Source organism: Nitratireductor aestuarii, assembly GCF_014641695.1.
Taxonomy (GTDB): Bacteria; Pseudomonadota; Alphaproteobacteria; order Rhizobiales; family Rhizobiaceae; genus Chelativorans; species Chelativorans aestuarii.
On the sequence record NZ_BMIF01000009.1, the window covers coordinates 171538 to 218960 of the forward strand.

Here is a 47423-nt window from a genome sequence, read left to right on the forward strand (position 1 = left end):
TGGCACTCTTTGGCGCGGCGCTCGCAGGAACCTATTATTTCGCCTCCTACAAGGATACGAAGGACCACACGCCGGTCATCGTGGTGGCAAGGGCTCAGCCCTATCCTCCTGAACTGGCTGCGGAGACGGTCGCGGATCTGTTCAATCAGTCGCTGTGGGGCGCCTTGGGCGAAAATCACGGCTTCCGCGTGGTCGGCGTCAAGTCTGACGAGAACTTCAATGAGGTGCTCGCGCGAACGCAGGCAATGTTCGGCAGCTCAATGCCGCTCTATCAGCTGCTATCGACGGTGCGTCGTAACGGAGACGAGCTGCGTGTCTATTGGCATGTCCTGGATGGCCGATCGAACGAAAACTACCTGTCGGCCTCTACGATGAGGGAAGTTGACGAGCCTATCGCTGCGTCGCTTCCGAGCGAACTGGCCCAGGAAGTTGCAGCTTCCATCAAGAAGTTCTCGGAGGAGGGCGGCAAGTGAGGCAAGGCCTCGGATGCCCGACGTCGTAAGGGGGATTGGGCCTCCGAGTGAGGTTTTGCTGATCGGCTGCGATGTAGCGGAACCACGCGGGTTTTTTTTGCGTGCATGCTCGCCGACAGTGTGGGCGCAAGGCTGGTTGGTCACGCAATTCGTCCGAAGGCTTGGAGTAGCTCAGACTTTCACTGAAATTCTGAGCTGCTCTAACAGCTTTTTCCAGCTATTCCGGGCAGAAAACCGGTTCCCAAGTCTCCTGGAACCGCTCCAGTTCTGCCGCGCGTAAAGAGCACCGAAGCAGCGCCTTGCACTTTGCTTAGTGAGAAGGGGAAGGTGCTTCAGGTCTAGCGGGGGCGGAGAGGTCTGTCGCCCATTGGTGGAGTTGCGGCCTGGCGCCCGTAGAAGGGATGTTCGCGCTTGCATTCGGCCAACAGGTCGAGATCGACCGGGCCATCCCGCACCAAGGTAAGGTCAACTTCCTCGTCGCTAAGTCTGTATTCAGCCAGTTCGTCGAGCAGACGCATAATGAGCGCCTTGTCTACCAGCGGATGTGCAGGCATCGAGGATCTTGTCTCCGCGTGAACGGTGAACTGGGGTCTTACGCGCACGCGGGAAACTGGAGACCCAAGGCCCCACCGCCGAAGCGATGAGACCTTGGGGAGCCGGTCCGGGGGGCGGGAGGACCGGCTTTTCAGAAGCGGTCAGGTTGCGACCGCAATTCCGGGCTGTGATTGGTGCCCTGAAAGATAGTTCTTGCAAACCATCCTGTCTAAATGTTTACCATAAATGGCGAAGTTTGCAATAGGTATATCATAAACAATGTAGAGTTTTGATATGCCTCGTCCAATCACTTAATGGCAGCATCTACTGAAGGATAAATAACTGTTATTTTGGTAGATTGGTAATGTGTCAGATTTGTCTTGCTGCCAACCTTGCGTCGTTTGTTGAGGCTAATTTCGCATGAGGTTGGCTTATATCCAAATAGATATATCGAGGTGTTTGCAGGTAAACAGGGTCGGGATCTACAATCTTATCCTACGCGGAACGGCGGTTTTGCTGGATATTGAGACGCAGCAACATGGACAAGCTCGTCCAACTCGTTTGATCACAAATATGTCAACTGAAGAAATTTTCGGCAGGGGGCTGGTAGCGCAAGGCGGCTGGAAGCCCTTCGTGTGTGAGTAGGGAACCGATTCTCGTATTCCGCACCGGCCGAAGGCTTCCCCGAAATGCAGTCGCGCTTCAGACCAGTGCAAGTATGAGCGTGATTGTGATGAAGCTCAGCGATGTGGCGATGAAGAGTGCGGTTGCGGAAAGTGCTTCCAGTTTGAAGCGGGCCCCGATGATCGGATAGATTGACAGCATGGGCGAGGACGCAAGGACGATGCCCGTTGCCCGAAGTTCATCAGGAACGCCGCTCATGAGCATGAAGCACAATGCTACAGCGATTGGATGCAGTACGAGCTTGCCGATGCTGATCCAGATGGGCTCAAGGTCCAGAGTGCGTGCTTTCGTATTGGCGAGAATTCCACCAATGATGAGGAGCGCGCAGGGAATAGCGGCGGCACCAAGAAGCGAGATCGTCTTGGCTACCGGTCCAACGAACTGGATGCCAAGTGCGGAGAGAAGTGAGCCGGCGATGATCGAGAGCAGCAGAGGCGAACGGATCAGGTTTCTGGCCGTGTCCCGCAAGACGGCGTGGAGAGCGTGATCCTTCTTGCCGCCCATTTCAGCGAGGATCAGGGCGAGCGGCATGATCAGCAGCACCTCCACAACGAACGTCATGGAGACGGCTGCCAGCGCCGTGCTGCCGAAAACGAGCGTGACCACCGGGAGCCCCACAAAGCCCGTGTTTGACGCCGCGCTACCAAAGGCGGCGATGACCGCATGGCTGAAAGGCTTGCGCAGGACCTGCAGGAAGAAAAGCAGGATGGCGCCGAAAACGGCGAGGGAGCCGATTGCATAGGCAAGCACGTAGCCCAGATTGAACGCCTCGGTCAGGTTCTGGCCCATCAGCGCATTCAGCATCATGGCCGGCAGGGCGATGTTCATGACGAATGCGCCAAGTGTCGGGATTGCCTCGGGGGCGAGGAGCTTCGTGCGCATGGCAAAGAAGCCGATCGCAATGAGGAGGTAGAGCGGCAATATCAGCAGAAACAGATTGATCATGTAGTCAACTACGATGTGCCGCGGCCAAGCGAAGCCGGCTGCGCGCAAGGAAACCCGAGACTGAAGGAGCCTTACACCCTGCCTCTGCAGCTGTGAAGTGCTGTATACAGAGCAAACGCGCGGCTTTGCGGCCCAAGCGCGAGATTTCCGTTGTTGAGATCAGTTTCCTGTGCGCGGTTAATTAAGGATGCGCCGCCACTGGGTGCATTGGAAAACGAATTGACCCCTTGGCTATCTGTGCGAGCTATGTATACATATTGGGAAGTTGGCAGAGGTGTGGAGGCCTCTGTTCAATCCATTGGGAGGGAAGCATGGCTTTAAGAATCGCAGCAATCGTTGCGCTGGGGCTGAGTGCGGCATGGACCACGGGAGCCATGGCGCAGGAGACCGTCAAAGTTGGACTTATCTTGCCGTATTCAGGGCCCTTCGCGGATGCCGCCAAGCAGCTCGAGGCAGGTGTTACCCTGTACATCCAGAAGCACGGCGACGAAGTTGCCGGCAAGAAGATCGAGCTCATCCGCAAGGATACAGGGGGCCCGAACGCCGACGTGGCACGCCGGCTGGCGCAGGAACTGGTGGTACGCGACCAGGTCGACATTCTCGCGGGTTTCGCGCTGACGCCTGAGGCTGTCGGTGTCGCAGAAATTGCTACGGAGGCCAAGAAGCTCACCGTTCTGATGAACGCGGCAACTTCGAGCATCATCGACCTGTCGCCCTACATGGTGCGCACGTCCGTCACGATCCCGCAGGTCAACTATGCGTTGGGCAAGTGGGCCGTTGAAGAGGCCGGCGTGAAACAGGCCTATACGCTTGTGTCCGACTACGGTCCGGGTCATGACGCGGAAAGCTCGTTTGCCAAGGGTTTTACCGAAGCAGGTGGCACAATCCTCGGTGCAGACCGTACTCCGGTCGCCAACCCGGATTTTTCCGCTTACGTTCAGCGCGTGAAGGACAGCAATCCTGAAGCCGTCTACATCTTCGTGCCAGGTGGCGCGCAGCCGGCGGCAATCGGCAAGGCGCTGGCCGACCGTGGTCTTTCTCCGCCCGACACCAAGATCTTCGCACAGGGCGAGTTGACGCATCCGGAAGCGCTCGAAAGCATGGGTGAGACAGCGCGTGGCGTCATCACCACGTTCCACTACACGCTTGAGCGCGACGATCCGCTGAACAAGGAGTTCGTGGACGGCTATCACGCCGCCAACAACGGTCGCTCCCCGGACCTGTTCTCGATCGGTGGCTATGACGGCATGCATCTCATCTATGAGGCGCTGAAGAAGACCAACGGCGATGCCAGCGGCGACGCGCTCATCGAGGCCGCGAAGGGCATGTCCTGGGACAGCCCGCGTGGTCCGATGTCGATCGATCCTGAGACGCGCGATGTCGTGCAGACCGTCTACATCCGCGAAGTTCAGGAAGTGGACGGCAAGCTGCAGAACGTGGTCATCCACGAGATCCCGGAAGTGAAGGATCCGCTGCACGGCGCAGCAAAGTAAGCAGCAAGGCGTCTCCGGCTGTTTCAGCGGAGCCGCCAGCCAAGAAAGCCTCTCCGGCGCCAGTCTCATCGGGGACCGGTGCCGGACCGGCAGCTTGGGGCCCTGCAGGTTCACTGAAAATCAGAACGGCTCTGAGTTTTTACTTTTCGCAGTTCAGTCGGAAACCGGTCCCACTTTCCGCGAACTGCTCCAAGAATGCCTCTGCGGATGGGTTGAGGGCTCGTGATCAATAATATCGTCATCGTCCTGTTTGACGGCTTTGCGTTCGGGATGTTGCTGTTCGTTCTTTCAGTGGGTCTCACCGTGACCCTCGGACTGATGAACTTCATCAACCTCGCCCATGGGGCGTTCGGCATGGTCGGCGGGTATGTCACCGTCATGCTCATGCGCCAGTACGGCGTTCCGTTTCTCCTGACGCTGCCGCTCGCGTTTCTCGGTGCGGCCTTGGTCAGCGTGGTGCTGGAGCGCATTTTCTTCCGCCGGCTTTATCGGTCAGGCGAGCTCAACCAGGTGCTGTTTACCATCGGGCTTGTCTTCGTTGCGGCCGCTGGCGCTACCTATTTCTTCGGCACGGGGCAACAGCCCATTGTTCTGCCGAGCTGGCTTCGCGGTTCGGTCGAACTGTTCGGCATCCGCTTCGGCGTCTATCGCATGTTCCTGATCGCTGTTTCGCTCGCGATTACGGCCGTGCTGTTCTTCACGCTGGAACGGACCCGCTTCGGCGCGAAGATCCGGGCATCGGTGGACAACCAGAAGGTGGCGCAGGCGCTAGGCCTCAACGTTGAGCGCATCTTCGCCATCACCTTTGCGCTGGGCAGCGGACTGGCGGGACTCGGCGGTGCTCTCGCAGTGGAAATCGTCGGCCTTGATCCGTCCTTCGGCTTCCACTTCCTGGTCTATGTGCTGATCGTGGTGAGCGTCGGCGGATTGGGCTCCATTGCGGGCTCTTTCCTGGGCGCAGCGCTTCTCGGCATCGGGGACGTTGCCGGAAAATATCTCGTGCCCGAGCTTGGATCGTTCCTGATCTACCTGCTGCTCGTCGCCATCCTCCTGGTCAAGCCGACCGGCTTGCTTGGCAAACGATAGGAGGGCGCGATGACCCACAATCAGACCTCCGCGATCGTTGAAAGCCCGGCCCGCTGGATCCGCAGCCGCAACCGCTGGACCATCTTCGAGATCCTGTTCTGGATCGCGACGCTCGCGCCCCTCTATTTCTTTCCAGCCTATCTGAACCTGGCGAGCCAGGTGGCGATCACCGCGCTTTTTGCACTCTCGGTCGACCTGGTGCTGGGCTACGCCGGCATCATCACGCTCGGCCATGCCATGTTCTTCGGGCTTGGCGCTTTCACGGCCGGCATCCTCAGTTCCCGCTATGGCTGGGGCGAGCCGATCAGCGGGCTGCTGCTGGGTGGAATGGTTGCCGCGCTGGCGGGCTATGTCACCAGCTTCCTGATCGTGCGCGTACAGCATCTCGCGCTGATCATGGTGACGCTCGGCCTCGGGCTTTTGACCTTCGAACTTGCCAACAGCCTCAGGTGGCTGACGGGCGGCACCGATGGTCTCACCGGCATCAGCACCTGGAAGATCTTTGGTTATTTCCGCTTCGATCTCTGGGGCTACACGAGCTACGCCTATTCGCTGGCGGTACTTTTCCTCGGCTTCCTCATCTGCCGATTGGTGGTGAGTTCTTCCTTCGGTCTTGCGCTTCGCGGTATCCGCGAGAATGTTCAGCGCATGCCGGCCATCGGTTCGGACTACAAGTGGCACCTGCGCAAGGTCTACACGATCTCGGCCGCCATCGCCGGCATTGCAGGCGCCCTGCTGACGCAAACGACCAATACGGTGACGCTCGAAGTTCTGAGCTTCCAGAGGTCGGCCGACGTCGTCGTCATGCTCATCCTTGGTGGGACGGGACGGCTCTATGGTGCCATCATCGGCGCGGTGATCTTCCTCGTCGCGAAGGACCAGCTGGCAGGCATCAATCCGCAGTACTGGTTCCTGTGGATCGGCATCCTGTTGATGGCCGTCGTGCTGTTCATGCCCAAGGGCATCCTGGGTGGCCTGTCGCGGCTGATCCGGCGCGAAGACTAGGGGGAAGAGCATGGTTCTTAGCACCCAATCCCTCTGCAAGAAGTTCGGCTCCCTTGAGGTAGCAAGGGACATTTCCATCAATCTGCCGGCCGGCGCGCGCTATGCGCTGATCGGGCCCAACGGCGCAGGCAAGACAACCTTCATCAATCTTGTCACCGGGCAGCTGAAGCCCGATTCCGGCCGCATCCTGCTGGACGGCCAGGACATCACGCGGACCGGGACCGCCGATCGCGTCCGCAAGGGGCTGACACGCACGTTCCAGATCAACCGGCTTTTCCCGGAGCTGACACCGCTTGAGTCGGTAACTCTCGCAGTCTGCGAGCGGGAAGGGGTCTCGGCCAATTTCTGGCGCGGGCTATCAGCGCATCGCGATGCGATCGAGGAGGGTTTCGCGATCCTGAGCCGCCTGGGACTGGCCGACGTTGCAACCCGTCCGACGCGGCAGCTTGCCTATGGCCAGCAGCGTCTGGTGGAGATCGCGCTCGCGCTGGCCACCAAGCCGAAGGTGCTTCTGCTGGATGAGCCGGCGGCGGGCGTACCGAAGGATGAGAGTGCGATGCTCTTCAAGGTAGTGGCGAACCTGCCGGAAGACATTGCCGTGCTCTTCATCGAGCACGACATGGAGATCGTCTTCAGCTTTGCAACGCAGGTGATCGTGCTCGTCGGCGGAGCGGTGCTGCTGCAGGCGGGACCCGATGAGGTGAAGGAAGATCCGCGCGTGCGCGAAGTCTATCTGGGAAGCGCCCATGTCTGAAACGCTGCTTGAACTCAAAGACGTGCGCTCCGGCTATCATGAGGCCGTCGTTCTCGACCGGATTTCCGTCAGCATTGCTGCGGGCGGCAGCCTCGCCGTGCTTGGGCGCAATGGCGTCGGCAAGACGACCTTCCTGCTGACGATCATGGGCATTGTGCGGCCCATGCGCGGGACGATAACCTTCAAGGGGACCGAAGTTTCGAGGCTGACGCCGGACAGGCGGGCACTGCTGGGCATCGGCTGGGTTCCGCAGGAGCGCGAAGTCTTCAAGTCGCTGTCGGTGGAAGAAAACCTGACGGTGGCGGCGCGGCCGGGAAGGTGGGATCTCGATGCGATCTATGCGCTCTTCCCGCGCCTGAAGGAACGGCGGCGGAACATGGGCGACCAGCTCTCGGGCGGTGAGCAGCAGATGCTCGCGATTGCCCGCACGCTGATGACGAACCCGTCGCTGCTGCTCCTGGACGAGCCGCTTGAGGGGCTCGCTCCCATCATCGTCGAGGAGCTGACGGCAGCCATCCGGCGCATGGCGCAGGACGAGGGGCTCACCCTCGTTCTTGTCGAGCAGCATGCGGACGTGGCGCTGAAGTTGACCGACCGCGCGATCATCCTTGAGCGCGGGCTCGTGGCCCATGAAGCACCGTCAGCCGATCTGCTCGCCGACCGGAAAACGCTTGATCGATATGTGGGGCTGAAACTTGACGCGCCTGCGGCAAACGCCGGTTGAAATAATATTCCACAACCGCTTTTCGCATCGTCATATTTAATCGATCCAATTTCCCGGCGACGCTTCTGCGGGTTTGCAAAACCCGCTCTCTTGGCGCATATGGCAGAACCAAATCCCGTGCAGTGAGAGCGCCATATGAACACCCGCACTGAATCCGATACCTTTGGTCCCATCGAAGTTCCGTCCAATCAATATTGGGGCGCGCAGACGCAGCGTTCGCTCACCAATTTCAAGATTGGTACCGAGCGGATGCCGATCCCGCTGGTGAGGGCGCTCGGCATCATCAAGCAGGCTGCTGCCGAGGTGAACATGCGCCTTGGCAAGCTGGACGCGAAGGTCGGCGAGACGATCGTTGCAGCTGCCCGCGAAGTGGTAGATGGCAAGCACGATGGCGAATTCCCGCTGGTCGTCTGGCAGACTGGTTCGGGCACCCAGACCAACATGAACGCGAACGAGGTGATCTCCAACCGCGCGATCGAGATGCTGGGTGGGGAGATGGGCTCGAAGAAGCCGGTTCACCCGAACGACCACGTCAACATGGGTCAGTCGTCCAACGACACCTATCCGACAGCGATGCACATCGCCGTTGCGCGCGAGGCGGTTGCCGAGCTGCTGCCGGCGCTCGACCATCTGACCGCTGCGCTTGAGGAAAAGGAGCGTGCGTTCGGTGACATCGTCAAGATCGGCCGCACGCACACGCAGGACGCAACCCCGCTGACGCTCGGCCAGGAGTTCTCCGGCTACGTCGCGGCTCTGAAGCTCGGTCGTGTTCGCATCGAGGCAGCCCTCAACGACGTCTACGCGCTGGCACAGGGCGGCACCGCCGTCGGCACCGGCCTCAACGCGCCGATCGGCTTCGACAGGGATTTCGCGGATCGCGTTGCCGCCATCACCGGCCTGCCTTTCCGCACCGCCGAGAACAAGTTCGAGGCGCTGGCAAGCCATGGCGCGCTCAACACGTTCCACGGCACGCTGAACTCGCTCGCTTCCGACCTGTTCAAGATCGCCAACGACATCCGCTTCCTGGGCTCCGGTCCGCGCTCCGGCCTTGGCGAGCTCAAGCTGCCGGAAAACGAGCCTGGCTCGTCGATCATGCCGGGTAAGGTCAACCCGACCCAGTGCGAAGCGCTGACGATGGTTGCGACGCAGGTCATGGGCAACCAGACCATCGTTACCGTTGCTTCCAGCCAGGGCCACTTCGAGCTCAACGTCTTCAAGCCGGTCATCGCCAATGCAGTTCTGCAGTCGGTGCGCCTGCTCTCCGACTCGATGCGCTCATTCGCCGACAACTGCGTGAAGGGCATCGAGGCTGACGAAGTTCGCATCGCCGATCTGATGCAGCGCTCGCTGATGCTGGTCACCGCGCTTGCTCCTGCGATTGGCTATGACGGTGCGGCAAAGATCGCGAAGACGGCGCACAAGAACGGCACCACGCTGCGTGAAGAAGCGCTGAAGAGCGGCCTCGTGACCGCCGAGGACTATGACCGTCTGGTCCGTCCGGAGCAGATGATCGCACCGCAGTAATCGTCTCTGGCGGCTAGGCCAGACACATTGCCGACAAGCCCAACGCTCCCCCGCCTTGTGCGGGGGAATTTTTTTGTCCGCCAGGGTCAGGCGGTCACATATGCTATTGGCTGGTAAATGGTCCCATTTTCAGGGTATTTCAGATAACTATGCAGTTAAGGAACCAGATCCGGTTCCCGACAGAGTGACCGGAGGCTCTGAGGACCGTATGGGTGGCATGTTCGCGGACCGGAGTGATCGTCTCCATTCAGGGCATGCATTGGTGGGTACCGGCGTTGGAACGACGTGATGCTGAAATCAGCGCAAGTCTCAGACGGACATGATCGGGAGGTGCCCCTGACCCGGGGCCTTTCCACGAAGCTGCTGTTTCTCACCATCCTGTTCGTGCTTGCCGCAGAGCTGCTGATTGCCATTCCTTCGATCGCCAATTTCAGCCGCGGCTGGATGGAAGGGCGGTTGCGCACAGCCGCTGCCGTGGCAGTTGCCGTCATCGAGAGCGGACCGGGAAACCTGAGCATGCAAGGCAGCAATCGTGTGCTGATGGCTGCAGGTACGCGGGCGATCGCGGTACGCGATGAAGGTGTGTCGCGCATGCTGGTGGTTTCGCAGGTGCCCCCAGCTGTGGACCAGCACATCGATCTCGACACGATCGGGCTTACCGGCTCGATCAGGCAGGCGTTCGACACGCTGCTTTTTGGCGGCAAGCGGGTGCTGCGCATCTTCGGGCGCATCGATGATTCGAACACGCAGTATGAAATCGTGCTGGCCGACTGGGGACTGCGGGCGGCACTTCTCGACTATTCGCGGAACATCGCCCTCCTGTCTCTCGGCCTTTCGCTCTTCACGGCGATGCTGGTCTTCTATGCGATCAACCGCATCATGATCCGCCCCGTCCGTCGCATGACGCGATCCATGCTGGCCTTCGGAGAGGCGCCGGATGACGCCACGCGGATCATCCAGGCGGACACCAAGCGCGATGACGAGCTAGGCATTGCCGAGCGCGAACTTGCCGAAATGCAGAAGGCGTTGCACCGGACGCTGGGCGAGCGGCGCAGGCTTGCCGATCTTGGCCTTGCGGTCTCCAAGATCAACCATGACATGCGCAACATGCTGGCCGCCGCACAGCTCATCTCCGACCGCCTGGCCGAGGTGAACGACCCGTCGGTGCAGTCGCTGGTGCCGAGGCTGCTGCGCACGCTCGACCGCGCCGTCGCCTATTCCGAGGGCGTGCTCGCATACGGGCGCACGCAGGAGCCGCCGCCGCGCCTCAGACGGCTCAAGCTCCAGGAGCTGGTGGACGATGTGATGAGCACCATGGCGCTTGCCGAGCGCAGTGGCATCGAACTCATCAACGCCGTGCCGGCGGGGTTCGAGATCGATGCTGATTCGGATCAGCTTTTCCGCGTTCTCTTCAATCTTGCGCGCAATGCGGTGCAGGCCATGTCGGGCGAGAACGAATCGGTGCTGGTGAAGCGACTCACCATCAGCGCCGAACACGACGGTGCTTCGGTGCGGGTTCGCGTTACCGATACCGGTCCGGGCTTGCCCGAGAGGGCTCGCCAGAACCTGTTCACGGCCTTCCATGGGGCCGCCAAGAGCGGCGGCACCGGCCTCGGGCTTGCGATCTCGCAGGAACTCGTTCGCGCGCATGGCGGCGAGATCAGGCTGGTGGAAAGCGGCAACGGCCGCACGGTGTTTGACATCCGCCTGCCTGCGAATCTGTCGGACACGGAATCCTCGTCGGGCAGGGGGCGCCAGCACGTCAGCAGCTAGGATTGGCGCTGCGACAGGTTGTCAGGGGAGCAGAAACCAGGTTTGGGAGAGCTACAGGCTCCTCCGCGGAAATCCGCCGTTTCCGGGCTCTCCCGTGATTGAGCCATCAATTTCGGGATGGGGTATCCACTATAATGGATGTGATTTTTTGCATTTTGTTGGCGATGCCCGCTTGCATTTGGGGAACTCACCCGTTAGGTAAGCGTCATTCCAGCGCTGGCCACAAACCAGCGACGAAAAACTGCCTCAAGGCAGACAGCGCACCCGTAGCTCAGCTGGATAGAGCACCAGACTACGAATCTGGGGGTCAGAGGTTCGAATCCTTTCGGGTGCGCCATTTCTTCTTCAAACTCAATGATTTGGCGCTTAGCGGGACGACATCGTTCCAGTAGCCTTTAGCCTCCTGTCTTTTCGTACCGACCGCGCATTGGAAGATTCCAGAGCATAGGCCGCAGCATGATCCTTGTCAGACCTGCAACCCAAAACGACGTCGGCCTGCTGCCTGAAATCGAGCGTAGCTCCGGTGAAGTCTTTCGGCTGTGGCCTGGGCTGGAGTGGATTGCCGAAGATACTGTTCAGTCGGAAGAGCAGCACCGCCCTGATAGGGAACGGCATCTCATTCGTTGCAGAAGTGGACGGATGGGGCGTTGCAGCCTTCCTCAATGGCGAGATGACTTCCGACGCCCTGCACATCTGGCAGATGGCCGTCCATGAGCAACAGCAGCGGCGCGGCATTGGGCGTAGATTGATCGCTGCAGCGGAACAGTCTGCCATTACTGAAGGGGCCCGTGCGCTGACGCTAACCACCTTCCGTAATGTCCCCTGGAACGTAGCCATTCTACCGCAGCCTCGGCTTCATTCCTCTCCAGCGCCATGAACTCAATTCAAGGCTGAGGTCTGTTCTCGATGCAGAGGAGAAAGCGGGACTCCTCATAGGTCTGCGTTGCGCAATGAGGAAGCTGGTGTAGCGTATCTCCGTGTACAGCCCGCTGCCTATCATCAGCATCCGGTTCAGTGACGTACATCTTCTGCCGAAATCGGGACTACCCTGCTGCTCGCCTTCACGCAAATCCGGCTGCATCGCTTGAGCGTGTTTTTGCCCATAAACTTAACGTATTCTGTATCGATATCCACAGCAAAAATTGTTCAATTATAATATAATCAAAGAGTAATCGGTCATAACGCTTTGCTAATCGGCCTGAGTCCCGTAAATTCCCGAGGTTGGGAATACGGGGCTTCGGGGCAAATGATTGTAGTCAATACTTTGGTTGGCGCGGGATATGAACGAGAGGTTTATCTCCATCCAGCGCGCGATGACATTGTCATCAAGATCAGCAAGAAGGGCGCAGTGGATCGGAATCATCTCGATCATGCTTACCTTACCAGGATAAAATCGCACCCTATCCTGCCCAAGATGCACGGTTGGGTGGATACACAGATGGGGCCGGGGTTGATGTTCGAACGGGTTCGCGATGCGAACGGGGAAACGAGCATGAACCTGAAGATGGCACTGCGCACCGGGCGTGTGTCACCGGAGGAGGGGCGGTCTCTGTTGAAGGGGGCACTGTCGGCCCTCGGCAAGGACGCGATAATTGTCCACGACGACAAGACCCTGGACAATTTCGTGGTCGAGGAAGGTCCTTCATCTCGGCGTCTGGTCATGGTGGACGGATTTGGGCCATCCTTCATGACATACAAGACGCGGCTTCGGCTACGCTATCCACTGTTTGCGCGCGAGAAGTTGCTGCGTTGCTCATTCAAGCTGAATGCGTTGCTGAAGAAGGAGGTCAAGGCTCTGAATCGCAACCGCAAGCTCATCGAAGGCGCCACTCTGCAAGCTGGCTGATCGCAGCTGGTCTTCTCCATTGTGCGTTGGGGTGCGCAGTGGGGAAGGTAGTGCGCCGAGGTCCTGCGCGTCAGATCGCTCTGCCAGGCACGGCGAAGCGTGGAGCGAGGATGCGGCCGGCGATTGCGCCGCCCATGGATTTGGACAAGGGGAGTGGCGTCGCTCTATCGAGCGCGCCGAAAACGGATTCGACAAACGCCTCTCTGAGCGCGCTGTCCTTGCCAAGCCGCGAATGACGGACGATCGGTACGCCGATCAGCGTACCATTGCTGCGGACTGAGAAGGTCAGGGTCAGACTCATCCCTTCGCTGCCCGCCGGCGGTTCCCAACAGGCATAGATGGCGTCGAACATTTCATTGATCGTTTCGATCGGGTCCCCACTACCGCATTCCCGATCTTCCGCTAAGGCCAAGCTGACTGAGCCAAGGATCAGCGCGGCGGCGATGGCGGCCTTTGTGGTCGGTGTCTTCAAGGTCTTGCTCCTGTCTGGCTCCGGTCGTGATTAGCGTTCGTGCATGGCGCCGGCGGCAATCTCGGCGAGCGGCGAGAACAGGTATTCCAGAATGCGCCGTCTACCTGTCTTGATCTCGACAGTGACGGCCATGCCCGGTCTGAGAGGAACGCTACGGCCATCCGCCACGATTTCATAGGTCGCGGGCGCAATGGTTATAGGGAACACCAGGTTCTGCACCCGCTGGGCGTTGCTGACCGGCACTATGGCGCGCAGCTCTGCTGCCGCCTGCTGCTCGCTTTGTTGGGCGTCGGGCTCGGGAATGGCGTCGCGCGCAACGTGGGTGACCCTTCCCGGTAGAATGCCGTAGCGCGTAAATGGAAAGACCTCGATCTTGATGGCCGCTTCCTGGCCGACGCTTACGAAGCCAATATCCACGTTGGGGAGATAAGCTTCGATTTCGAGCACAGAGTCGTCTTGCACAATCCGCATCAATTCCGATCCGGCGGATATCACCTGGCCTGGGGTGGTGACGGCAGAGGCCTGGATCGTCCCCGACACGGGGGCCAGGATCGTCAGAAGCTCCAACTGCCGTCGAACCTTGATCGCTGACTGGGTTTCAGTATCTACCCGTCGTTCTGTTTCTGAAAGCTTACCCACGTTGTCGGCGATGGCCGCGTCGATCAGCTTTACGGCCTCACGCTCGATCGCACCAATGGCTGCCCGCGTTTCCTGAAGTCTACCCTGTTTTTCCGAAAGGTCTGCCATTTCCTTCTGCTTGATCTCAAGCGCATCGAGGACGCGTGCTCGAGAGCCTGCAGGGCCGTCGATCAGAGTCGAACGCATGGTTACGCGCTCTGAAAGTGTTGCGAGCAGTTCTTCACGGGCGCTGATGTTCCCGGTCAGGCTATCAACCTCCGCCAGGTGGCGTGCACGTTGAGCGTCCAGCGCGCGCAGGGAGGAAACCAGAGCAGCGAGATCGGCATGGAAGGCGAGCATCTCGCGCCTTCTGATCTCAATGGGTAACTCTTCGCCGAGCCGATCCAGAAGGCAGGTTGGGTCAGGATCCATATCCTTAACCGCATCGAGGCTCAATTTTCGGAACTCTTCATCGACTGCCCGCCTCCGAATGGATTCAGCCTGCCATGCGGCAAGGCTGGACTCGATGGCGGAAAGTTCCGCGCGCACTTGCGTTTCATCGAGCTGCAGGAGCTGTTGCCCGGCTTCGACATGCGTGCCGTTCGGCAGCGGGTTTGATACGATCTTTCCGGCTTCGACAGACTGGATGATCTTGACGCGGCCGGCTGGCTGGACCTTGCCCTGTGCTGTGGCTACGACATCGATCCTGCCAAACCAGGCCCAGGCCAGGACCGAAACCGCGAGCATGCAGATGAACCAGATGAAGGCGACGCGCACAGGTGAGGCAGGCGTATCGAGGATCTCAAGGGCAGAAGGCAGGAAGGCTGTGTCATCCCGGCACGGTGAGGATGAACGCCAGCGTTTCAATGAAACCAACTTCATGCGAGCTCACCATGCTGCAGCTGCCAGAGCCTGGAATAGAGGCCGTTGGTTTGAACGGTCAGGCTCTCGTGTGTGCCTTCCTCGACGATACAGCCGTCTGTCATGCCGATGATGCGGTTGCAGCCGCGCACCGTTGCTAGCCTGTGGGCAATGATGATCACCGTTCTGCCGCGTACGATCTCACGCATGTTGGCGAGAATTATCCGTTCGCTCTCATAGTCGAGCGCGCTGGTGGCCTCGTCCATGATGAGGATCGACGGGTTGGTGGCGAGCGCTCGTGCTATCGCAAGCCTTTGACGCTGTCCGCCGGAAAGATTGGCCCCGCGCTCCTCGATCATCGTGTCGTAGCCGCAGGGCAGTTTGACGATGAATTCATCTGCGCCCGAGAGCTTTGCCAGCTGGATGACCTGCTCGCGAGACATGGCCGGGTTGGTGAGCGCTATATTGTCGTGGATGGTGCGGTTGAACAGCAGGTTCTCCTGCAGCACGACGCCGATATTGCTGCGCAACCATGCGGGATCAACCTGCGCGATGTCTTGTCCATCAACCAGGATCTGGCCTGCGCTCGGCACGTAGAAACGCTGCAGAAGTTTGGTCAGCGTCGACTTGCCAGAACCGGAGGGGCCGACGATGCCTATTACTTCTCCCGGCCGGATCGTCAGTGAGACATCCTGCAGGACATCGCGTCCGCCAGCGCCATAGCGAAAGGTCACATTCCGAAAGGCGATGTGACCTTTCGGCGCCGGCAGGGCCTGAGGCGAGGTTGGCCGAAATTCGGCTTGCGCATTCAGAATGTCGGAAGGGCGGGAGACCGAGATCTGCACCTGCTGGAAATCCTGCCAGAGCTGCGACAGGCGCAGGACAGGCTGCGCAACGTGGCCGGCGATCATATTGAAGGCGATCAGCGCGCCGACGGTGAGTTCTCCGTTTATGACCGCCTGTGCGCCGAATAGAAGCAGGAGGACGCCGGTCACCTTGCTGACAAACTGGATCGCGTTCTGACCCTTCGCAGCCATCATGGTGGCCGCGAAGGAGGAGCGCACATAGGCGGCGAAGCGCTCTTCCCACTGCGCCGCCACGATAGGCTCCACCGCCGCAGCCTTCAGAGTCTGCGCCCCGACAATGCTCTCGACCAGCAATTGCTGGCTAAACGCGCCGCGATTGAATTTTTCATCGATGCGTTCCTTCAGGAACGGGCGGATCAAAAAGCCGATTGCCAGGTAGCAAGGAATGGAAGCGACCACGATCCAGGCGAGCGTTGTGGAATAGGCAAACAGCACGGCTATGAAGACGCCGGTGAAGATGAGATCGAGCCCGCTGAAAAGCCCCTGGCCGGTGAGAAAATCGCGGATTGTTTCGAGCTCGCGCATGCGCGCCACCGTCTGACCGGCCGCCCGGGTTTCGAAATAGCTGAGCGGCAGGTTGAGCAGATGGCGGAACAGCCGTCTCCCAAGCTCGACATCGATACGGTTCGTCGTGTGCGAGAGGGCGTAGGTGCGCAGATACTGCAGCAAAACGTCGAAGAGCCCGACTGCTACCAGTCCGACCACGAGCACGATCAGTGTCGAATAGCTGCGATGTGCCAGAACCTTGTCGACCACGATCTGGAAGAACAGGGGCGTGACAAGGGAAAAAATCTGGATGAACAGCGATGCCACGAGGACATGGGCGAAGGCGCGACGATACTTCCAGATAGAGGGTAGAAACCAGCTGAAGCCGAAGGCTTTCTGCGCCGTACCTGGTCCGAGAAAGCGACGCTGAACGAGCAGGAACCGGCCCTCGGTCAACTTCTGAAGCGCCGCGAAATCCATATCCCTTGCCGTAAAGCCCAGCGGATTGATCAGGCGGAAATGACCGTCGTCGACTTGGCCAGCGAAGATGGCGAAGGTGCCGTCGAGCAAGACAGCGATCGCCGGCCTGGGCAGTTTCGCCATCCGCTCTTCGCTCACGTTGACGATGCGGGCCTTGAGGCCGATGGCTTTCGCGGCAAGCAACAAGTGCTCGCAGGTTGCTCCTCCTGTCAGGGCGAGTTCACGGGAAAGGGCCTCCGGACGGGCCGGAATGTGATAGTAGGATGCGATGGCGACAAGCGCCGTCAGACCACTCTCCGCCTGTTGTGGATCGCAGGTGGCATCCGGGTTGAGGCCGGCATCACGGCACTCTTCGTTGAAGGTTTCCATGCAGTTTGTGCTTTCGTCCAGCAGCAGTCCGGGCGGCATTACTGCCACCCGGAGGTGCCGGAATATGGTTGCTGGAGTTTCTTGGATGTCTTGTCAGGCTGCGTGCTGCGCAAGAACGCCCGGGCGAGAGGCCAATGCCACGTCGCCAACCAGCATGCGGGTGCCATCGTTCATCTCGGCATAGCTGGTACCGCTGATGGATGAGCCGTCGGAGAATGCCCTGGCGCCCTCAGACGCGGGCATCAGGCTGATGAGTTTGATCCCGACATCGGCCATGGTACGCAATTCACCTGCATCCGCCACGCCATTCTGGTTGGCGTCGCGCCAGACGCGGAACTCGCTCCAGCGGTCGTCGGCCGCATCCAGTACATTGTTGCGGTTGGTATCGAAGTAGCGCCGCAGCCCTTCAAGGTCGGTGAGGCGAGCTCCATGGCTGCTGCCGGCGTCGGCGTTTTCTGAGGCGATTTCCTCTTCCGACTTCCAGAGCGCAAAGGCAATCTCCTTGGCCTGATCGATCTTTCCGTTAGCGCCGGCAGAGCCGTCAATTGCCAGGTCGATGGCCAGCAAACCATCATTTGGACCAACCCAGGCCGTGGGATCAGGGATGCAATCGCTGTTCCAGTCGAAGCGGGTGGTGGATGCAGGGGCTTCTGCTTCCGCGGCCTGGTGCGGAACGCTAGCGATCGCAAGCGGGCGAACATCGATTGTGCCGTCAGCATCGAGGTCGAGTAGGACGGGCACGCCAATGAATATGCCTGTTCCCGATCCGGTTCGAGAACCGGATCCTGGCGAAGGTGCTGGCTTATAAATCGGTACATCCAGATTGGGCCGTGGCTGCGGTATTGGGGCAATGGCAGGCAAATTGACATTGCCGCCTCCGCTGAAGTTGCCTTGGCCAGGCTGTCCGAACTCGATCTTGAGCTTCGGCTCTGGTGCAGGTGGCTCTGGTGGCTTGTAGACAGAAATATTCAGGCTCGCCGGCTGGTCGAGTGAAATGCCATACTGGCTGGATGGCCGTTGTGTCGCAACCGATCCAATATTGATCTGGAGCGGAGGTGTCTGCAGTCTCTGGTTCAGCTCACGTTGCCGTGCCTCCGCAAGACGTTGGTGCTCTTGCTCGCGCTCCCTGGAACGGCGTGCCTCTTCGGCCGCAGCAATTTGGGCTGCAGCCCTTTCAGCTGCAGCCCTTTCAGCTTCTGCCTTTTCAGCCGCGGCTTTTTCGGCCGCAGCAATTTGGGCTGCTTGGCTTGCAGCTGCAGCCCTTTCAGCTTCTGCCTTTTCGGCCGCAGCTCTTTCGGCTGCAGCAATTTGGGCTGCTTGGCTTTCAGCTGCCACCCTTTCAGCTTCTGCCTTTTCAGCCGCAGCTCTTTCGGCTGCAGCAATTTGGGCAGCTTGGCTTTCAGCTGCAGCCCTTTCAGCTTCTGCCTTTTCGGCCGCAGCTCTTTCGGCTGCAGCGAGTTCCGTCGATGATGTATAGGAACCATCATCGAGGTTCTTCCTCTCCTCGGTCATGTGCCCGTGAGCATCATATGTGCGTTCGTAACGCGGCTTCTTTTGTCCGAGGGCGCTGTTTGGTTGATACTCGCGGTCAATGCGGGAACCGTCAGCCTTCGTCACGGTAGCTGATGTCTTCTTCCCGTCACCGTCGAGATGCAACGCGTAGGTGTTTCCGTTAGATGCCGCGAGCTTGAGGTCTGAGGAGCCAGCCTCCGACTTCTGCCAGTTTTCGTCGGCACCTTTTTCGAGGCGAATTTCGCGCCTCTGGTTCAGTTCTTTGACCTTGTCGGGGTCAGTTACGTATGTTCTCTTGAGATCCTTATCCAACTGATACCAGCTGACTGATCCATCGTCGGCCTCACTGGTCCGGAAACCATCGATCCGTTCCGGATCCCCTGCCAGGCTAATCGTTGAACCATCCATGTAGTCAATGACGCGATTTACCAGCTCGCTGACCACTTCAGCGGGTAATTGGGCCTCAAGGGCTGTCAACGCCTGCTCTGCGGTAATACCGAACTTTGCAGCAGTGTCGAGCATCGCTTTCGAAGTGACGGAGAGGAATTTCTCGTATTCCGCAGGATCTTTAAGGATCGAATTGCCGACCGTATCTTTCGGGTCATCCGACAATTGCATGTTCCAGTAAAAGGAAGAGCCACCCCAAGTCCCTACCGTTTGCTCACCTTTTGAAAGCGCCGCGTGAACATCATTGCGGACAAGACCGCTAATATTTGGAACATAGGAATTCTTCAGGACATCACCGATGACAACCTTCCCGATCAAGTCAGATATACGCTGAAGTGCATCATCTCCGGCGTCCTTATGGTCATACTTTCGACCGGTGCGGGCTGTGCCGCGTATGAAAGAGTTGCTCTGGCTACCGGCGTCATTGCGGTTGATCTCTGCTGCGTTCTTCAGCTAGAAGATCATTCGTGCATAATCCTGCCTATGGGGGTTTTCAGCATTGGCGGGATTGTCGAGAAAGTTTTGCATTTCTTGGCGCAGGAATTCGTAGCCTGCTGCATAATTTGAAGTGTTACTTTGAGTAATATCAACCAATTGTTGCTTTTGTGCATCGTTTAATTTAAATTCGTCAGTCATATTAAGTAAGCTTCCATATTAATAAACAAATACTGTTGTAGTAAGGTTTTCTCATTGTGGGGCAACGGACCATTGATCCAGCAATGTGCTTGTTCCGTCGCGGATCGCCTTCCAGTAAGGCAATCCATCTTTCGGGAAGAGAACAACCAAGGTCAGCCCTAAATCGTGGAAATAGATGGTTCCCTTACACGAAGGATTTGGGGGGCTGTCCTCGCCGGAGGGAGTGCAGTCAAGAGCGACCTGGTTGTTGTTGTTTGAGAGGTCAAAATAGCCCTCGAAGGCTCGCAGGTTTTCACTGGGGATGACATGTAGCAAACCGTTTTCAAACCTTATCTGGTATGAACCCGCTAAAAACCCAATTGTGTTTCTGAACATAGTCGTTGGTGCGCCAGGATTGTTTGGAGAGGCTGTCAGAACTGACACCACAAATTCGTCAGTGCTGGGTTTAGATCTTCCAGGCTCCTGAACTCGAAAGTTTGGCTGTGACCACATATCGGATAACGGAGGACGTAGATCGGGTATCCAGAATGCGAAGCTGATGCTGCTTCTCTTTGAATAGCAGTTGACCCTGTTTGCCGACGGACGGATCATCAGATACCCGTAGGGGATGTCAAAGCTGTGTGGACCGATGGTCCGTCTGACCAGGTAGTTGTGGTCCTGCACACCTGGAGCCCATCGCCCCGCCGGATCTGATTGGCAAGGGTATTGATCATCAGCTCCGGCAACGCTGGTGAAAGCCAACAAGAAAGCCAAGATATACAAGTAAATATTCAAGCACATGAATTCTCAGAAATTCCTTTAGCGGTAATTGCAGTCCGATTTCAAACGGCTCTGACAACAAGGCCAAACGCCTAGTCCTTGATACCTCATAACGGGCACATCTGCGATGGGCGGGTTGTTGCCATAGATCTGGATGCAGGAGTGGTGTGCAAATATAATAAGATATTTCTATTGTTCGCTCAGTTCTAACTTCCGTATAGCTAACCAAACTGGAATGTATATTTTCTATATTAATGTACGCAAAGTAAAAAGACGTAAATGGTCGTCGGTTCGTGCCGAATATTCTATTTGAAGTATTCATTTTGGCAAGACTTGACCTGCCACTGAACTGTCATCCAGCGGCGATTAGAGCCTCGGCCGTTTCTGTTACGCCGTAGGGCGCGGGTTGAGCAACCGGTGGAGACGCGAAGCCCTTATCGAGCGAAGCGTCGGAGCCGGTTGCGGTGAGAGTTTCGGCAAAGGCTGCCGGGGTTTGGTATCCGAGCGAGGAATGCGGTCGCGCGGTGTTGAAGTCCTGCCTCCATTCAGCGATGGCGCTGCGCGCATGGTCGATGCCGAAGAACAGGCTCTCGTTCAGCAGCTCGTCCCGCATCCGACCGTTGAAGCTCTCCACATAGCCATTCTGCATGGGTTTGCCTGGCGCGATGTAATGCCACTCGACTCGATGATCTTTCGACCAGGCAAGGATGGCGTTCGACGTGAACTCGGTGCCGTGGTCCGAAACGATCATGTCCGGCTTGCCGCGACGGCTGATCAGATCGGTAAGCTCGCGGGCGACATAGCACCCGAAAGCGCCGACCGCAGGCGAACTGGTCGTGCACGAAGTCCAGTGACCAGCGTGCGTTCGGTCTCGCCTCGACCAGGATCGGCGCTCGCGTACCCACCGCCCGTCGCCTTGCCCGGCGCTTGCGAACCGTCAACCCTTCTTCTCGGTAGAGCCGGTAGATACGGTTGATGCCAGACGGCTCACCCTCCCGTCGCAGCAGGATGAACAGGCGTCGATAGCCGAAACGCCGGCGTTCATTGGCAAGGTCGCGCAGCCGGCCGAGCAGTTCGGTCTCCGGCGGACGGCAGGACTGGTAGCGGACCATCTTGCGATCGGCACCGACGAAGGAACAGGCCCGACGCTCCGACAGGCCCATGGCGGCCTGCAGATGCGCGACGGCTTCGCGCTTGGCGGCGGGCCCTACCATTTTTTTGACAGAAGCTCGCGAAGTGCCGATGCTTCCAGCATCTGGTCGGCGAGCAGCTTCTTCAGCTTCGTATTCTCCTCTTCCAGAGACCTCAGGCGCTTGGCGTCGGACACCTCCATCCCCCCATACTTCGCCTTCCAGTTATACAGGGTCGCTTCGCTCACCCCGTGCTTGCGGGCCAGATCGGCCGCCTTCGCACCCGACTCGTGCTCGCGCAGAACCCCGATGATCTGCTCTTCCGAAAACCGCTTCCGCTTCATCTGTCCGTCCTTCAATCAAGGCCGGACTCTAACTCCAGGTGGAGGAAAAACTCAGTGGCAGGTCAGACTCAAATGGCCCGGTGGAAATTATTTATCGGTGTTCTGAAAAGAGCCGCTGGAATGGCAGCCTGGCGAATGGGGGGCGTCTTGGCAGGGGGCGGAAGGTCAGCACGTCCAGATCGCTGGTGTTGGCGGCGGTCTTCATTATGGATGGGGCGTGAGCTGCTCTGCACGCCAATGGATCATTTTCCTGGACGCCGTCGGCAAGTGCGGGAGATGCAGGGTGTGCCAAGGAGATTGACGATACGAAGCCAGGATATATCCGCCAGAGATCCTTGGTCTCTCCGCCGTACTCTGGTCCCGCAGCATGGGTGCGGGCAAGCTACGCCGCAATGTCGTAGCGAATAGCACATACTATTGGTTGCAATTCCAATCTACTACAGTATGCGGACAATAGCGGATATCGCTCGGGGGATTCGGGGTGGCTGTCAAGAATGTGGTTGTAAGGAGACGGATCGGATCCGGGGTGGAGCGCGTCGTTTACCTTCATCCGGTTTGGGAAGACATTGTTATCAAGATCAACAGGGACGTGCCCATAGATCGGAACGATATAGACTATGCCTACCTGAGCAGGATCGAGACAACACCGGTTCTGCCGAAGATGTACGGATGGGTCGAGACGCAGCTCGGACGTGGTCTTATGTTCGAACGCATCCACGATGATGACGGCAAGACAAGCCTCAACCTGGTCGAGGCGTTGCGCTGGGAGCGCATAACGATCGAGGAAGGGCGGTCCCTGCTTCAGGAGGCGCTCGCCGCGCTGCTCAAGCACGGGATAATCCTGCACGACGACGAGAACGTGAACAACTTCCTCGTTCAGAACACAGCGTCCGGCCGGCAGTTGATCCTCGTGGACGGGTTTGGACCCTTCGTCATGACAGCCAAGGCCCGATTGCGCATGCGTTTCCCTCGGCTGGGACGTGAAAAGGCGCTGCGCAGCTCGTACAACCTGCTTGCTGCTTATGAAAAGGAAGTCCAGAAGCTTTGGCTTGAGAAGACCCTGCTAGAAGACGCTTAGCCAACCCAGGAAGAGCGGGTTCCTGCTTTTTCTTAAATTGCCCTCTAACAAAAAGGGCGGCATCGCTGCCGCCCTTTCCGTAAACACTGAGTGGACTGATTAGAAGTCCATGCCACCCATGCCGCCCATGCCACCTGGCATTGCCGGAGCTGCGTCCTTCTTCGGAAGCTCGGCAACCATCGCCTCGGTGGTGATCAGCAGCGAAGCAACCGAAGCTGCGTTCTGCAGAGCCGTGCGGACAACCTTGACCGGGTCAACCACGCCCATGGCGATCAGGTCGCCGTACTCGCCCGTCTGAGCGTTGTAGCCGAAGTTGTCGTCGTTGACGTCAAGCACCTTGCCGACAACGATCGAAGCTTCATCACCTGCGTTGTCAGCGATCTGGCGAACCAGCGACTGCAGAGCGCGGCGGATGATGTTGATGCCTGCGTTCTGGTCGTCGTTTGCACCGGTGACGGTGATCTTCTGAGCCGAACGGAGCAGAGCCGTACCACCGCCAGGAACGATACCTTCCTGAACAGCCGCGCGGGTTGCGTTCAGAGCGTCGTCGATACGGTCCTTGCGCTCCTTGACTTCGACTTCCGTCGAGCCGCCAACGCGGATCACGGCAACGCCACCAGCGAGCTTGGCAAGACGCTCCTGGAGCTTCTCGCGGTCGTAGTCAGAGGTGGTCTCTTCGATCTGGGCCTTGATCTGGCCAACGCGACCTTCGATCTCGTCCTTGCTGCCAGCACCGTCAACGATGGTGGTGTTTTCCTTGGAGATCGAAACGCGCTTTGCACGGCCGAGCATTTCAAGGGTAACGTTCTCGAGCTTGATGCCGAGGTCTTCGGAGATGACCTGGCCGCCCGTGAGGATCGCGATGTCCTCGAGCATCGCCTTGCGGCGATCGCCGAAGCCCGGAGCCTTGACGGCAGCAATCTTCAGGCCGCCACGCAGCTTGTTGACGACGAGCGTAGCAAGAGCTTCGCCTTCCACGTCCTCAGCGATGATGAGGAGCGGACGACCGGACTGAACGACGGCTTCCAGAACCGGCAGCATGGCCTGCAGGTTGGAAAGCTTCTTCTCGTGCAGGAGAATGTACGGGTCTTCCAGTTCGGCGACCATCTTCTCTGCGTTGGTGACGAAGTACGGCGACAGGTAGCCGCGGTCGAACTGCATGCCTTCGACGACTTCGAGCTCGGTCTCGGCGGTCTTGGCTTCCTCAACCGTGATCACGCCTTCGTTGCCGACGCGCTGCATTGCTTCAGCGATGTCGCGGCCAACCTGCTCGTCGCCGTTTGCGGAGATCGTGCCGACCTGCGCAACTTCAGCGGAGGTGGAGATCTTCTTGGCCTTGGCCTGAAGGTCCTTGACGACTTCTGCAACAGCGAGGTCGATACCGCGCTTCAGATCCATCGGGTTCATGCCGGCAGCAACCGCCTTGTTGCCTTCGCGAACGATCGCCTGGGCCAGAACGGTTGCAGTGGTGGTGCCGTCACCTGCGATGTCGTTGGTCTTCGAAGCAACTTCGCGGACCATCTGGGCGCCCATGTTCTCGAACTTGTCGTCCAGTTCGATTTCCTTGGCTACCGATACACCGTCCTTGGTGATGCGCGGAGCGCCAAAGGACTTGTCGATGATGACGTTACGGCCCTTCGGGCCGAGCGTTACCTTCACGGCATCAGCGAGGATGTCGACGCCCTTGAGCATCTTCTCGCGAGCGGTGCGGCCAAACTTAATTTCTTTAGCTGCCATGTTCAAATTCTCCTGGGATCAATTCCAGCCCGAGGCCGAAGCGATCCGATGTTTTCATTTACCGTACGGGTTTCGGCTGTCGCTCGCCCACCACTCACGGGATGTTCGAGCGACGAACGTTGGTTCCGTGGTGGATTAGGCGATGATGCCCATGATGTCGGATTCCTTCATGATCAGAAGGTCTTCGCCATCAATCTTGACTTCGGTGCCCGACCACTTGCCAAACAGAACGCGGTCACCAGCCTTCACGTCGAGAGCGATGTACTTGCCGTCCTCGTCGCGTACGCCAGGTCCTACAGCGATGACTTCGCCTTCCTGCGGCTTCTCTTTTGCGGTGTCCGGAATGATGATGCCGCCGGCAGTCTTCTGCTCGGACTCAACCCGGCGAACGACTACGCGGTCGTGAAGCGGGCGAAAATTCGTTGTGGCCATGTCTTGAACCCTTGATTCCCAAATTGAAATGAGCTTTTCCTCGGTTCGGGCAGAGGAAGACCTCTGTTAGCACTTCCCCAATTCGAGTGCTAACGAAGAGATAAGGAGGGTGCCCGACAGAGTCAAGAAGGGGTGCCCTCCATTGGTGCAGCAAGGTAAGTCCATTGATCGTCCGCTTCTGGGCGTTCTCCTCACGATCTGCTTCGGCATGATCATTCCCTTCAGCGACGTTTTCGCGAAGATCCTGATGGGCTCGGTGCCGCTCGTCACCATCCTGCTCGCCCGTTTCACGGGGCAGGCGCTCATGTCCGCGCCGGCGCTTCTGCGCAACGGCATGAAGATGAGCGGCCGCCTGTGGATGCTCACAGGTTTCAGAACCGCGCTCCAGCTCTATTCACTGGGGCTCATCTACATCGCTTTCCGCTACATTCCGCTGGCCGATGCCATTGCGATCGGCTTTATCTCACCCTTCCTGCTCATGCTGATGGGAAAATTCTTCCTTGGCGAACAGGTAGGGCCAAGGCGCATCTCGGCCTGCGGTGTCGGGTTCATCGGGACGATGATGGTGATCCAGCCCAGTTTCTCGGAAGTGGGTGTGGTCGCACTCATCCCGTTGGCAAGCGCCTTCACCTTTGCGCTTTATTCGCTCACCACGCGCCAGCTCGTGCGCGAGGGCGATCCTGCCCTGATCCAGGGAATCAGCGGCGTGCAGGGTGCGGCCATGATGGTGCTGGTGGCGCTCGTTGCAGGCAGTTCGTTCGAAGATGCCAGGATCGTCGTTCCTTCCGTGGACGAAGCCTGGCTCCTGTTCGGCATCGCCTTCGTCGGCAGCTTTGCGCACATGCTGATGACCTGGGCGCTGCGCCTTGCGCCGGCGGCAACGCTCGCGCCCGTCCAGTATGCGGAGATCCCCTTTGCCACGCTCATGGGCTGGTTGTTTTTTGCAGAATTCCCGAATGACGTGGCGGCCATGGGCATGATGCTCATCGTTGGAGCGGGGCTCTACATCGTCTACCGCGAACGGGTCGTGGCACGACAGAAGGCGGTCGAGGCTGCACAAGGTGCGCAGCCGGTTCAGGTAACGCCGCCCGACCCACAGGCGGCCACCACCCCGGCGGGTTGAGCAACTCCTCGTGATCTAGACCGGGCGTTTCAGCGACGCCCGGGCAGCCTCGACCTCGTGGCGGACGCAGCATCCGTGCAGGTGGTCGTTCACCAGCCCGATGGCCTGCATGAAGGCGTAGACGGTGGTGGGGCCGACGAAGGACCAGCCGCGCTTCTTCAGGTCCTTGGAGATCTTCGTGGAGACCTCGGTTTTCGCCATTGCCCGCAACGTCGCGAGGTCCACCTGCGAAGGTCGGGCCTCCAGCTGGGGCTCATGCCGCCAGAAATAAGCCGCAAGCGAGCCTTCCTGTTCGCAGAGTTCGATAGCGCGTTGGGCGTTGTTGATCACCGAGCGGATCTTTCCTCCATGGCGCACGATGCCCTTGTCTTGCAGCAGACGCTCGACATCATCCTCAGTGAAATGCGCAACCCTGCGGAAGTCGAAGCCGGCGAAGGCCGCGCGGAAGTTTTCCCGCTTGCGCAGGATGGTCAGCCAGGAAAGCCCCGACTGAAAACCTTCAAGGCAGATCTTCTCGAAAAGGCGGATGTCATCGACGACCGGGCGGCCCCACTCGTGATCGTGGTAGTGGAGATAGTCTGGCAGGTTGCCATGCCAGAAGCATCGAAGCTTTCCATCCGGCCCCTCTATCAAGCCGCTTTCACTCATGCCGACCCCCGATCATCACTTCAAACAATTCGTTTACCAAGACGCTCAACCCAAAAATAACCAAGAACCCAGATTCGCCTAAAGTATTGCATCGGGCGAATAGTTATTCACCATTTTGTTGCTTCTTCGGAGCAGTCTACTGACATGACCGGGGGCGATGAACGGTCTGAGGATAGTTGAAGCGCCTCCGATGACTGTCTGTCAAATCCGGTTCGGGTATTGCTGAGTATTAAGTACAGAGAGTGTTCCATGACGTATTTTTTACGAACTGCCGGACTGCTGTTTTTTGCTGCTCTGGTCACACCTGCAGGCGCACAAGGCAGATATGTAGAGCCGCCACCCGTGGTCGTCAGTCCCGATCTTTCGGCTCCGTGGGTGATGCAGCTCCGGAATAACCAGCGCACCGTGGCGCAACCGCGATATGCGCAGCCCCAGTATCGGGGCGTACCCCAGCAGCCGCAAAGCCTGCCAAGGCTTAACGTGCATCCTGTTGGGGCCACCCAGCAGATGCGACAATACCAACCGCCGCAAGTCCAGGGGCGCAGGCCAAAGGACTATTCACACCTCCAGATCGACCCGCGCTTCCTTCCGCAGGAGGTGCAGTATGAGGGGAACCACGCCGTCGGCACGATCGTCGTCGATACGAAGCAGAAGTTCCTCTACCTCGTTACCGCACCCGGCCAGGCGCGCCGCTATGGCGTCGGTGTCGGCAAGGAAGGGTTCGGTTGGACCGGCTCGCACAAGATCACCAACAAGCGGGAGTGGCCGGACTGGCGACCGCCTGCGGAGATGATCGAGCGCGAGAAGAGGCAAGGGCGCATCCTGCCGGTTCACATGGCTGGGGGTCCGCAGAACCCGCTGGGAGCGCGTGCGCTCTATCTGGGCACGACGCTCTACCGCATCCATGGCACCAACGCTCCGTGGACGATCGGCCAGAACGTATCTTCCGGCTGCATCCGCATGCGCAACGAGGATGTCATTGATCTTTATGAGAGAGTAGGCGTCGGCACGAACGTTGTCGTGATCTGACGCCAGAGTTACGGGGGACGGGCTTGCTTGAGGGGAAGCTGCTCGTCACGCAAAGGCAGCGCTTCAACAGAGGCGCTGCCTTTTTTGTTTCAGACCACAGAAGCCAGGCCTTCCGGCTTGGGTCCGCCAAATGCCCAGTCCAGCAGCTGCACGGTGTGAAGCACCTGCAGGTTAGAGCCCGACGCGATCTGCGTCATGCACCCAATATTGCCGGTCGCGACGATGGAGGCGCCAGTGCGCTCAAGGTTGCCGACCTTGCGGTCGCGCAGACGCTTTGAGATATCCGGCTGGAGGATGTTGTACGTTCCGGCCGAACCGCAGCAGAGATGGCCTTCGGCTGGCTCCTTCACCACGAAGCCTGCGCGGGTCAAGAGCTGGCGCGGTTCACGCGTAATCTTTTGCCCGTGCTGCATGGAGCAGGCGGAATGGTAGGCGACTTCCAGTCCCGGGGTGAGCTCCGGTTCGGGAAGGTCGATGCTTGCGAGGTACTCGGTAATGTCCTTCGCAAGTGCCGACACGCGGGCCGCTTTCTCGGCGTAGGCCGGGTCAAGGCGCAGCATGTGGCCGTAGTCCTTGATCGTCGTGCCGCAGCCGGAAGCCGTGATGATGATCGCGTCGAGGCCGCCATTGTCGATGAGCTGGCACCAGCCGTCCACGTTGCGGCGGGCAAAGTCGAGGGCATCATCCTCACGGCCCATGTGGTGGACCAGCGCGCCGCAGCAACCTTCCCGCTCCGGCTTAGCGACCTCAATGCCGAGGCGGTTCAGCAGGCGGACGGTCGCCGCGTTGATCTCCGGGTCCAGAACGGATTGCGCGCAGCCCTCGAGGATCGCCACGCGCCCACGCGGAGAGGCAATCTGCTGCGACGGCTGCGGACGCGGCGAGGGCAGGGAGGCGGGCGCCAATTCCAGCATGGCCGCGACAGGCTTCAGCGCCGTGCTCATGCCGAAGAGCTTGCTGAACGGCTTGCCGATGCGAGCAAGCTTCAGGGCAGCGCGGAAACGACTCGGGTAGGGCAGGATGTTGGCGAGCAGCGCGCGGTTCAGCCGGTCGAAGAATGGCCGCCTGTAGGTCTTTTCGATATGCGCACGGGCATGATCCACGAGGTGCATGTAGTTCACGCCGGAGGGGCAGGTGGTCATGCAGGAGAGACAGGAGAGGCAACGATCGATGTGCGTTGTCGTCTCCTTGTCGGCAGGCCGGTCATTCTCCAGCATCTCCTTGATGAGGTAGATGCGGCCGCGCGGGCTGTCGAGCTCGTTGCCGAGCTCGACATAGGTGGGACACGTCGCCGTGCAGAAACCGCAGTGGACGCATTTGCGCAGAATGGTTTCCGAATGCGCGACCGCCGGATCTGCAAGTTGGGCTGACGTGAACCGTGTCTGCATGGTTTAGAGAATCCAGCTCGTGGGGTTCTTGATCGGCTCGCCGCGGCTTGCTGCCTGCAGGCCGATGACGCAGCGCACGACAACCCAGATTGCCACCACCAACATGAGCAGGAAGCCTATGCCGACGACCATCAGCAGCATCGAAATGAAGCCGTAAAGCACACCGATCCAGAAGGTGCGGATCGCCCAGGTGTAGTGTGTTTCAACCCAAGCTTCAGAACGCCCGCGATTGATGTAGGCGAGGATAATGCCGACGAGACCGGTGATGCCCACCACGAAGCTTACGATGTAGAGCACGTAGATGAGCTGGACGTTTGGAATACCAGGATCGAACCAGCCAGCCTGCCTGGCAGGAGGCGTTCCCTGAGGATAGTTATTGTCAGTCATAAGGTCTCCCCCTCTAGGTTGTTGGCGAGGCCGGTTGGATCATCCGCCCCGGGTTCAGGATATTTCTTGGATCGAACTGTTCTTTCAAGCGGGCCGACAGTGCTGCGAGAGGTGCTGGCTGCGGATGGAACACATCGACCTGACGGCGGAGCGATTCCGGCGCCCGTACAAGCGTAGCGTGGCCGCCGCCAAAGTGGGTGATCAGCTTGCGCAAAACTTCAGCTTCGGGATCCGATTCCATGCGCATCCAGATCAGTCCGCCTTGCCAGTCATAGTAGGCGTTTGCCCCAGCGGCACGGCGGAACGTATCGACCAAACGTGGCCCCATCATGGGCGCGACGGATACACGCCACACCGGCGAGGGAGTGCCGTCGCAGAAGGGATGGCAGTCGCGGATTTCGCGCCAGAGAGCGCAGGATTGCTCGGCTTCCAGAACATCGCCTACGCCGTGACTGCGCAGCAGGCGCGTCAGGTGATCGACTCGGTACTCGACCGAGGGAGCCACGCCTTCAATGCGCAGAGCCGTCTTCGGTCCGCCGACCAGCGCACGGTCCAGGAACTTGGCGATGACACCTTCCGGAAGGTGCGCCGCTCCGGAGACTTCGGCGCTCGATCCCATCGCCTCAGCCATGGCTTCGGCGGCCTGATGATCGTCCAGACCGTTCAGGAGCAGCGTCTTCTCGGTTTCGGGCGCCGGAAGGACCTTGAACGTCACGTCGGTGACGACGGAGAGCGTGCCCCAGGAGCCGGCGAGCCCCTTGGAAAGATCATAGCCGGTGACGTTCTTCACCACGCGACCGCCAGACTTAAAGGTCTCGCCACGGCCTGAAACGGCCGAGATGCCGAGGATGTGGTCTCGCGCAGCACCTGCCTTGAGACGGCGGGGACCGGAAAGATTGGCGTTAAGCGTGCCGCCGATGGTGCCCCGACCGGCCTCAGTTCCAAGCAACGGGCCGTAGTCCATGGGCTCGAAAGCAAACTGCTGGTTGTTGGCGGCGAGCAGCGCCTCGATCTCGCTTATGGGCGTACCGGCGCGGGCCGATAGCACCAGCTCTTCGGGCTCATAGAGCGTAATGCCCGTGAGCTTCGAGAGGTCGAGCAGATGATTGGCTTCGACTGGCCGGCCGATGCTGCGCTTCGAGCGCTGCCCCACGATTTCAAGCGGCGTTTCCTCGGCGACAGCCCAGCGGACCGTCTCCAGAACTTCCTCTGGCGTGGTTGGGGTAAACAATTGTGTCTCAGCCATCAGAAGCGCTCAAGCTCGGGGAAGGGCACCTGCCCACGGTGGACGTGCATGCGGCCCAGCTCGGCGCAGCGGTGCAGTTGCGGGAACACCTTGCCGGGGTTCAGCAGGTGATTGGGATCGAAGGCGCACTTGACGCGGATCTGCTGGTTCAGATCGCTTTCATCGAACATTTCTGACATGAGATCGCGCTTCTCGACGCCGACACCATGCTCGCCCGTCAGCACACCGCCCACCTTGACACAAAGGCGCAGGATGTCCGAACCAAAGGCCTCTGCCTTGTCCAGATCGCCCGGCTTGTTCGCGTCATAGAGAATGAGCGGGTGCAGGTTGCCGTCGCCGGCATGGAAGACGTTGGCGACGCCGAGGCCGTATTTCTCGGACAGCTCGCGCATTCCCGCCAGCACGCGTGGAAGTTCCTTGCGGGGGATCGTCCCGTCCATGCAGTAATAGTCGGGCGAGATACGGCCAACTGCCGGGAAGGCCGCCTTGCGGCCCGCCCAGAAGGCAAGGCGTTCGGCATCCGAGGTCGAGATGCGGCTGGTGGTGCAGCCATTCTGAGTGGCGATTTCGCTCACGCGCTCGATCAGATGATCCACTTCGGCCATCGGGCCATCAAGCTCAACGATCAGTAGCGCTTCCACATCAAGGGGATAGCCGACCTGGACGAAGGCTTCCGCAGCGTGGATGGCGGGACGGTCCATCATTTCCATGCCGCCCGGAATAATGCCTGCGCCGATGATATCGGCTACGCATTGGCCGCCCTGTTCGCTTGTCGGGAAGCCGATCAGCAGGGCGCGAGCCGTCTCCGGCTTCTTCAGGATGCGGACCGTAACCTCGGTCACGACTCCGAGCAGACCTTCCGAGCCGGTCATCAGGCCTAGGAGGTCATAGCCTTCGGCATCCAGATGCTTGCCGCCAAGACGGATCACCTCGCCGGTCATAAGCACCATCTCGATGCCCAGAACGTTGTTTGCGGTGAGGCCGTATTTCAGGCAGTGCACGCCGCCGGAGTTCTCCGCCACGTTGCCGCCGATGGAGCAGGCAATCTGCGAGGAAGGGTCGGGCGCGTAGTAAAAACCTTGGTGCTCGACCGCATGGGTGATGCCGAGGTTGGTAACGCCGGGCTGGGCAACGACCACGCGGTTGGCGTAGTCGATCTCCAGGATACGGTTGAAGCGGCTCATGACGAGCAGAACCGCGTCCTTCAGCGGCAGCGCGCCACCGGAAAGCGATGTGCCGGACCCACGCGGTACCACGCGGATGTTGCGATCATGGCAATATTTCAGGATGCGCGAGACCTGCGCGACGGTCTCGGGCAGGACGACGACAAGAGGCAGCTGGCGGTAGGCGGTAAGACCGTCTGACTCGAAGACGCGCATGCCTTCTTCTGAATCGACGACGCCCTCGCCCGGAACAATGATCCGCATGTCCGCAACAATCTCGGCACGCCGGAAAAGCGTAGCGGCCTGGGGTTCGGGCATCTTCAGTCCGGACATTGAAACCAGCCTCGTCTTGGTTGGTGCGCGTCTCGTGCACGGGTTGTCGCACAACTGGTTAAAACAATTGACCAGTCATCGTCAACGGCGTTATGTACCCATCATTGTCGCATGAAATGGTTACTACGGTGCAGCCTGTTTTCACCACGATCGATCACGGACGGACGTCAGACGCCGTCGTGCGCCAGATCGAGAGCCTGATCCTGGAAGGGGTCTTGCGGGATGGCGACCGGCTGCCGGGTGAACGCGACCTTGCTGCATCCATGAATGTGTCACGGCCCGTGTTACGGGAGGCGCTCAAGGCACTCGAAGCGCGCGGGCTCATCGTGGCGCGTCAGGGAGGCGGCAACTATGTTGCCAATGTGGTGGGCGAGGTGTTTTCCGCACCAATGCGGGAGTTGATCGCCGCTCATCCCAAGGCGACAGCCGACTATCTGGAATATCGCCGCGAGATCGAGGCCATCACGGCCGAGATGGCGGCCCGCCGCTCCACCAGCGCCGACCGCCAGATGATCGCCAGCATCATCCAGCGCATGGAAGAGGTTCACGCAGCCGGAGACTTCGATGCCGAGGCGGAAATCGACGTCGAGTTTCACAACGCGGTGGGTGAATGCGCGCACAACTTCATCCTCCTGCATAGCCTGCGCTCGTGCTACCGCCTTCTTTCGGATGGAGTGTTCCAGAGCCGCGCGAAGCTCTATCATCTGCGCGGGGCAAGAGAAGCGCTGCTGGCCCAGCACAGGAGCATTGCCGGTGCGATCCTTGCCGGCGATGCTGCGGCGGCACGGGAGGCAGCCATGGCGCATATCGACTTTATCATTCAGGCAACCGCGGAATCTGAACGGGCTGACGACTGGCAACGCGTCGCCCAGCTGCGGCTGCAGCATCGCCTCCAGGGCAGGACGCCGTCCGCACCGGAAGCACTCTCACCAGGCCTCGGCGGCGAGGCAGACGGGGAATAATCTTGAACCAGCAAACACCACAATCGCGCCGCGTCGGCCTTTTCGTCACCTGTCTCGTGGACCTGTTCCGGCCCAGCATCGGCTTCGCCTCGGTCAAGCTCCTCGAAGACGCCGGCTATACGGTGGACGTGCCGATGGCGCAGACCTGCTGTGGTCAGCCCGCCTATAACTCGGGTGACCGCGAGGACACGATCGCCATCGCGCGCAAGACAATCGAGACCTTCGAGGACTACGATTATATCGTCGCGCCGTCGGGCTCGTGTGCCGGGATGCTGAAGAAGCACTACCCGGCGCTTTTCAAGGATGGCGACTGGGCCGAGCGCGCGAAGGCCTTTTCGGCCAAGGTCTATGAGCTGACCAGCTTTCTCACGGATGTCGCCGGTGTGGATCACGTGGACGTGGTGCATCCCGGTAGCGTCACCTATCACGACTCCTGCTCGGGCCTCAGGGAGCTTGGCATTCGCGAGCAGCCGCGCAAGCTGCTGAGGTCCGTAGGTGGTCTGGAAATCAAGGAGATGCCGGAGTCCGATGTCTGCTGCGGTTTCGGCGGCACGTTCTGCGTGAAGTATCCCGACATCTCCAATCGCATCGTGGAAGACAAGACGGATTCAATTCGCCAGTCCGGAGCCAAGACGCTACTTGCGGGCGACCTCGGCTGCCTCATGAACATGGCGGGCAAGCTGCAGCGGCAGGGCAGCGACGTTGAAGTGCGCCACGTGGCGGAAGTGCTGGCGGGGATGTGTGACACACCCGCCATTGGCAGGAGGAAAGACTGATGGAAATCCGGTCACCTGCGTTCAAGGAGAATGCCCGCGCGGCGCTTGATGATCCGCAGCTGCGCCATGCGCTGGAGCATGTCAAATCGGGCTTTATCGTAAAGCGTGCGATGGCGGCGGAGGCTCTGCCCGAGTTCGAGAAGCTGCGCGATTCAAGCAAGGCCATCAAGGACGAGACGCTCGCCAATCTCGACAAGTATCTGGAGGCCTATGAGACGAAGGTCACCGAAAGTGGTGGCCATGTGCATTGGGCGGAATCGGCCGCGGATGCGCGCGACATCATCCTGAAGATCTGCCAGTCCGTCGGCGCGAGGACCGTGACCAAGGGCAAGTCGATGATCTCGGAAGAGATCGAGCTCAATGACTTCCTGGAAGGCAATGGCGTACAGCCGGTCGAGACGGACCTCGGCGAATACATCATCCAGCTGCGCGGTGAGCATCCGAGCCACATCATTGCGCCAGCCGTGCATCTCGCGCGCAGCCAGGTGGAGGCGGACTTCCGCCGAGTGCATACGCATCTGCCCGTCGATCGGGACCTGACAGAACCGGTGACGCTGCTTTCCGAGGCCCGCAAGGTGCTGCGCGCGAAATATTTCCAGGCGGATGTCGGTATCACGGGCGCGAACTTCCTCGTGGCAGAGACTGGTACGTCGGTGATCGTCACCAACGAGGGCAACGGCGACCTGACGCAGATCCTGCCCAAGGTACATATCGTGCTGGCCTCGATCGAGAAGATCGTGCCCACACTTTCAGACCTTTCACAGGTGCTGCGCGTGCTGGCGCGCTCAGCGACGGGTCAGGACATGAGCGTCTATACGACACTCTCCACCGGCCCGCGCCGTGCCGGGGATCCGGACGGACCGGAGCAGTATCACGTGGTGCTGCTCGACAACGGCCGTTCCTCGATGATCGGCACCGAGTTCCAGGAAATGCTCCGCTGCATCCGCTGCGGCGCGTGCATGAACCATTGCCCCGTCTACCATGCCGTTGGCGGCCATACGTATGGGTGGGTCTATCCGGGCCCGATGGGGTCGGTACTGACGCCATCGCTGATCGGGGTGGACAAGGCTGGGCATCTGCCGAACGCTTCTACCTTCTGCGGGCGATGCGAGGCGGTGTGTCCGGTGCGCATTCCGCTGCCGAAGATGATGCGGCACTGGCGCGAACGCGAGTTTTCGCGGAGGCTCAATCCGGCAACGCAACGCTACGGCCTCAAGGCCTGGGCCTTCTTCGCGCGGCGACCGCGGCTCTACCGCCTTGCCACCTCGATCGGCATTCCGGTCCTGTCGCTGTTTGGCGGGCGAGGGCGGTTCAAGAGCCTGCCACTCGCTGGCGGATGGACGAGGCATCGGGATATGCCCGCTCCGGAAGGCCGTACGTTCATGCAGGAATGGAAGCAGCGCGAGGCGCAGAAGCAGGGAGCCAGAATATGAGCGGGCGCGAAGCTATTCTGAACCGCTTGCGCGTCGCCCTTCGTGAGGGCAAGGACGATGCAACCCGGGAGCAGGCCGTGCAGGCGAGAATCGCCGCCGCACCGCGCGGTGTCGTTCCAATGCGTGGGCGGCTGCCGGATGATGATCGGGTGACACTTTTCTGCGCGATGGCGCAGAAGGTCTCCGCCACGGTGGAGCGGGTAGGATCCTCGGCGAATGTGCCAGGCGCGGTTGCTGCTTACCTGCGCCAGCGCAATCTTCCCGCGCGGGTCCGAATGGGTGCCGACGCAAGACTTGGTGCGATGCCGTGGAACACCGAGCCGTCGCTTGAGATCGACAGCGGCAGGGCACAGGACGAGGATCTGGCCGGCGTCAGCCATGCGATTGCCGGTATAGCGGAAACCGGCACAGTGGTGCTGCACTCAGGCCAGGACAACCCAACTACGGTCAATTTCCTGCCGGAACATCACCTTGTCGTGGTCCGGGCGAAGGATATCGTCGGAGACCTGGAAACCGTCTTTGATCAGGTGCGCCAGACGTTTGGCAAGGGACACATGCCGCGAACGCTGAATTTCATCACCGGGCCATCACGCTCTGCCGATATCGAGCAGACGCTGCTGCTTGGTGCCCACGGGCCGCGCGCGTTGCATGTGATCGTGGTCGATGGCGACTGAGGGCGTTACCTTCTCGGATGCGAAGGCGCCGGAGGGCATGCGCATCTACGCGATCGGCGACATCCACGGCCGCTTCGATCTGCTCTCGCAAATGCATGAGCGGATCGTGGCGGAGATCGAACGCGACAGCCCCGCCGACTGGCGGATCATCTATCTCGGCGACTACGTGGATCGTGGACCCGAGTCGAACCAGGTCCTCGAATTCCTGAGCACGGAGACGGCAGCCGATCCGCGCGTCATTGCGCTAGCCGGCAATCACGATGCGGGGATGCTGAGCTTCCTCAACCGTCCGAGGCGGGACGGGCTGTTCGCGCTTTATGGCGGGGATACGACAGCGCAGTCCTATGGGGTCGAGCTGCGGCTGGCACCGAAGGATAAATTACTCGCGAGTGCCGCTGAGCTGGAGAAGGCCGTTCCCGAAAAGCACATCGAGTTCCTGCGAAACCTTCCGGTGTCGGCGAGCTTCGGTGACCTTTTCTTCTGCCATGCAGGGGTGCGTCCGGGCATTCCGCTCGAAGAGCAGAAGCGCGACGATCTTCTGTGGATCAGGAACGAATTCCACGACCACTTCGGGCTTTATCCGAAGCTCATCGTGCACGGGCATACACCCAGACTCGCACCCGAAATTCGCCTCAACCGCGTCAATCTTGACACGGGTGCGGTGAAATTCGGGGTGCTGAGCTGTATGAGATTTGAAGATACCCGGAAGGATCTGATCCAGGTGTCAGGAAGCTAGCGCTGAGCGCTGATGCCGTAACCATCGGCCGTCTGGTAGGTGGAGTTGCCGGTAGCAGCATAAATGCCGGCACCAGAGGTCAGCACTGCGCTAAGCATCAGAAAAGAAAGCAAAGCAATACGCATCGAGTCGTCTCTTTCGGGTCAATAGATAACGTATAGACGTATCTGGTTACCGATTGGTTCCCGTATATCTTGCTGAGGGGGATTGTTGCGGCCTCCAAACTGCGAGGCCGGGCAGCGCAATACTCCTTGCCATGGAATTTGCAAGGACAATTCGCAGGCAGGTCAGACTCCCATGTGAATTGTTTCGTCGGCGCAACACCCAAAAGAGGTAGTTGTCCCCCAGGCGGGTGAAGTCGTGCGTGCAAGCGCTTCTGCCTGCGTCAGGATAGCGGTTGAGCTTGACGAATTTTTGTGGGCGGCGCATCAAGCGCGCATGCGAGCCAACTACAAGATGCAACGCCTGTACGTGACCGAGAACCTTGCCCAGGATGGGCAGGTCGAGTTGGGACGCGACCAGGCACATTACCTCACCAACGTGTTGCGGATGGGCGAGGGGGCAGAACTTCTCGTCTTCAACGGGCGCGACGGCGAGTGGCGTGCGCGGATCGACAGCGTCAGCAAGAAGGCCGTGCGGCTGCAGCTGGTGGAGCTCACCCGGCAGCAAACACCCGACACCGACCTGATCTATTGCTTTGCGCCGATCAAGCACGGTCGACTTGATTACATGGTGCAGAAGGCCGTCGAGATGGGTGCGGGCACCCTGCAGCCCGTTCTCACCCAGCACACGCAGGTGACGAAGCTCGGGACTGACCGGCTGCGCGCCAATGTCATCGAGGCTGCCGAGCAGTGCGGGATCCTCTCCGTGCCGGAGGTCAGGGAGCCGGTGAAGCTCGAAAAGCTGCTGGACGGCTGGGAGAACGACCGCGCGTTGATCTTCTGCGATGAATCGGTCGAGCACAACAATCCGCTGGTCCAACTGGAACAGCTGAAGGGACGCAAGTGCGGGCTGCTCATCGGGCCGGAAGGCGGCTTTTCAGAAGGTGAAAGAACCTACCTGCGCTCCCTGCCGTTCGTGCTGCCGATTCCTCTTGGCCCGCGCATTCTTCGGGCGGATACTGCAGCTGTAGCAGCGCTTGCCTTGATACAATCGGTAATCGGCGATTGGCGTGATGACGAGTTTGTGAAGCTCGCCGAACCCACGGTTTAGAAATATTCGCTTGATTGCCCCCATGTTCTTGGCCAATCAGGCAAGCTTACGAGTCTGAGGAAGATATGGCGCGCGACACAACTGACAGCCAACCGATCGGATCCATTGACGATCTCGTCGATTACATCGCGAAGGGCTGCAAACCAAAAGACCAATGGCGCATCGGCACCGAGCACGAAAAGATCCCGTTTTACGTAGAAGGCAACCTGCCGGTCCCTTACGAAGGTGACCGTGGCGTCCGCGCGCTGCTTGAGGGCATGCGGGATCTGCTCGGCTGGGAGCCGATCGTGGATGCGGGCAACATCATCGGCCTCGCGGAGCCATCGGGTCAGGGCGCCATCTCGCTTGAGCCGGGCGGGCAGTTCGAGCTCTCGGGCGCGCCGCTCGAAAGCCTTCACGAGACATGCCGAGAGAGCAACACGCACCTCGCGCAGCTGCGCAAGATCGCCGATCCGCTTGGCATTCGTTTTCTCGGTCTCGGAGCAAGCCCCAAGTGGTCGCTCGCCGAAACGCCGCGTATGCCCAAGTCCCGTTACGACATCATGACGGCCTACATGCCCAAGGTGGGCACGCAGGGCCTCGACATGATGTACCGGACCTGCACGATCCAGGTGAACCTGGACTTTGCGTCCGAAGAGGACATGCGCCGCAAGATGCAGATCGGCATGCGCCTGCAGCCGCTGGCGACCGCTCTCTTCGCCAATTCGCCGTTCACGGAAGGCAAGCTCAACGGCCTGCAATCCTGGCGCGGCGACATCTGGCGCGACACCGACAACCAGCGTTCCGGCCTGCTGCCGTTCACCTTCGAGGAGACGTTCGGCTTCAGCGACTATGTCGAGTGGGCGCTGGACGTGCCGATGTACTTCATCATCCGTGATGGCAAGTACCGCGATTGCACGCACATCACCTTCCGCCAGTTTCTTGAGGGCGCGCTCCAGGGCGTGGAGCCCACCATGGGCGACTGGACCAATCATCTGTCCACCCTGTTCCCGGACGTGCGCATGAAGCGCTTCCTGGAAATGCGGGGGGCTGACGGCGGCCCGTGGCGGCGGATCTGCGCGCTGCCGGCCTTCTGGGTTGGCCTTCTCTATGACGACGAGGCCATCAAGGCAGCTGAAGAGATGACCCGCGGCTGGAGCTTCGCCGAAGTTCAGGCACTGCGCGATTCCGTGCCTGCCGCAGGCCTCTCGGCCGAGTTCCGGGGCCAGCCGCTCCTGAAGACGGCGCGCGAGGTGCTGGAAATCTCGCGTCTGGGCCTCAAGAACCGGGCGCGGCTCAACGGCGACGGTCAGGATGAGACCGTGTTCCTCAGCACCCTCGATGAGGTGATGGCGCGCGGCACCACCAGCGCCGAGGAAATGGCATCAGCCTTCCAGAACCGATGGGGCGGTTCCATCGACCCGATCTTCCACGAGCAGGCATACTGATCGGCAGTAGTGGCACCGGCTAGAACCCGCCGTTTGCCTGGTAACGGAAGTGTCATTCAGTCGTGGATGGCCTTCCAGCTCCTGCGTTGACTTTCCGCAGAAGGCTTTTTATAAGCCACGCACGCTCGGGCACCGTTCCGGCGTACCTTTGGTATGCCTACGGTCAGAAGCTCCTGTTGTACCAACAGAACCAAGAAGGGCCGCACTCCGCGGTATTAAAATAAATGAAGCGCACATATCAGCCCTCTAAACTCGTCCGTAAGCGCCGTCATGGCTTCCGGGCTCGCATGGCTACCACCGGTGGCCGCAAGGTTATCGCCGCTCGTCGCGCGCGTGGCCGCAAGCGCCTGTCTGCTTAATCCCTAGATCAGGGTAGGAGACTTGGCGGAAGCAGCGGGAGTGCCTCTACCGGGGCGGCTCAAGAAACGAAGCGAATTTCTTGCAGTCCGTCGTGGAACGAAGCGTCGCGGCCCGCTCTTTCTGCTTGAAGTTCTGGAACGCGGCGACCAGGGTTTGCCGCGTTTTGGTATTACGGTCACCAAGAAGGTGGGCAACTCCGTTGAACGGAACCGTATTCGCCGGCGTGTGCGTGAGGCAATTCGCACACATGCTGCTGGTGACATGTCGCCGGGACGTGACTATGTGATCGTCGGACGACGGGACATCCTTTCCGTGCCATTTGATGCGCTCAAGGAAGAGCTTTCCCGTCGGATGCGCGACAACAAACCCGTTAGACCGGGCTGAGGAAATCATGGAAAATAATCGCAATCTGCTCATCACCATCGTGCTTTCGGTGATCATCCTGACCGGATGGCAGGTTTTATACATGAATCCGAAGGTCGAGGCGCAGCGCGAAGCGGCTCGTATCGAGGCTGAACAGCAGGCTGCCCAGGCACCGCAGCCGGGAACCACCACGCAGGGCGACGCCGCCATCCCCACGCCCGGAGCCACGTCCGGCACGGAAGTGCCCGGCGCTTCGGCGACTGCTCCGGCACCGGTGTCGCGCGAAGCGGCAGTCTCGACGGGTAACCGCATCAGGATCGATACGCCGCGCATCGGAGGCTCGATCAACCTCGCTGGCGGACGTCTCGACGATCTGCTGCTGAAGGATTATCGCGTCACCGTCGATGACAATTCCCCGAACATCCAGCTTCTCAATCCTTCGGCCCTGTCGGACGGATATTATGCCGAGTTCGGTTTCGTTGGCTCCGCCACGAGCGGTTCCGTACCGGGTCCCGACACGGTCTGGACCGCAGAGAGCGGCGCGACGCTGACGCCTGATTCTCCGGTCACGCTCACCTACACCAACGAGAACGGCCTCACTTTCCGCCGCACGATTACCGTTGACGGCAACTATCTCTTCACCGTCTCCGATACTGTGGTCAATGCCAGCGGCCAGCCGGTCGAACTGCGCAGCTACGGTCGCACCACCCGCATGGGCCAGCCGACCACCGCCGGCCTTTACATCCTTCACGAAGGTCTGATCGGCGTGACGGGCGAGAAGGGCCTGCAGGAGATCGACTACAGCACGGCACGCGATGATGGACAGATCAAGCCCGGCAAGTCCGAGGACGGCTGGCTCGGCATCACCGACAAGTACTGGGCTGTGACGCTGATCCCGAACGCCGGTGTTGCCTTCGACCCGCGCTTCGCTTTCTTTGCCGATGGTCGCGAGCGCTTCCAGGCCGACTTCCTGACGGACCCGATCGTGGTTCCCGCCAATGGCGAGAAGACCATCTCGAACATGCTGTTCGCGGGCGCCAAGGAAGTGCACGTCATCGACGCCTACGAGTCGTCCAAGAACATCCGCCAGTTCGAACTGCTGATCGACTGGGGCTGGTTCTACTTCATCACCAAGCCGATGTTCTATCTCATCGACTGGCTCTACCGCGTGCTCGGCAACTTCGGTCTCGCTATCCTCGCTACGACCGTGATCGTGAAGGCGTTCTTCTTCCCGCTCGCCAACAAGTCGTACAAGTCGATGGCGAAGATGAAGCAGGTGCAGCCTGCCCTCATGGAGATCCGCGAGAAGTACGGTGACGACCGTATGAAGCAGCAGCAAGCCATGATGGAGCTGTACAAGAAGGAAAAGATCAATCCGGTTGCAGGCTGCTGGCCAGTGCTGGTGCAGATCCCCGTCTTCTTCGCGCTTTACAAGGTTCTGTACGTCACCATCGAGATGCGTCATGCGCCTTTCTTCGGCTGGATCCAGGACCTTGCTGCGCCGGATCCGACCTCGCTGTTCAACCTGTTCGGTCTGCTGCCTTATGACGTGCCGGCCTTCCTGCTGATCGGCGTATGGCCGCTGATCATGGGCATCACGATGTTCCTGCAGATGCGCATGAACCCGACGCCGCCCGATCCAACCCAGGCGATGATCTTCAACTGGATGCCGCTGATCTTCACGTTCATGCTGGCAAGCTTCCCGGCCGGTCTGGTCATCTACTGGGCATGGAACAACACCCTCTCGATCATCCAGCAGGGTGTGATCATGAAGCGCCAGGGCGCCAAGCTGGAGCTTTGGGACAATCTCACGGGTATGTTCCGCAAAAAGCCGAAGCCGGCAGAATAACCAACGGACATGAATTGGCCCGCTTCGGCGGGCCTTTCCTTTTGTTGCAACCTCTGGCCAACTGTCATTGCGGTGAAAGCGAAGTCAGGAGAGAGAGCATGAACGGTCCGGATCCTGCCGAGAAATATCCCATGGAGGGTTTTCCGCGCGTTGGCTTCCTGAAGGCCTTCGTGGACCAGCAGAACATCGAGATCGGCGAATATACCTATTACGACGATCCCAACGGGCCGGAGACCTTCGCCGAACGCTGCGTGCTTTACCACTACCCCTTCATTGGCGACAAACTGATCATCGGGCGTTTCTGCGCCATCGCTGAAGGCACGCAGTTCATCATGAATGGTGCAAACCACGCGATGAGCGGCTTTTCCACCTACCCGTTCAACATCTTCGGGAAGGGTTGGGAAAAGGGCTTCGACGTTTCGACATGGGCAGAAGCCGTGAAGGGCGATACGATCGTTGGAAACGACGTCTGGATCGGCTATCAGGCTGTCATCATGCCGGGTGTGCGGATCGGCAACGGCGCGATTATCGCAAGCAAGGCAGTGGTCAGTCGGGACGTGCCGCCCTATGCCATCGTTGCGGGAAATCCCGCGCGGGTTGTGAAGATGCGGTTTGACGACGATCTCATTGCGCGGCTCGAGGCCGTTGCCTGGTGGGATTGGCCGGTTGACAAGATTACACGAAATCTCGATGCGATCCGCGGGGCGGACATCGAGCGACTGGAGAATGCTGAATGAGCGCTGAGACCGAGACGCAACAGGCAGGCGAGACCCCGGCGCCCGGAATCTCGCGCGAGACGGACATGCTGTTCCGGCGCGGCTTCGTGTTCATCCGTGGTGTGCCCTCGATGAAGTTCCTGCCGCCTGAAGGGCCCCACGAGGTTGCCTTTGCGGGCCGGTCGAACGTGGGCAAGTCTTCGCTGATCAATGCGCTGGTGCGCCACAAGGGGCTGGCGCGTACATCGAACACACCCGGCCGTACGCAGGAGCTCAACTACTTCGTTCCCGACGGCTACAGCGGCAAGGACGGCGATCTGCCTCCCATGGCGATCGTCGACATGCCGGGCTATGGCTTCGCCAAGGCGCCGAAGCCGCAGGTTGAGGCGTGGACCAAACTCGTCTTTGATTACCTTCGCGGACGCGTGACGCTGAAGCGCGTCTACGTGCTGATTGATTCGCGCCATGGCCTGAAGGAGATTGACGAGGAGGTGCTCGGCCTGCTCGACAAGGCCGCCGTGTCCTACCAGATCGTGCTCACCAAGGCAGACAAGATCAAGGCGCCGGCGCTGACCAAGCTTGTTGAAGAGACCGCGAAGAAGATCGTGCGCCGGCCTGCAGCCTTTCCAGTGGTGCTGGCGACCTCGTCGGAAAAGGGCTGGGGGTTGGACGAGCTGCGCATGGCAATTTCCACCGCCGTCGAATACGAGCCGGCACGGTGAACAAGAGCGCGCAAAACGCAACTGTTCGTTTGCCAGCGGTTGCGAATGCGCTATTAGACCAATCAGTGCTTCCTTGAGGAAGGGGAAGCAAAAAGACTTTCAGGGCTGGCATCGTGCTATCGGGAAGTTGTGTTCAGACTTTCCAGGGACGCTGCCCAGACAGGCGATCAAGCGTGGACATGGGATATGACAACTCTTTCTGATGCCGAAGCACAAGCCAGTCTTCTCTCTGCAGCTCTGCCCTTCATGCAGCGCTACGAGAACAAGACCGTGGTCATCAAATATGGCGGGCATGCAATGGGCAATCAGGAGCTCGGGCGTGCATTCGCACGTGACATCGCGCTCCTGAAGCAGTCGGGCGTCAATCCGATCGTCGTGCATGGCGGCGGTCCCCAGATCGCGGAGATGCTGAAGCGCCTCGGCATCGAATCCAAGTTCGAGGGCGGACTGCGCGTCACCGACCAGCGTACGGTCGAGATCGTCGAGATGGTGCTTGCCGGCTCCATCAACAAGGAAATCGTCGCGCTGATCAATGCCGAAGGCGAGTGGGCCATCGGCCTCTGCGGCAAGGACGGCAACATGGTTTTTGCCGAGCAGGCTCGCAAGACGGTGGTGGATCCCGATTCCAACATCGAGCGCGTGCTTGACCTCGGCTTCGTTGGCGAGCCGGTCGAAGTTGACCGTACGCTTCTCGACCTCCTGGCGCGCTCCGAGATGATCCCGGTCATTGCTCCGGTCGCACCCGGCCGAGACGGCAACACGTACAACATTAATGCGGATACGTTTGCCGGAGCGATTGCTGGTGCGGTCAAGGCTGCACGGCTGCTGTTCCTGACCGACGTCCCCGGCGTTCTGGATCGCGATGGCAAGCTGATCGATGAGCTGACGGTCAGCCAGGCGCGCTCGCTGATCAAGGACGGTACGATTTCCGGTGGCATGATCCCGAAGGTCGAGACCTGCATCCAGGCGATCGAGCGCGGCGTTGAAGGTGTCGTCATTCTGAACGGAAAGACCGCCCACGCCGTTCTGCTCGAGATGTTCACGGAGCGCGGCGCTGGTACGCTTATCGTGCCGTAGGGTGCTTGGCTGCTTTGAAGACAGAGACAAGCCGGAGCCATTATGGTTCCGGCTTTCTTTTTGGATGTAGCTTAACGATCAGTTCACCAGTACCAGAACGATAATTCCGGCGGTGATCAGCAGGCAACCGGCGATCTCGGTCCGGTTAATTCGTTCGCGGAAGAACCAGACCGAGGATGCGATGGTGAAGAGCATCTCGATCTGGGCGAGCGCCTTGACGATCGCGGCCTGCTGCAGGGTCATTGCCATGAACCAGCCGAAGGAGGCGGTAGCGCCCACGGCTCCGACGAAGAGCGATGGCTTCCAGGCCTTGCCGATTTTCCCCAGCTCAGCGCGGTCGCGCCAGAGCATCCAACCGAGCATCAGCAGCGTCTGAAGCAGGATCGTGTAGAGGAGGGTGGTCGCTGCCTGCATCATGAAATTGGGACCGCCGAGCGACAGCGAAGCCGCGCGGTACGTCACAGCCGAGACGCCGAAGAAGGTGCCCGACGCCAGGCCGATGAGGGCGGTGCGGCTCACGAGAGAGGCAAAGAGATTGCGCCAGCTCATCTCCACATGCGCAACCGAGATCAGCATGACGCCCACGACGGAGATGGCTATCGCGAACAGGGGACCAACCCCAGCCGATTCATGCAGCAGGATCAGGCCGAAGATTGCTGCCTGTATGGGTTCGGTGCGGGAATAGGCGGTGCCGACGGCAAAGTTCCGGAACGAGAAGAGGTACACGAGCAGGAACGTCGCAGCGATCTGGGAGACGCCGCCAATGACTACCCATAGGAAGAACATCGGCGTTGGCGAGGGAATGGGGTAGCCGATCGCCAGATGGAGGATCAGGACGTAAAGGGCCGCAAAGGGGAGACCGAAGCCGAAGCGCACGAATGTGGCTCCGGTTGTGCCCATCACGCGTTTCAGATATTTCTGGGCCGCGGAACGCAGGTTCTGCAGGAACGCAGCAACTATCGTAATTACTATCCAGGCTTCCATCGGAGATCACAGGGCAGGTAGGTGAGGGATAACCGGGTCATTCAAACAGCGTCGAACGATCCGAGACAACTGTCGTACGAAAGCGCTTGTATCCTGAATATCATCATCGAGGAAGGGTACAATGCTTCCTGCATCAGCCAGCGAAACGCTAGACGAGACCGCTAAGGACACACAGTGAACAAACCTGATCCTACCGAATTTGAGCATGTGAGAAGCTGGGTCTTCGATCTCGACAATACTTTATACCCTCACGATGCTGATCTGTTTTCGCAGATCGACGTGTTGATGACGACTTATGTGTCGGAGTTTCTGCGCCTCTCGCGCGAGGATGCCCGTAAACTACAAAAGGATCTCTATCGCGATCACGGAACCACGCTGCGTGGCCTGATGGACCTTTACAACGTGGATCCTGACGACTTTTTGCAAAAGGTTCATGATATCGACTACAGCTGGCTGAAGCCGAATCCGGCGCTTGGCGAGGCGATCCGGTCGCTGCCTGGCAGGAAGTTCATCTTCACCAACGGCAACAGGAGCCATGCCGAAAAGGCCGCTGCCCAGCTCGGCATCCTCGATCAGTTCGAGGATATCTTTGACATTGTCGCGGCCGGGCTCATCCCTAAACCCGCCAAGGAAAGCTACGAAGCGTTTGTTGCGCTCCATGGCATCGCGGGCCCGGATGCGGTGATGTTCGAGGATCTCGCGCGCAACCTGGCCATCCCGAAGCAATTGGGGATGAAGACCGTTCTGATCGTGCCGCAGAACCTGGAGGAAACCTATTCGGAAGTCTGGGAGAGGGACCTTGGACGGGAAGACGAGGTCGACTACGTCACCGACGACCTCACACTGTTTCTACAGACGATAAACAGTCGGTAAACGTTCGGCTGTCACGCGCTGGTCATAGGGGGGGGGCCTAAACAGCCGGCAATGCTGTGGCGGAAAAACCAGATATACTTCACTGTCCCGGACGTCGAACATGCCCGCCGTGGACTACAATAGTCCGGCCACCAAGCTATGGCAGGAAGTTTCCTATGGTATGTTCCGGAACAAGATTATTTCAGCTTTTGCTTCAAACGCCGAAATAATCCGGTCACATTTTCTCGCAGTTCCAAGCGCCAGAAGAATATTTTTCTATGAAATTATCATAGTAATTTTAAATAGTAATGCATTAACGTTATGCTGGCTGACTGCTGTGATGACTCTCTGAAAGGTGCGGAGGCGCATGTTCCTTTCTGGGGAGGATGTATGTTCCGATCTCCTGGACAGCCTTTTCATGGAGTGATTTCGTAAACTCCCGCAGTTCGGGATGGATGCAATCAACAAAATAGTGCCAATCATCCTGATCCATCGTGCTCGATGTGATCGAAAGCAGGCTGCGCATGCCACTGCCCTCGTGCGGAATTGTATAACCGCAGGGACCAACTCCGTATTGAATGGCATCCTCGAGCACACAGCGGCCGCTTTGGTCCGGATGAAGCTCAGTCCAGAAGAAGGGGTTCGCGGCGGCTGCCCCGATGCGAAAGACCGGGTCATATGTAAAATATGACTCACGCAGGTATCTCGTCACCCATCTGCCTGGATACGTACTCCACGCATAAGGAAAGCAGGAACGATCCTGTTCTCTAGGCTCAGGACTCGTTAAATCAAAGCCAGAAGATAACGGCAGCGGCGATGCATATTGCTGAGAAGAAAGTATGCGCACATCGGTCGTAGCGCGTCGCGATGCGCCGCCAGTCCTTGAGTTTGGCGA

The 47423-nt window shown here is 59.5% G+C and carries 46 protein-coding genes, 1 tRNA gene and 2 pseudogenes (1 of these 49 running past the window's edge); 28 read left to right on the forward strand and 21 right to left on the reverse strand.

Translation table 11 applies throughout. The annotated features are described in order from the left end of the window. A protein-coding gene (locus IEX27_RS15100; RefSeq protein WP_188721904.1) for a hypothetical protein crosses the window boundary here: on the forward strand, positions 1-473 show its final stretch. Its footprint begins 487 nt before the window's first position; only the last 473 of its 960 coding nucleotides appear in the window; its start codon lies off the left edge, out of view; it ends in the stop codon at positions 471-473. Positions 474-811: 338 nt separating this feature from the next. Here the strand turns inward: IEX27_RS15100 and IEX27_RS15105 are convergent, their stop codons facing one another. Together IEX27_RS15105 and IEX27_RS15110 are read right to left on the reverse strand one after the other, a co-directional pair. Further along, complete coding sequence (locus IEX27_RS15105; RefSeq protein WP_188721905.1) at positions 812-1027, reverse strand: hypothetical protein; 216 nt, start codon at positions 1025-1027, stop codon at positions 812-814. 682 nt (positions 1028-1709) lie between these two features. Further along, positions 1710-2636 (reverse strand): AEC family transporter, encoded by a 927-nt coding sequence (locus IEX27_RS15110; protein WP_188721906.1) that lies wholly within the window; start codon positions 2634-2636, stop codon positions 1710-1712. A 311-nt stretch (positions 2637-2947) separates the two neighbouring features. On the opposite strand from IEX27_RS15110, the gene IEX27_RS15115 reads away from it, so the two are divergent. From IEX27_RS15115 to IEX27_RS15155, 9 genes are all read left to right on the forward strand, one after another. Next, positions 2948-4129, forward strand: a complete 1182-nt coding sequence (locus IEX27_RS15115) for an ABC transporter substrate-binding protein (protein ID WP_188721907.1) — start codon at positions 2948-2950, stop codon at positions 4127-4129. A 234-nt stretch (positions 4130-4363) separates the two neighbouring features. Continuing rightward, a complete protein-coding gene (locus IEX27_RS15120; RefSeq protein ID WP_210315546.1) occupies positions 4364-5215 on the forward strand; it encodes a branched-chain amino acid ABC transporter permease in 852 nt (283 codons plus the stop codon). 9 nt (positions 5216-5224) lie between these two features. Further along, complete coding sequence (locus IEX27_RS15125; RefSeq protein ID WP_188721909.1) at positions 5225-6220, forward strand: branched-chain amino acid ABC transporter permease; 996 nt, start codon at positions 5225-5227, stop codon at positions 6218-6220. Positions 6221-6230: 10 nt separating this feature from the next. Beyond that, positions 6231-6974, forward strand: coding sequence for an ABC transporter ATP-binding protein (locus IEX27_RS15130; protein ID WP_188721910.1), 744 nt, complete (start codon positions 6231-6233; stop codon positions 6972-6974). Next, positions 6967-7698 (forward strand): ABC transporter ATP-binding protein, encoded by a 732-nt coding sequence (locus IEX27_RS15135; protein WP_188721911.1) that lies wholly within the window; start codon positions 6967-6969, stop codon positions 7696-7698. Before IEX27_RS15130 ends, IEX27_RS15135 begins: the two co-directional genes overlap by 8 nt. Before the next feature lie 135 nt (positions 7699-7833). Continuing rightward, positions 7834-9222: a class II fumarate hydratase gene (gene fumC, locus IEX27_RS15140; protein ID WP_188721912.1), complete on the forward strand. Its 1389-nt coding sequence runs from the start codon at positions 7834-7836 to the stop codon at positions 9220-9222. A 288-nt stretch (positions 9223-9510) separates the two neighbouring features. Then, complete coding sequence (locus tag IEX27_RS15145) at positions 9511-10995, forward strand: sensor histidine kinase (protein ID WP_188721913.1); 1485 nt, start codon at positions 9511-9513, stop codon at positions 10993-10995. A 260-nt stretch (positions 10996-11255) separates the two neighbouring features. Then, positions 11256-11332, forward strand: a tRNA-Arg gene (locus IEX27_RS15150). A gap of 222 nt (positions 11333-11554) precedes the next feature. Further along, a complete protein-coding gene (locus IEX27_RS15155; protein WP_188721914.1) occupies positions 11555-11872 on the forward strand; it encodes a GNAT family N-acetyltransferase in 318 nt (105 codons plus the stop codon). 312 nt (positions 11873-12184) lie between these two features. Here the strand turns inward: IEX27_RS15155 and IEX27_RS15160 are convergent, their stop codons facing one another. Continuing rightward, complete coding sequence (locus IEX27_RS15160) at positions 12185-12367, reverse strand: hypothetical protein (protein WP_188721915.1); 183 nt, start codon at positions 12365-12367, stop codon at positions 12185-12187. Between IEX27_RS15160 and IEX27_RS15165 the strand changes: the two genes are divergently transcribed. Then, entirely contained in the window at positions 12314-12841 is a 528-nt protein-coding gene (locus IEX27_RS15165) for a YrbL family protein (RefSeq protein ID WP_244630394.1), read from the forward strand. The two genes, IEX27_RS15160 and IEX27_RS15165, sit on opposite strands and share 54 nt — an antisense overlap. Positions 12842-12911: 70 nt before the next feature. Here IEX27_RS15165 and IEX27_RS15170 read toward each other — a convergent pair whose 3' ends face one another. The 7 genes and pseudogenes from IEX27_RS15170 to IEX27_RS15200 form a co-directional block, all read right to left on the reverse strand. Continuing rightward, positions 12912-13313, reverse strand: coding sequence for a UCP034077 family protein (locus IEX27_RS15170; protein WP_244630385.1), 402 nt, complete (start codon positions 13311-13313; stop codon positions 12912-12914). A 30-nt stretch (positions 13314-13343) separates the two neighbouring features. After that, positions 13344-14813, reverse strand: coding sequence for an HlyD family type I secretion periplasmic adaptor subunit (locus IEX27_RS15175; RefSeq protein WP_188721917.1), 1470 nt, complete (start codon positions 14811-14813; stop codon positions 13344-13346). Further along, entirely contained in the window at positions 14810-17032 is a 2223-nt protein-coding gene (locus IEX27_RS15180) for a type I secretion system permease/ATPase (RefSeq protein WP_244630386.1), read from the reverse strand. The genes IEX27_RS15175 and IEX27_RS15180 overlap by 4 nt, the downstream gene beginning before the upstream one ends. A 54-nt stretch (positions 17033-17086) precedes the next feature. Continuing rightward, positions 17087-19117, reverse strand: a complete 2031-nt coding sequence (locus IEX27_RS15185; RefSeq protein ID WP_188721918.1) for an SPM autocatalytic domain-containing protein — start codon at positions 19115-19117, stop codon at positions 17087-17089. Between the two features lie 288 nt (positions 19118-19405). Further along, positions 19406-19588, reverse strand: a complete 183-nt coding sequence (locus IEX27_RS15190; RefSeq protein ID WP_188721919.1) for a hypothetical protein — start codon at positions 19586-19588, stop codon at positions 19406-19408. A 51-nt stretch (positions 19589-19639) separates the two neighbouring features. Continuing rightward, on the reverse strand, positions 19640-20350 hold the full coding sequence (locus tag IEX27_RS15195; protein WP_188721920.1) for a hypothetical protein: 711 nt from the start codon (positions 20348-20350) through the stop codon (positions 19640-19642). Between the two features lie 349 nt (positions 20351-20699). After that, positions 20700-21821: pseudogene (locus IEX27_RS15200) on the reverse strand (IS3 family transposase). 481 nt (positions 21822-22302) lie between these two features. On the opposite strand from IEX27_RS15200, the gene IEX27_RS15205 reads away from it, so the two are divergent. Beyond that, positions 22303-22899: a YrbL family protein gene (locus IEX27_RS15205; protein ID WP_188721921.1), complete on the forward strand. Its 597-nt coding sequence runs from the start codon at positions 22303-22305 to the stop codon at positions 22897-22899. 99 nt (positions 22900-22998) lie between these two features. On the opposite strand, the gene groL is transcribed toward IEX27_RS15205, so the two are convergent. Beyond that, complete coding sequence (groL, locus tag IEX27_RS15210) at positions 22999-24636, reverse strand: chaperonin GroEL (protein WP_188721922.1); 1638 nt, start codon at positions 24634-24636, stop codon at positions 22999-23001. Positions 24637-24771: 135 nt separating this feature from the next. Then, entirely contained in the window at positions 24772-25068 is a 297-nt protein-coding gene (gene groES, locus IEX27_RS15215) for a co-chaperone GroES (protein ID WP_188721923.1), read from the reverse strand. A 145-nt stretch (positions 25069-25213) separates the two neighbouring features. On the opposite strand from groES, the gene IEX27_RS15220 reads away from it, so the two are divergent. Further along, on the forward strand, positions 25214-26191 hold the full coding sequence (locus tag IEX27_RS15220; RefSeq protein WP_244630395.1) for a DMT family transporter: 978 nt from the start codon (positions 25214-25216) through the stop codon (positions 26189-26191). A 15-nt stretch (positions 26192-26206) separates the two neighbouring features. Here IEX27_RS15220 and IEX27_RS15225 read toward each other — a convergent pair whose 3' ends face one another. After that, positions 26207-26839: a DNA-3-methyladenine glycosylase I gene (locus IEX27_RS15225; protein ID WP_188721925.1), complete on the reverse strand. Its 633-nt coding sequence runs from the start codon at positions 26837-26839 to the stop codon at positions 26207-26209. Between the two features lie 249 nt (positions 26840-27088). Here IEX27_RS15225 and IEX27_RS15230 point away from each other — a divergent pair, with 249 nt between their 5' ends. Then, positions 27089-27868 (forward strand): L,D-transpeptidase, encoded by a 780-nt coding sequence (locus IEX27_RS15230; protein WP_188721926.1) that lies wholly within the window; start codon positions 27089-27091, stop codon positions 27866-27868. An 89-nt stretch (positions 27869-27957) separates the two neighbouring features. Here IEX27_RS15230 and glcF read toward each other — a convergent pair whose 3' ends face one another. The 4 genes from glcF to IEX27_RS15250 are packed head-to-tail and all read right to left on the reverse strand — an operon-like array spanning position 27958 to position 32385. Next, a complete protein-coding gene (gene glcF, locus IEX27_RS15235; RefSeq protein ID WP_188721927.1) occupies positions 27958-29256 on the reverse strand; it encodes a glycolate oxidase subunit GlcF in 1299 nt (432 codons plus the stop codon). Positions 29257-29259: 3 nt separating this feature from the next. After that, a complete protein-coding gene (locus IEX27_RS15240) occupies positions 29260-29643 on the reverse strand; it encodes a DUF4870 family protein (protein WP_188721928.1) in 384 nt (127 codons plus the stop codon). Positions 29644-29656: 13 nt separating this feature from the next. Then, positions 29657-30889, reverse strand: a complete 1233-nt coding sequence (gene glcE, locus IEX27_RS15245) for a glycolate oxidase subunit GlcE (RefSeq protein ID WP_188721929.1) — start codon at positions 30887-30889, stop codon at positions 29657-29659. After that, positions 30889-32385, reverse strand: coding sequence for an FAD-linked oxidase C-terminal domain-containing protein (locus tag IEX27_RS15250; RefSeq protein ID WP_188721930.1), 1497 nt, complete (start codon positions 32383-32385; stop codon positions 30889-30891). Before IEX27_RS15250 ends, glcE begins: the two co-directional genes overlap by 1 nt. 128 nt (positions 32386-32513) lie before the next feature. Here IEX27_RS15250 and IEX27_RS15255 point away from each other — a divergent pair, with 128 nt between their 5' ends. The 5 genes from IEX27_RS15255 to IEX27_RS15275 are packed head-to-tail and all read left to right on the forward strand — an operon-like array spanning position 32514 to position 36966. After that, entirely contained in the window at positions 32514-33347 is an 834-nt protein-coding gene (locus tag IEX27_RS15255; RefSeq protein ID WP_188721931.1) for an FCD domain-containing protein, read from the forward strand. 2 nt (positions 33348-33349) lie between these two features. After that, positions 33350-34123 (forward strand): (Fe-S)-binding protein, encoded by a 774-nt coding sequence (locus tag IEX27_RS15260; protein WP_188721932.1) that lies wholly within the window; start codon positions 33350-33352, stop codon positions 34121-34123. After that, positions 34123-35556 (forward strand): LutB/LldF family L-lactate oxidation iron-sulfur protein, encoded by a 1434-nt coding sequence (locus IEX27_RS15265; RefSeq protein ID WP_188721933.1) that lies wholly within the window; start codon positions 34123-34125, stop codon positions 35554-35556. Before IEX27_RS15260 ends, IEX27_RS15265 begins: the two co-directional genes overlap by 1 nt. Continuing rightward, complete coding sequence (locus tag IEX27_RS15270; RefSeq protein ID WP_188721934.1) at positions 35553-36230, forward strand: LutC/YkgG family protein; 678 nt, start codon at positions 35553-35555, stop codon at positions 36228-36230. Before IEX27_RS15265 ends, IEX27_RS15270 begins: the two co-directional genes overlap by 4 nt. Next, positions 36220-36966 (forward strand): metallophosphoesterase family protein, encoded by a 747-nt coding sequence (locus IEX27_RS15275; RefSeq protein WP_188721935.1) that lies wholly within the window; start codon positions 36220-36222, stop codon positions 36964-36966. The genes IEX27_RS15270 and IEX27_RS15275 overlap by 11 nt, the downstream gene beginning before the upstream one ends. Here the strand turns inward: IEX27_RS15275 and IEX27_RS21580 are convergent. Next, the gene (locus IEX27_RS21580; protein WP_280516493.1) at positions 36963-37091 is read right to left on the reverse strand and encodes a hypothetical protein; all 129 of its coding nucleotides are present in this window, start codon (positions 37089-37091) and stop codon (positions 36963-36965) included. The two genes, IEX27_RS15275 and IEX27_RS21580, sit on opposite strands and share 4 nt — an antisense overlap. Positions 37092-37404: 313 nt before the next feature. Between IEX27_RS21580 and IEX27_RS15280 the strand changes: the two genes are divergently transcribed. From IEX27_RS15280 to argB, 8 genes are all read left to right on the forward strand, one after another. Beyond that, positions 37405-38178 (forward strand): 16S rRNA (uracil(1498)-N(3))-methyltransferase, encoded by a 774-nt coding sequence (locus IEX27_RS15280; RefSeq protein WP_188721955.1) that lies wholly within the window; start codon positions 37405-37407, stop codon positions 38176-38178. Between the two features lie 65 nt (positions 38179-38243). Further along, positions 38244-39605 (forward strand): glutamate--cysteine ligase, encoded by a 1362-nt coding sequence (locus IEX27_RS15285; protein ID WP_188721936.1) that lies wholly within the window; start codon positions 38244-38246, stop codon positions 39603-39605. A 224-nt stretch (positions 39606-39829) separates the two neighbouring features. Then, positions 39830-39964 (forward strand): 50S ribosomal protein L34, encoded by a 135-nt coding sequence (rpmH, locus tag IEX27_RS15290; RefSeq protein WP_026501365.1) that lies wholly within the window; start codon positions 39830-39832, stop codon positions 39962-39964. Positions 39965-39986: 22 nt separating this feature from the next. Continuing rightward, the gene (gene rnpA / locus IEX27_RS15295) at positions 39987-40349 is read left to right on the forward strand and encodes a ribonuclease P protein component (RefSeq protein ID WP_244630387.1); all 363 of its coding nucleotides are present in this window, start codon (positions 39987-39989) and stop codon (positions 40347-40349) included. Between the two features lie 7 nt (positions 40350-40356). Further along, the gene (gene yidC / locus IEX27_RS15300; RefSeq protein WP_188721937.1) at positions 40357-42177 is read left to right on the forward strand and encodes a membrane protein insertase YidC; all 1821 of its coding nucleotides are present in this window, start codon (positions 40357-40359) and stop codon (positions 42175-42177) included. Between the two features lie 98 nt (positions 42178-42275). Then, on the forward strand, positions 42276-42914 hold the full coding sequence (locus IEX27_RS15305) for a CatB-related O-acetyltransferase (protein WP_188721938.1): 639 nt from the start codon (positions 42276-42278) through the stop codon (positions 42912-42914). A 65-nt stretch (positions 42915-42979) separates the two neighbouring features. After that, on the forward strand, positions 42980-43615 hold the full coding sequence (yihA, locus tag IEX27_RS15310; RefSeq protein WP_188721957.1) for a ribosome biogenesis GTP-binding protein YihA/YsxC: 636 nt from the start codon (positions 42980-42982) through the stop codon (positions 43613-43615). A 186-nt stretch (positions 43616-43801) separates the two neighbouring features. Next, entirely contained in the window at positions 43802-44692 is an 891-nt protein-coding gene (argB, locus tag IEX27_RS15315) for an acetylglutamate kinase (protein ID WP_188721939.1), read from the forward strand. 78 nt (positions 44693-44770) lie between these two features. On the opposite strand, the gene IEX27_RS15320 is transcribed toward argB, so the two are convergent. Then, positions 44771-45676 carry a DMT family transporter gene (locus tag IEX27_RS15320; protein WP_188721940.1) on the reverse strand — a complete coding sequence of 302 codons (906 nt, stop codon included), beginning with the start codon at positions 45674-45676 and terminating at the stop codon, positions 44771-44773. Positions 45677-45850: 174 nt separating this feature from the next. On the opposite strand from IEX27_RS15320, the gene IEX27_RS15325 reads away from it, so the two are divergent. After that, positions 45851-46549, forward strand: coding sequence for a pyrimidine 5'-nucleotidase (locus IEX27_RS15325; RefSeq protein ID WP_188721941.1), 699 nt, complete (start codon positions 45851-45853; stop codon positions 46547-46549). Positions 46550-46847: 298 nt separating this feature from the next. Here IEX27_RS15325 and IEX27_RS21400 read toward each other — a convergent pair whose 3' ends face one another. Next, positions 46848-47339, reverse strand: a complete 492-nt coding sequence (locus IEX27_RS21400) for an autoinducer binding domain-containing protein (protein WP_280516494.1) — start codon at positions 47337-47339, stop codon at positions 46848-46850. Then, a pseudogene (locus IEX27_RS15330) lies at positions 47317-47423 on the reverse strand (IS5/IS1182 family transposase); the annotation flags it as partial. The pseudogene IEX27_RS15330 and the gene IEX27_RS21400, both read right to left, overlap by 23 nt.

Coding starts and splice junctions, on each gene's coding strand:
- IEX27_RS15105 (WP_188721905.1), bottom strand. CDS start 1,027: ATGCCTGCACATCCGCTGGTAGACAAGGCGCTCATTATGCGTCTGCTC.
- IEX27_RS15110 (WP_188721906.1), bottom strand. CDS start 2,636: ATGATCAATCTGTTTCTGCTGATATTGCCGCTCTACCTCCTCATTGCG.
- IEX27_RS15115 (WP_188721907.1), top strand. CDS start 2,948: ATGGCTTTAAGAATCGCAGCAATCGTTGCGCTGGGGCTGAGTGCGGCA.
- IEX27_RS15125 (WP_188721909.1), top strand. CDS start 5,225: ATGACCCACAATCAGACCTCCGCGATCGTTGAAAGCCCGGCCCGCTGG.
- IEX27_RS15130 (WP_188721910.1), top strand. CDS start 6,231: ATGGTTCTTAGCACCCAATCCCTCTGCAAGAAGTTCGGCTCCCTTGAG.
- IEX27_RS15135 (WP_188721911.1), top strand. CDS start 6,967: ATGTCTGAAACGCTGCTTGAACTCAAAGACGTGCGCTCCGGCTATCAT.
- fumC (WP_188721912.1), top strand. CDS start 7,834: ATGAACACCCGCACTGAATCCGATACCTTTGGTCCCATCGAAGTTCCG.
- IEX27_RS15145 (WP_188721913.1), top strand. CDS start 9,511: ATGCTGAAATCAGCGCAAGTCTCAGACGGACATGATCGGGAGGTGCCC.
- IEX27_RS15160 (WP_188721915.1), bottom strand. CDS start 12,367: ATGATCGAGATGATTCCGATCCACTGCGCCCTTCTTGCTGATCTTGAT.
- IEX27_RS15175 (WP_188721917.1), bottom strand. CDS start 14,813: ATGAAGTTGGTTTCATTGAAACGCTGGCGTTCATCCTCACCGTGCCGG.
- IEX27_RS15180 (WP_244630386.1), bottom strand. CDS start 17,032: ATGCCGCCCGGACTGCTGCTGGACGAAAGCACAAACTGCATGGAAACC.
- IEX27_RS15190 (WP_188721919.1), bottom strand. CDS start 19,588: ATGACTGACGAATTTAAATTAAACGATGCACAAAAGCAACAATTGGTT.
- groL (WP_188721922.1), bottom strand. CDS start 24,636: ATGGCAGCTAAAGAAATTAAGTTTGGCCGCACCGCTCGCGAGAAGATG.
- groES (WP_188721923.1), bottom strand. CDS start 25,068: ATGGCCACAACGAATTTTCGCCCGCTTCACGACCGCGTAGTCGTTCGC.
- IEX27_RS15225 (WP_188721925.1), bottom strand. CDS start 26,839: ATGAGTGAAAGCGGCTTGATAGAGGGGCCGGATGGAAAGCTTCGATGC.
- IEX27_RS15230 (WP_188721926.1), top strand. CDS start 27,089: ATGACGTATTTTTTACGAACTGCCGGACTGCTGTTTTTTGCTGCTCTG.
- glcF (WP_188721927.1), bottom strand. CDS start 29,256: ATGCAGACACGGTTCACGTCAGCCCAACTTGCAGATCCGGCGGTCGCG.
- IEX27_RS15240 (WP_188721928.1), bottom strand. CDS start 29,643: ATGACTGACAATAACTATCCTCAGGGAACGCCTCCTGCCAGGCAGGCT.
- glcE (WP_188721929.1), bottom strand. CDS start 30,889: ATGGCTGAGACACAATTGTTTACCCCAACCACGCCAGAGGAAGTTCTG.
- IEX27_RS15250 (WP_188721930.1), bottom strand. CDS start 32,385: ATGTCCGGACTGAAGATGCCCGAACCCCAGGCCGCTACGCTTTTCCGG.
- IEX27_RS15265 (WP_188721933.1), top strand. CDS start 34,123: ATGGAAATCCGGTCACCTGCGTTCAAGGAGAATGCCCGCGCGGCGCTT.
- IEX27_RS15270 (WP_188721934.1), top strand. CDS start 35,553: ATGAGCGGGCGCGAAGCTATTCTGAACCGCTTGCGCGTCGCCCTTCGT.
- IEX27_RS15275 (WP_188721935.1), top strand. CDS start 36,220: ATGGCGACTGAGGGCGTTACCTTCTCGGATGCGAAGGCGCCGGAGGGC.
- IEX27_RS21580 (WP_280516493.1), bottom strand. CDS start 37,091: ATGCGTATTGCTTTGCTTTCTTTTCTGATGCTTAGCGCAGTGCTGACC.
- IEX27_RS15280 (WP_188721955.1), top strand. CDS start 37,405: ATGCGAGCCAACTACAAGATGCAACGCCTGTACGTGACCGAGAACCTT.
- IEX27_RS15285 (WP_188721936.1), top strand. CDS start 38,244: ATGGCGCGCGACACAACTGACAGCCAACCGATCGGATCCATTGACGAT.
- rpmH (WP_026501365.1), top strand. CDS start 39,830: ATGAAGCGCACATATCAGCCCTCTAAACTCGTCCGTAAGCGCCGTCAT.
- yidC (WP_188721937.1), top strand. CDS start 40,357: ATGGAAAATAATCGCAATCTGCTCATCACCATCGTGCTTTCGGTGATC.
- IEX27_RS15305 (WP_188721938.1), top strand. CDS start 42,276: ATGAACGGTCCGGATCCTGCCGAGAAATATCCCATGGAGGGTTTTCCG.
- yihA (WP_188721957.1), top strand. CDS start 42,980: ATGCTGTTCCGGCGCGGCTTCGTGTTCATCCGTGGTGTGCCCTCGATG.
- argB (WP_188721939.1), top strand. CDS start 43,802: ATGACAACTCTTTCTGATGCCGAAGCACAAGCCAGTCTTCTCTCTGCA.
- IEX27_RS15320 (WP_188721940.1), bottom strand. CDS start 45,676: ATGGAAGCCTGGATAGTAATTACGATAGTTGCTGCGTTCCTGCAGAAC.